Annotated in this window: 48 protein-coding genes (2 of these 48 cut by a window edge); 23 read left to right on the top strand and 25 right to left on the bottom strand. The window is 72.1% G+C overall.

Translation table 11 applies throughout. The annotated features are described in order from the left end of the window. Positions 1-482, bottom strand: the beginning of a protein-coding gene (locus tag FXF51_RS29130) for an NACHT domain-containing protein (protein ID WP_148437859.1). It extends 1,693 nt beyond the left edge of the window; the window shows 482 of its 2,175 coding nt (coding positions 1-482); the start codon lies at positions 480-482; its stop codon lies beyond the left edge, outside the window. A gap of 138 nt (positions 483-620) precedes the next feature. On the opposite strand from FXF51_RS29130, the gene FXF51_RS29125 reads away from it, so the two are divergent. The 3 genes from FXF51_RS29125 to FXF51_RS29115 all read left to right on the top strand — a co-directional run bounded on the left by FXF51_RS29125 (position 621) and on the right by FXF51_RS29115 (position 4,635). Next, positions 621-1,901, top strand: a complete 1,281-nt coding sequence (locus tag FXF51_RS29125) for an aspartate aminotransferase family protein (protein ID WP_148437858.1) — start codon at positions 621-623, stop codon at positions 1,899-1,901. Beyond that, positions 1,898-3,406 carry a CoA-acylating methylmalonate-semialdehyde dehydrogenase gene (locus FXF51_RS29120; protein ID WP_148437857.1) on the top strand — a complete coding sequence of 503 codons (1,509 nt, stop codon included), beginning with the start codon at positions 1,898-1,900 and terminating at the stop codon, positions 3,404-3,406. Before FXF51_RS29125 ends, FXF51_RS29120 begins: the two co-directional genes overlap by 4 nt. Positions 3,407-3,480: 74 nt before the next feature. Then, positions 3,481-4,635, top strand: coding sequence for an extracellular solute-binding protein (locus tag FXF51_RS29115; protein WP_148437856.1), 1,155 nt, complete (start codon positions 3,481-3,483; stop codon positions 4,633-4,635). A 120-nt stretch (positions 4,636-4,755) separates the two neighbouring features. On the opposite strand, the gene FXF51_RS29110 is transcribed toward FXF51_RS29115, so the two are convergent. Next, complete coding sequence (locus FXF51_RS29110; protein ID WP_148437855.1) at positions 4,756-4,956, bottom strand: hypothetical protein; 201 nt, start codon at positions 4,954-4,956, stop codon at positions 4,756-4,758. A gap of 208 nt (positions 4,957-5,164) precedes the next feature. After that, positions 5,165-6,493, bottom strand: coding sequence for a 4-aminobutyrate--2-oxoglutarate transaminase (gene gabT, locus FXF51_RS29105; RefSeq protein ID WP_148437854.1), 1,329 nt, complete (start codon positions 6,491-6,493; stop codon positions 5,165-5,167). Positions 6,494-6,583: 90 nt separating this feature from the next. Between gabT and FXF51_RS29100 the strand changes: the two genes are divergently transcribed. Further along, a complete protein-coding gene (locus FXF51_RS29100) occupies positions 6,584-8,236 on the top strand; it encodes a PucR family transcriptional regulator (protein ID WP_148437853.1) in 1,653 nt (550 codons plus the stop codon). Here the strand turns inward: FXF51_RS29100 and FXF51_RS29095 are convergent. Then, a complete protein-coding gene (locus FXF51_RS29095) occupies positions 8,202-8,828 on the bottom strand; it encodes a TetR/AcrR family transcriptional regulator (RefSeq protein WP_148437852.1) in 627 nt (208 codons plus the stop codon). The genes FXF51_RS29100 and FXF51_RS29095 overlap by 35 nt on opposite strands. Positions 8,829-9,118: 290 nt before the next feature. Between FXF51_RS29095 and FXF51_RS29090 the strand changes: the two genes are divergently transcribed. Further along, complete coding sequence (locus FXF51_RS29090) at positions 9,119-10,546, top strand: aldehyde dehydrogenase family protein (protein WP_148437851.1); 1,428 nt, start codon at positions 9,119-9,121, stop codon at positions 10,544-10,546. Positions 10,547-10,588: 42 nt separating this feature from the next. Here the strand turns inward: FXF51_RS29090 and FXF51_RS29085 are convergent, their stop codons facing one another. Both FXF51_RS29085 and FXF51_RS29080 read right to left on the bottom strand, forming a co-directional pair. Then, a complete protein-coding gene (locus tag FXF51_RS29085; RefSeq protein ID WP_187414625.1) occupies positions 10,589-11,680 on the bottom strand; it encodes a trypsin-like serine peptidase in 1,092 nt (363 codons plus the stop codon). Between the two features lie 55 nt (positions 11,681-11,735). Continuing rightward, positions 11,736-12,689 carry a trypsin-like serine peptidase gene (locus FXF51_RS29080; protein WP_148437850.1) on the bottom strand — a complete coding sequence of 318 codons (954 nt, stop codon included), beginning with the start codon at positions 12,687-12,689 and terminating at the stop codon, positions 11,736-11,738. 197 nt (positions 12,690-12,886) lie between these two features. Between FXF51_RS29080 and dxr the strand changes: the two genes are divergently transcribed. Further along, positions 12,887-14,077 carry a 1-deoxy-D-xylulose-5-phosphate reductoisomerase gene (gene dxr, locus FXF51_RS29075; RefSeq protein WP_148437849.1) on the top strand — a complete coding sequence of 397 codons (1,191 nt, stop codon included), beginning with the start codon at positions 12,887-12,889 and terminating at the stop codon, positions 14,075-14,077. Positions 14,078-14,116: 39 nt separating this feature from the next. Beyond that, the gene (gene ispG, locus FXF51_RS29070) at positions 14,117-15,283 is read left to right on the top strand and encodes a flavodoxin-dependent (E)-4-hydroxy-3-methylbut-2-enyl-diphosphate synthase (protein WP_148437848.1); all 1,167 of its coding nucleotides are present in this window, start codon (positions 14,117-14,119) and stop codon (positions 15,281-15,283) included. A gap of 294 nt (positions 15,284-15,577) precedes the next feature. Here the strand turns inward: ispG and FXF51_RS62815 are convergent, their stop codons facing one another. Then, positions 15,578-17,446: a cellulose binding domain-containing protein gene (locus FXF51_RS62815; protein WP_262379910.1), complete on the bottom strand. Its 1,869-nt coding sequence runs from the start codon at positions 17,444-17,446 to the stop codon at positions 15,578-15,580. Between the two features lie 315 nt (positions 17,447-17,761). On the opposite strand from FXF51_RS62815, the gene FXF51_RS29060 reads away from it, so the two are divergent. The 3 genes from FXF51_RS29060 (at position 17,762) to FXF51_RS29050 (ending at position 21,092) form a co-directional block, all read left to right on the top strand. Then, positions 17,762-19,345 (top strand): alpha/beta hydrolase, encoded by a 1,584-nt coding sequence (locus FXF51_RS29060; protein ID WP_262379909.1) that lies wholly within the window; start codon positions 17,762-17,764, stop codon positions 19,343-19,345. A 72-nt stretch (positions 19,346-19,417) separates the two neighbouring features. Further along, complete coding sequence (locus FXF51_RS29055) at positions 19,418-20,260, top strand: GNAT family N-acetyltransferase (protein ID WP_187414629.1); 843 nt, start codon at positions 19,418-19,420, stop codon at positions 20,258-20,260. Between the two features lie 10 nt (positions 20,261-20,270). Then, on the top strand, positions 20,271-21,092 hold the full coding sequence (locus FXF51_RS29050; RefSeq protein ID WP_148437847.1) for an NAD(P)H-binding protein: 822 nt from the start codon (positions 20,271-20,273) through the stop codon (positions 21,090-21,092). Here FXF51_RS29050 and FXF51_RS29045 read toward each other — a convergent pair. From FXF51_RS29045 to FXF51_RS29035, 3 genes are read right to left on the bottom strand one after another with little or no spacing between them, the layout of a single operon-like run. Continuing rightward, positions 21,089-22,771 carry a SpoIIE family protein phosphatase gene (locus tag FXF51_RS29045; protein ID WP_148437846.1) on the bottom strand — a complete coding sequence of 561 codons (1,683 nt, stop codon included), beginning with the start codon at positions 22,769-22,771 and terminating at the stop codon, positions 21,089-21,091. The two genes, FXF51_RS29050 and FXF51_RS29045, sit on opposite strands and share 4 nt — an antisense overlap. Before the next feature lie 59 nt (positions 22,772-22,830). Continuing rightward, positions 22,831-23,244 (bottom strand): DUF3037 domain-containing protein, encoded by a 414-nt coding sequence (locus tag FXF51_RS29040; protein ID WP_262379908.1) that lies wholly within the window; start codon positions 23,242-23,244, stop codon positions 22,831-22,833. Continuing rightward, a complete protein-coding gene (locus tag FXF51_RS29035) occupies positions 23,241-24,053 on the bottom strand; it encodes a HipA family kinase (RefSeq protein ID WP_148437845.1) in 813 nt (270 codons plus the stop codon). The genes FXF51_RS29040 and FXF51_RS29035 overlap by 4 nt, the downstream gene beginning before the upstream one ends. Before the next feature lie 105 nt (positions 24,054-24,158). On the opposite strand from FXF51_RS29035, the gene FXF51_RS29030 reads away from it, so the two are divergent. Further along, on the top strand, positions 24,159-25,124 hold the full coding sequence (locus FXF51_RS29030) for an ArsR/SmtB family transcription factor (RefSeq protein WP_148437844.1): 966 nt from the start codon (positions 24,159-24,161) through the stop codon (positions 25,122-25,124). Positions 25,125-25,343: 219 nt separating this feature from the next. Here FXF51_RS29030 and FXF51_RS29025 read toward each other — a convergent pair whose 3' ends face one another. Together FXF51_RS29025 and FXF51_RS29020 are read right to left on the bottom strand one after the other, a co-directional pair. After that, positions 25,344-26,216 carry a TIGR03619 family F420-dependent LLM class oxidoreductase gene (locus FXF51_RS29025; protein WP_148437843.1) on the bottom strand — a complete coding sequence of 291 codons (873 nt, stop codon included), beginning with the start codon at positions 26,214-26,216 and terminating at the stop codon, positions 25,344-25,346. Then, positions 26,213-27,460, bottom strand: coding sequence for an LLM class flavin-dependent oxidoreductase (locus FXF51_RS29020; RefSeq protein ID WP_148437842.1), 1,248 nt, complete (start codon positions 27,458-27,460; stop codon positions 26,213-26,215). Before FXF51_RS29020 ends, FXF51_RS29025 begins: the two co-directional genes overlap by 4 nt. Positions 27,461-27,549: 89 nt before the next feature. Between FXF51_RS29020 and FXF51_RS29015 the strand changes: the two genes are divergently transcribed. From FXF51_RS29015 to FXF51_RS28980, 8 genes are all read left to right on the top strand, one after another. Then, positions 27,550-28,359: an LLM class F420-dependent oxidoreductase gene (locus FXF51_RS29015; protein WP_148437841.1), complete on the top strand. Its 810-nt coding sequence runs from the start codon at positions 27,550-27,552 to the stop codon at positions 28,357-28,359. Between the two features lie 48 nt (positions 28,360-28,407). Then, entirely contained in the window at positions 28,408-29,841 is a 1,434-nt protein-coding gene (locus tag FXF51_RS29010) for a serine/threonine protein kinase (RefSeq protein ID WP_187414624.1), read from the top strand. A 48-nt stretch (positions 29,842-29,889) separates the two neighbouring features. Then, a complete protein-coding gene (locus FXF51_RS29005; RefSeq protein ID WP_148437839.1) occupies positions 29,890-31,560 on the top strand; it encodes a serine/threonine protein kinase in 1,671 nt (556 codons plus the stop codon). 105 nt (positions 31,561-31,665) lie between these two features. Beyond that, on the top strand, positions 31,666-33,840 hold the full coding sequence (locus FXF51_RS29000) for a serine/threonine-protein kinase (protein WP_148437838.1): 2,175 nt from the start codon (positions 31,666-31,668) through the stop codon (positions 33,838-33,840). Positions 33,841-33,890: 50 nt separating this feature from the next. Beyond that, a complete protein-coding gene (locus FXF51_RS28995) occupies positions 33,891-34,106 on the top strand; it encodes a DUF6203 family protein (RefSeq protein ID WP_148437837.1) in 216 nt (71 codons plus the stop codon). Positions 34,107-34,167: 61 nt separating this feature from the next. Beyond that, positions 34,168-35,109, top strand: a complete 942-nt coding sequence (locus FXF51_RS28990) for an RNA polymerase sigma-70 factor (protein ID WP_148437836.1) — start codon at positions 34,168-34,170, stop codon at positions 35,107-35,109. Positions 35,110-35,191: 82 nt separating this feature from the next. After that, the gene (locus tag FXF51_RS28985; RefSeq protein WP_148437835.1) at positions 35,192-36,388 is read left to right on the top strand and encodes an NAD(P)/FAD-dependent oxidoreductase; all 1,197 of its coding nucleotides are present in this window, start codon (positions 35,192-35,194) and stop codon (positions 36,386-36,388) included. A gap of 57 nt (positions 36,389-36,445) precedes the next feature. Then, complete coding sequence (locus FXF51_RS28980; protein ID WP_148437834.1) at positions 36,446-37,450, top strand: zinc-dependent alcohol dehydrogenase family protein; 1,005 nt, start codon at positions 36,446-36,448, stop codon at positions 37,448-37,450. Here the strand turns inward: FXF51_RS28980 and FXF51_RS28975 are convergent. Next, complete coding sequence (locus FXF51_RS28975; protein WP_148437833.1) at positions 37,396-38,304, bottom strand: alpha/beta fold hydrolase; 909 nt, start codon at positions 38,302-38,304, stop codon at positions 37,396-37,398. The genes FXF51_RS28980 and FXF51_RS28975 overlap by 55 nt on opposite strands. A gap of 250 nt (positions 38,305-38,554) precedes the next feature. Between FXF51_RS28975 and FXF51_RS28970 the strand changes: the two genes are divergently transcribed. Continuing rightward, a complete protein-coding gene (locus tag FXF51_RS28970; RefSeq protein WP_148437832.1) occupies positions 38,555-38,989 on the top strand; it encodes a MerR family transcriptional regulator in 435 nt (144 codons plus the stop codon). Further along, complete coding sequence (locus FXF51_RS28965; RefSeq protein ID WP_148437831.1) at positions 38,989-39,957, top strand: NAD-dependent epimerase/dehydratase family protein; 969 nt, start codon at positions 38,989-38,991, stop codon at positions 39,955-39,957. Before FXF51_RS28970 ends, FXF51_RS28965 begins: the two co-directional genes overlap by 1 nt. Before the next feature lie 18 nt (positions 39,958-39,975). On the opposite strand, the gene FXF51_RS61025 is transcribed toward FXF51_RS28965, so the two are convergent. From FXF51_RS61025 to FXF51_RS28940, 5 genes are all read right to left on the bottom strand, one after another. Next, the gene (locus FXF51_RS61025) at positions 39,976-42,021 is read right to left on the bottom strand and encodes a hypothetical protein (protein ID WP_187414623.1); all 2,046 of its coding nucleotides are present in this window, start codon (positions 42,019-42,021) and stop codon (positions 39,976-39,978) included. A gap of 84 nt (positions 42,022-42,105) precedes the next feature. Next, positions 42,106-42,912 carry a carbohydrate ABC transporter permease gene (locus FXF51_RS28955; protein ID WP_222871517.1) on the bottom strand — a complete coding sequence of 269 codons (807 nt, stop codon included), beginning with the start codon at positions 42,910-42,912 and terminating at the stop codon, positions 42,106-42,108. Then, positions 42,902-43,813 (bottom strand): carbohydrate ABC transporter permease, encoded by a 912-nt coding sequence (locus FXF51_RS28950; protein WP_222871516.1) that lies wholly within the window; start codon positions 43,811-43,813, stop codon positions 42,902-42,904. The genes FXF51_RS28955 and FXF51_RS28950 overlap by 11 nt, the downstream gene beginning before the upstream one ends. Next, positions 43,810-45,045 carry an ABC transporter substrate-binding protein gene (locus FXF51_RS28945; protein ID WP_148437830.1) on the bottom strand — a complete coding sequence of 412 codons (1,236 nt, stop codon included), beginning with the start codon at positions 45,043-45,045 and terminating at the stop codon, positions 43,810-43,812. The genes FXF51_RS28950 and FXF51_RS28945 overlap by 4 nt, the downstream gene beginning before the upstream one ends. Then, on the bottom strand, positions 45,042-46,271 hold the full coding sequence (locus FXF51_RS28940; protein ID WP_148437829.1) for a Gfo/Idh/MocA family protein: 1,230 nt from the start codon (positions 46,269-46,271) through the stop codon (positions 45,042-45,044). Before FXF51_RS28940 ends, FXF51_RS28945 begins: the two co-directional genes overlap by 4 nt. Before the next feature lie 104 nt (positions 46,272-46,375). Between FXF51_RS28940 and FXF51_RS28935 the strand changes: the two genes are divergently transcribed. Next, positions 46,376-47,473, top strand: coding sequence for an ROK family transcriptional regulator (locus tag FXF51_RS28935; RefSeq protein WP_148437828.1), 1,098 nt, complete (start codon positions 46,376-46,378; stop codon positions 47,471-47,473). Here the strand turns inward: FXF51_RS28935 and FXF51_RS28930 are convergent. Further along, positions 47,470-47,997, bottom strand: a complete 528-nt coding sequence (locus tag FXF51_RS28930) for a TetR/AcrR family transcriptional regulator (protein ID WP_148437827.1) — start codon at positions 47,995-47,997, stop codon at positions 47,470-47,472. The genes FXF51_RS28935 and FXF51_RS28930 overlap by 4 nt on opposite strands. 99 nt (positions 47,998-48,096) lie before the next feature. Between FXF51_RS28930 and FXF51_RS28925 the strand changes: the two genes are divergently transcribed. Further along, entirely contained in the window at positions 48,097-50,322 is a 2,226-nt protein-coding gene (locus FXF51_RS28925; protein WP_148437826.1) for an MMPL family transporter, read from the top strand. On the opposite strand, the gene FXF51_RS28920 is transcribed toward FXF51_RS28925, so the two are convergent. The 6 genes from FXF51_RS28920 to FXF51_RS28895 all read right to left on the bottom strand — a co-directional run. Beyond that, positions 50,319-54,602: a caspase, EACC1-associated type gene (locus FXF51_RS28920; RefSeq protein ID WP_148437825.1), complete on the bottom strand. Its 4,284-nt coding sequence runs from the start codon at positions 54,600-54,602 to the stop codon at positions 50,319-50,321. The genes FXF51_RS28925 and FXF51_RS28920 overlap by 4 nt on opposite strands. After that, positions 54,586-54,975: an effector-associated constant component EACC1 gene (locus tag FXF51_RS28915; protein ID WP_148437824.1), complete on the bottom strand. Its 390-nt coding sequence runs from the start codon at positions 54,973-54,975 to the stop codon at positions 54,586-54,588. Before FXF51_RS28915 ends, FXF51_RS28920 begins: the two co-directional genes overlap by 17 nt. Before the next feature lie 90 nt (positions 54,976-55,065). Further along, a complete protein-coding gene (locus tag FXF51_RS28910; protein ID WP_148437823.1) occupies positions 55,066-55,446 on the bottom strand; it encodes a hypothetical protein in 381 nt (126 codons plus the stop codon). Positions 55,447-55,460: 14 nt separating this feature from the next. Then, the gene (locus tag FXF51_RS28905) at positions 55,461-55,808 is read right to left on the bottom strand and encodes a hypothetical protein (protein ID WP_148437822.1); all 348 of its coding nucleotides are present in this window, start codon (positions 55,806-55,808) and stop codon (positions 55,461-55,463) included. A 45-nt stretch (positions 55,809-55,853) separates the two neighbouring features. Then, on the bottom strand, positions 55,854-56,495 hold the full coding sequence (locus FXF51_RS28900) for an ArsR/SmtB family transcription factor (protein ID WP_148437821.1): 642 nt from the start codon (positions 56,493-56,495) through the stop codon (positions 55,854-55,856). Beyond that, positions 56,495-56,924, bottom strand: partial view of a cupin domain-containing protein gene (locus tag FXF51_RS28895; protein WP_148437820.1) — the 3' portion only. The gene runs 62 nt beyond the window's last position; the window shows 430 of its 492 coding nt (coding positions 63-492); its start codon lies off the right edge, out of view; its stop codon occupies positions 56,495-56,497. Before FXF51_RS28895 ends, FXF51_RS28900 begins: the two co-directional genes overlap by 1 nt.

Here is a 56,924-nt window from a genome sequence, read left to right as displayed (position 1 = left end):
AGGAGCAACAGGGCCAGCGTGGTCTTGCCGGTGCCCGCCTCGCCGAGCACCACCAGGCGCCGGCGTCGCAGGCCGCGCAGGGCCGCCACCATCTCGCCGACCTGGTCGGCGGCGGCCTTGAAGTGCAGCCGCTCGTCGCTCGTGATGTGCCGGGCGTGGTCCATCAGGCCGGGCTCGCTCAGCCGCCACCGCACCGCCAGCGGCGCGGGGGTGAACAGGCCGCGCGCCTTCGCCTCCTCCTCCCACTGCCGCAGCACCCGATCGGCCAGCAGTTGCTGAGCGGCCTCCACCTGCTCAGGCGTCGACATGGTGAGCGCGGGCCCGCGCCGCGCCCACCCGACGATCGTCGCGACCACCACCGCGGCGCCGATCACCGCCGCCACCCAGCTCGCGGCCTCCAGCCCGCCGGAGGACGACCAGGCGAGGACGATCGAGGCGACGATCACCGCGATGGCCAGGCCGGCCAGGAGTTTGCGTAGCACGCCGACATGTTGGCGTGCCCCGCGTGCTCATGGGAAGCCTTGCGCGGACCGGCGCCGTGACATCATGTAAGGCAAGTCGCCTCCTCGCCGACATCTTGCAGGTGGGAGGTGCTGGACCGAAAAGGGATACTCGGTAACATGTCGGAGCTTCTCGCGCGCCACCAGGCAGTCATGCCGAACTGGTTGGCCCTCAACTACAACGACCCCATCGAGATCGTCAGCGGCAAGGGCAACCGTGTCATCGACGCGGACGGCAAGAGCTACCTCGACTTCTTCGCCGGGATCCTGACCAACATGATCGGGTACGACGTCCCCGAGGTCCGCGAAGCCGTCGAGCGGCAGCTCGCCACCGGCGTGGTGCACACCAGCACCGTCTACCTGCTGCGCGGCCAGGTCGAGCTGGCCGAGAAGATCGCGCGCCTGTCCGGCATCCCCGACGCCAAGGTCTTCTTCACCAACTCCGGCACCGAGGCCAACGAGACCGCGCTGCTGCTGGCCACCTACGCGCGCAAGAGCGACCAGGTGCTGGCCATGCGCCAGAGCTACCACGGCCGCAGCTTCGGCGCGATCAGCGTCACCTCCAACCGCTCCTGGAAGAACAACTCGCTCTCCCCGCTGAACGTGCACTTCCTGCACGGCGCCGACCGGCATCTGACCCAGTTCAAGGGCCTGTCGGACGCCGACTACATCCAGGCGTGCGTGGACGACCTGCGGCACGTGCTGGCCACGTCCGTCTCCAACGACGTCGCGGCGCTGATCGCCGAGCCGATCCAGGGCGTGGGCGGCTTCACGATGGCCCCCGACGGGCTGTTCGCCGCGTACAAGGAGGTGCTGGACGAGCAGGGCATCCTGTTCGTCTCGGACGAGGTGCAGACCGGCTGGGGCCGGACCGGCAGCGCGTTCTTCGGCATCCAGAACCACGGCGTGACGCCCGACATGATCACGTTCGCGAAGGGGCTCGGGAACGGCTTCGCGGTCGGCGGCATCGTCGCGCGCGGCGACCTCATGGACGCGCCGCACGCCGTCGGCCTGTCCACGTTCGGCGGCAACCCGATCTCGATGGCCGCCGCCAACGCCACCCTCGACTACGTGCTCGACCACGACCTCCAGGCCAACGCCGCGCGTACCGGAGAGATCATCATCAGCGGCCTCAAGGCCGCCGCCGAGCGCCTGTCCGTCGTCACGGACGTGCGCGGCAAGGGCCTGATGTTCGCCGTCGAGCTGCAGAGCCCCGCCCAGGCGGCCCGGTTCATGGAGCTGACCAAGCGGGCCGGCCTGCTGGCGGGCAAGGGCGGCCTGTACGGCACCGCCATCCGCATGGCCCCGCCCCTCACGCTCTCCGTGGACGAGGCCACCGAGGGCCTCGGGATCATCGTCACCGCCCTCGAGACGATCGACGCGGAGGCGGCAGCGCAGTGAAGTCCGTCAAGCACTGGATCAACGGGGCTCTCGCGGACGGCGACGCCGCCCGTACCGCGGAGCTCTTCAACCCGGCCACCGGCGAGGTGAGCGGCTCCGTCGCGCTGGCCTCGGCCGCCGACGTGGACGCCGCCGTGGCGGCGGCCGTCGCGGCCTACCCCGCGTGGCGGGACGCGTCGCTGACGAAGCGGGCCGGGGTGCTGTTCCGCTTCCGCGAGCTGATGTACGCCCACCGCGACGAGCTGGCCGCGCTCATCTCCGCCGAGCACGGCAAGGTGCACTCCGACGCGCTCGGCGAGGTGGCCCGCGGGCTGGAGGTCGTGGAGTTCGCCTGCGGCATCCCGCACCTGCTCAAGGGCGGCTACTCCGAGGGCGTCTCGACCCGGGTGGACTCCTACTCGATCAGGCAGCCGCTGGGCGTGGTGGCCGGGATCACGCCGTTCAACTTCCCGGCGATGGTGCCGATGTGGATGTACCCGATCGCGATCGCGTGCGGCAACGCGTTCGTGCTCAAGCCGTCGGAGCGCGACCCGTCGGCGTCGCTGCTGATGGCGCGGCTTTGGCAGGAGGCCGGGCTGCCCGACGGCGTGTTCAACGTCGTGCAGGGCGACAAGGTGAGCGTCGACCGGCTGCTGGAGCACCCTGACGTGCGGGCCGTGTCGTTCGTCGGCTCCACCCCCATCGCCAAGTACGTCTACGAGACCGGCACCGCGCACGGCAAGCGCGTGCAGGCGCTCGGCGGCGCCAAGAACCACATGCTGGTGCTGCCCGACGCCGATCTCGATCTGGTGGCCGACTCGGCCGTGTCGGCGGGCTTCGGCTCGGCGGGGGAGCGGTGCATGGCGATCTCCGTCGTGCTGGCCGTCGACCCGATCGGCGACGAGCTCGTCGAGAAGATCGTCGAGCGGGTCGGCCGGCTGACCATCGGCCCCGGCGACGACCCCAGGTCCGAGATGGGCCCGCTGGTCACCGGGCCGCACCGCGACAAGGTGGCCTCCTACCTCGACCTCGGCGTCGAGGAGGGCGCCAAGCTGGTCGTGGACGGCCGCGAGACGCCGGTGCTGGGCGGCGGGAAGGCGGCGGACACGGCCGGCTTCTGGCTCGGGCCGACGGTGCTCGACCACGTGCCCGCCGGGTCCCGTACGCACACGGACGAGATCTTCGGCCCGGTGCTGTCGATCGTGCGGGTCCGCACGTACGAAGAGGGCCTGGAAGTGATCAACGGCGGCGCGTACGGCAACGGCACCGCGATCTTCACCAACGACGGCGGCGCGGCCCGGCGCTTCCAGAACGAGGTCGAGGTCGGCATGATCGGCATCAACGTGCCGATCCCCGTGCCCATGGCCTTCTACAGCTTCGGCGGCTGGAAGTCGTCCCTCTTCGGCGACACGCACGTGCACGGCACCGAGGGCGTGCACTTCTACACCCGCGGCAAGGTGGTCACGTCCCGCTGGCTCGACCCCTCGCACGGCGGCGTGAACCTGGGCTTCCCCACGAACGGGTAACCGGGTACCACGGGCGGCGTCCCTCCAGGTCCTGACACCGGTAAGCTCCAGCAGACAGGACAAGGGGGGACATCGTGATTCGTCGCCGTGCTCACGCTCTGGCGCTCGCCGCGACGGCGGCCGCCACGACGGCGCTGATCACCGGCATGGGCACGCCGACCCCCGCCGCGACCCCCGCCGCGACTCCCGCACCGGCGCTCTCGCCGACGGCCACGCCGTCGCCCAGCGCCACGCAGAGCGACGGCACGCTGCAGATCCTCACCTACCGGGGTTACGCCGAGTACGGCGGCGTCAATCCCAAGGTGAACTGGGTCGGCTCGTTCGAGAAGGAGACGGGCTGCCGCATCGCGCGGCTCGACACCGTGCAGACCGCCGAGCAACTGGCCGGCCAGGTCACGCGGCGGCCCTACGACGTCATCACCGCCGGGCCCGTGCTGGCCGCCGACCTGATCGCGGCCAAGCAGGTGCAGCCCATCGACACGGCCAAGGTCAGCGACTACAAGGACCTGACCGAGCGCCTCCGCGACCTGACCACGGTCTCCGGCAAGGTGTACGGGGTGCCGTACCTGTGGGCCTACCAGGAGTTCGTCTACGACTCGGCCAAGGTCAGGGGCGGCGGCCTCGATCAGGCGTTCTCCTCCAGCAGGGCGGCGATCAAGGACACCCCGCTGACGATCGCCGACGCGGCGCTGGCCGGGGGGTCGGTGAAGGAGCCGTACGAGCTGAGCGAGGCCGAGCTGGGCGAGGCGATGGCGCTGCTCGAACGCAACAAGGACCGCGTCTACTGGCAGAACCCGATCGACCTGGTCAAGGGGTTCGCCACGGGCAAGCTCGACTACGCGCAGGTCACCCCGTACTATCGGCTGCTCCTGCAGCAGGCCGGCATCCCGGTCAAGACCATCTCGGCGCCGCGGACGACCGGCTGGGCCGACTCCTGGATGCTGGGCGCGAACGTGCCCGACACCACCTGCGCCTACCGGTGGCTCAACTGGGTGACGGCGGCCGGCGCGCAGCGCGACGCGGCGGCGTGGGCGGGCATGGCGCCGGCCAACTCCAAGGCGTGCAAGGGGCGGGCCAGGACGATGTGCGAGACGTACGGGGTGGGTGACTCCAAGCGGCTCGACCGCGTGACGTTCGCCGTGCGGCCGCCCGGGGATTGCCGGGCCGAGGACGGGGAATGCACTGATTATCCCGTCTGGGCCGAACGGTGGGGCAAGCTTCTCAAGTGAGCAGGTCCGGGCGACGTCATGCCATGGGCCCGCCTGTTCCCCCGACGGGCGCGGCTCTCCAGAGGCGCCCCGGGCCTTCCCCCCTGTCCCGGGGCGTCTCGCCGCCCGGGCGCTGAGAGGCTAGCGGGACGGAAAGGCCACGACGGTGGCCATCGGGGCGGGCACGAGGGCCTCGGCGCAGTCGGCGCACGCGAGCACCGCAGAGTCGTCGGGCAGGCGGCCCACGCGCACGCGCGGCCGCGGCCATCTCTTGTGACAGACGACGCAGGCGTCGCCGTCGCGCTGGGCCAAGGTCAGGCCCTCAGGGTCGAACGTCAACATACTCCGCGCCGTTCTGCTCGGACCCCAGTTCATCACGCTCCCAGCTGCCATCGCCCCACCGTATGTCGGAACCGTTATAACCCTGACCGAGGCCATGAGCGGCTAGCTGAGCGTCAAGTCAGGGTGAATTCTCTACCCTCATGGGGCCGTTTACACCACAAAAACGGGCATCCAGCCCAAGCTGGATGCCCGTTTGGTTGGTTTTCGCCTAGAGCTCGGCGATCGCCTTCTCCAGGATCCCCAGCCCCTCCTCCAGCAGGTGCTCGGGGATCACGAGCGGCGGCAGGAAACGCAGCACGTTGCCGTACGTGCCCGCTGTCAGCACCAGCAGGCCCTCCGCGTGGCAGCGCTTGACGATCTCCTGGACGGCGGTCGGGTTCGGCTCCTTGGTGCCCGGCTCGACCAGCTCGATCGCGATCATCGCGCCGCGCCCGCGCACGTCGCCGATCACCTCGAAGCGCTCCTTGAGCGCCTCCAGCCGGGGCAGCATGATCTCGCCGATGCGGCGGGACTTGGCGACCAGGTCCTCCGCTTCGATCGTCTCCAGCACGCCGAGCGCGGCCTCGCAGGCGAGCGGGTTGCCGCCGTACGTGCCGCCGAGGCCGCCGACGTGCACCTTGTCCATGATCTCCGCGCGGCCCGTCACGGCGGCCAGCGGCAGGCCGCCCGCGATGCCCTTGGCGGTGGTGATGATGTCCGGGACGACGCCCTCGTCCTCACAGGCGAACAGCGTCCCCGTACGCGCGAAGCCGGTCTGCACCTCGTCGGCCACGAACACGATCCCGTTCGCCCGGCAGAACTCGGCGATCCGCGGCAGGAACCCCCTGGCGGGCACGATGAACCCGCCCTCGCCCGCGATCGGCTCGATCACCACGGCCGCCACGTTCTGCGCGCCGATCTGCTTGGTGATCATGTCGATGGCCTGCTCGGCGGCCTCCTCCGCGCAGTTCTCCGGGCCGGACGGCCAGCGGAACGGGTAGGCCAGCGGCACCCGGTACACCTCCGGCGCGAACGGGCCGAACCCGTGCTTGTACGGCATGTTCTTGGCCGTGAGCGTCATCGTGAGCAGCGTGCGGCCGTGGTAGCCGTGGTCGAACACCACGACGCCCTGGCGGCCGGTGGCGTGCCGGGCGATCTTGACGGCGTTCTCCACGGCCTCGGCGCCCGAGTTCACCAGGAACGTGCGCTTGGCGTGCTCGCCCGGCGTCAGCTCGTTGAGCTTCTCGCAGACCTGCACGTACGACTCGTACGGGGTGACCATGAAACAGGTGTGGGTGAAGTCGGCGACCTGCTTCTGGACGCGCTCGACGACCCTGGGGGCGGCGTTGCCCACGTTCGTCACGGCGATGCCCGAGCCGAAGTCGATCAGCGAGTTCCCGTCGGCGTCCTCGACCACGCCGCCGCCGGCACGGGTGACGAAGACCGGCAGCGTGGTGCCGATGCCGGGCGGAACGGCCGCCTGCTTGCGGGCCAGCAACTCCTGGGACTTGGGGCCTGGGATCGCGGTCACGACGCGCCGCTCCTGGGGAATGCTCATGGCTCCGACGGTACGGCGGCCTCCCACCAGGACCGATACGTCGATATGTCACACTAGGAGTGCTCGTCTTTGCCGGAATGGACAAATCTCATGCCGCCTTCGCTGCAGACCGTCGTGCGCCGCATGAACCTCCGGCCACTGGCCGGGACCACGCGCCCAGGCGTGCTGGACGCCGCCGTGCGCTGGGTCGCGGTGAGCGAGCTGGCGGACCCGACACCGTACCTCGAAGGCGGGGAGCTGCTGCTCACCACCGGCATGCGGATGGAAGGCGACCTGACGGGCGACCTGAGGGGCTACGTGGCGCGGCTGGTGCGCCGCGGCGTGGCCGGGCTCGGCTTCGGCGTCGGCGTCTCGCACGAGGAGGTGCCCGCCGCGCTCGTCGAGGCCGCGGAGTCGGCGGGGCTGCCGCTCCTGGAGGTGCCGCGTGAGACGCCGTTCATCGCGGTAGGCAAGGCGGTCAGCGAGCTGCTGGCGGCCGAGCAGTACGAGGAGATCAGCCGCGCCTTCGCCGCCCAGGGACGGCTGACGCGGGCGGCGCTGCGGCCCGAGGGCATGCATGCCGTCATCGACCGGCTGGCCAGGGAGGTCGGCGGGTGGGCGGCGCTGCTGGAGGAGACGGGCGAGGTCCGGCACGCCACGCGCGGCGCGAACACGGGCGCCGTCGCGGCCGAGCTGTCCCGGCGCCTCGGCCGGTCCGCGGACAGCGCGGCGCCGGGCGGCTCGCCCCAGGCGGGGAGCGGGGGGCGGATGCCGTCCAGCCTGGCGTTGTCCGCGCCCGGCGAGCACATCGTGGTGCAGCCGCTCGGCGGCGGGGCGCGTCCGCGCGGCTTCTTCGCCGTCGGCGCCCCGCACGCCTTCACGCCCGTCACGCACACCGTGGTCAACGCGGCGGGCTCGCTGCTCACGCTGGCCATGGAGCAGGGCAGGGCGCAGCTCGCCGCCGAACGCCGGCTGCGCACGGCGGTGCTGGAGCTGCTGCTGGAGGGGGAGGGCGAGCGGGCCCGCACCGTGCTGGGCGCGGTGGGCGGCCGGGTGCCCGAAGCGCCGCTGGTCGTGCTGGCGGCGGGCGCTGAGGCGCTGGACGCGTTCGAGACGCGCGGCTTCGCGGCGCTGCTCGGCTCCGTCGCCGTCGCGCTCGTGGCCGAGGGGGCGGCGGAGGAGGTGGCGCTGAGCGCTGAGGCTTCGGTGGGCGTCAGCCAGCCGGTGGTGCCGAGCGCTGAGGCGCCCGTAGGCCGCGGCCGGCCCGGCGATGACACGGCCACCGGCCTGCGCACGGGGCTCGACCAAGCAGAACGGGCCCTGGAAGTGGCGAGGACCCGCAGCGGCGCACGGCCCGGGAGGGGCGCTGCGGGGCCAGGGAGGGGCGGTGTGGAGCCCGCAGGGGGCGGTGCGGGGCGGGTCGTGCGGTTCGGTGAGCTGGCGGGTCAGGGGCTGTTCGCCCTGCTCGACCCCGTCGCCGCCCAGGCGTTCTCGGCCGCCGTCCTGGCCCCCCTCACCACGTACGGCTCCCGCGCCGACCTGGTCGAGTCGCTGCGCGCGTACCTGGACAGCAACGGCCACTGGGACGCGGCGGCGCAGCGGCTGGGCGTGCACCGCCACACCCTGCGCTACCGGATGAGACGCGCGGCCGAGCTGCTGGGCCGCGACCTGGACGACCCCGGCACCCGCGCCGAGCTGTGGCTGGCCCTGGAGGCCGCCAGGAGGGCCGCTACTCCTGCTTCTCCACCAGGTAGCAGCAGATGATCGCGGTGGTCACCGCCTCGTACGTGCGCCCGTCACGCAGGTGCCCGGCGCGCTCCAGCGAGATGGCCCCCTGCGCGGCGGCCCACAGCGCGTCGGCGATCTTGCGGGGCTGGGTGGGGATCAGGTAGCCGGCCGAGATGCAGTCGGCGATGACGCGGTCGAGGATGTTCAGCGCGGCGCGGGCCAGGGTCCTGGCGCGCTCGCTGGGCTCGAAGCCGGGGATGGCCCGCTCGAACATCAGGCTGTAGTAGCCGGGCTCCGCCAGGCACGCCTGCCGGTACGCGGGGCCGAGCGCGCCGAGCTGCTCCAGGGGGTTGCGGCGCTGCGGCACGGCTTCTAGAAAACGGCGGAAGCGCTCGAACCCCTCCAGATAGAGCGCCTCCGCCAGACCTTCGCGGTTGCCGAACATCGTGTACATGACGGTCGTCGTGCAGCCCGCCTCCGCCGCGATCCGGCGCATGGTGAGGCTGTCGGGCCCGTCGGTGCGCAGCAGGTTCACCGCGACGTCGAGGAGGCGGGAGCGCAGCTCGTCGTGGCCGGCGCGCTCACCCATGAGGTAGGCGCCCTGCAGCCCCAGCGGCGCCGAGGTCATGAGACCTCCCTGGTGGCCAAGGAACTATGCGTCCTTGTGACCTCACGCTGTTCGGTCACGGGGCCCACGCCTTTCTGATCGGGGGCCCACCGCGCTGGAGACCCGCACCGATGACTTAGCCATAGCGGAGATCGCTCAAACCACTCCGCATGGTAAACATCCCGAATTAGGTCTACTTCTGTTACATCGTGGGTATACACCGGAGCTTGTACTTAACGGTGAGCCCTCGCGGGGGTGTTGTGCATCGTGGTGTAAATCCCCGGTACATGCCTTGGCATAACGTCGGAGTCATGGACGTGCGTACCTTCTGGCTGGCCGGCCGCGCCGCGACCGGGGACACCGAGCTCACTGTCACCAACCCCCATGACGGCCGCGAGGTCGGCAGGCACTCCGTGCCGACCGACGCCCAGGTCGAGGAGGCCGTCGCGGCGGCCTCGGCGGTGGCGCGGGAGGCCGCCGCGCTGCCCGTCCACGTACGGGCCGAGGCCCTGGCCCACGTCTCGCGCAGGCTCGCCGAGCGGGCCGACGAGATCGCCCACCTGATCACGGCCGAGAACGGCAAGCCCATCGTGTGGGCGCGCGGCGAGGTCGGGCGGGCGGTGGCCACCTTCCGTTTCGCCGCCGAGGAGGCCCGCCGCTGGTCGGGCGCCGTGCAGCGGCTCGACACCGAGCCTGCCGCGGCCGGACGCCTGGCCTACGTCTCGCGCGTGCCCAAGGGCCCCGTGCTGGCGATCACCCCGTTCAACTTCCCGCTGAACCTGGTCGCCCACAAGGTCGCCCCGGCCATCGCCGTCGGCGCCCCCGTCATCGTCAAGCCCGCGCCCGCCACGCCGCTGTCGTCGCTGCTGCTCGGCGAGATCCTGGCCGAGACGGATCTGCCCGCGGGCATGTTCTCGGTGCTGCCGATCGAGAACGAGCGCGCCTCCGCCCTGGTCCAGGACCCCAGGCTTCCCGTCGTGTCGTTCACCGGCTCCGCGCCCGTCGGCTACGCGATCGCCGACCAGGTGCCGCGCAAGCACGTGACGCTGGAGCTGGGCGGCAACGCCGCCGCCGTCGTGCTGGCCGACGCCGACCTCGACTGGGCCGCCCAGCGCATCGCCCTCTACTCCAACTATCAGGCCGGGCAGAGCTGCATCGCCGTCCAGCGGGTCATCGTCGAGCAGCCCGTGTACGACGCGTTCGTCGAGCGGCTGCTGCCCGCCGTGTCCGCCCTCGTCACCGGCGACCCGGCCGACGAGAAGACGCAGGTGGGGCCGCTGGTCTCGGAGGCCGCCGCCGAGCGGGTCGAGCAGTGGGTGCAGGACGCCGTCGCCGCCGGGGCGCGGGTGCTGGCGGGCGGCACCAGGCAGGGCGCCACCGTGGCGCCGACGGTGCTGTCCGGCGTGCCGCACGACGCCAAGGTGGTCTGCGAGGAGGTCTTCGGGCCCGTCATGATCCTGCAGCCCGCCGCCTCGATCGACGAGGCGTACGCGATGGTCAACGACTCCAGGTACGGGCTGCAGGCCGGGGTGTTCACCCGCTCGCTGGACGCCGCCTTCCGGGCGAACAGGGAGCTGGAGGTGGGCGGGGTGATCATCGGCGACGTGCCGTCGTACCGGGCCGACCAGATGCCGTACGGCGGGGTCAAGGACTCCGGGATCGGCCGGGAGGGGCTGCACTCGGCGATGGAGGACTACACCTACGAGAAGGTCATGGTGCTGACCGGGCTGACCCTCTGAGAGCGCGGGCGGGCGCCCCTCAAGGACGGGGCGCCCGCCGCGTCACGCGTGCTGGGCGGTGTCGAAGAGCGACTTGACGGCGTCGCCGAAGTACGGGCCGTACATCGTGCGCTGGTCGTCGCTGTACTTGAAGCTGCTGAGCGACATGATCGTGCCCTTGCCGCTGGACGTGTCGAAGCCCGTCATCCACGGGCCGCCGCTGGCGCCCGCCGTCATGTCGCAGCCGAGGCCCTGGTCGCGGGTCTGGCCGTACGGGTCGTTCTTCATCCGGCCCGCGCAGTAGACCAGGTGGTCGCCGTCGTAGGGCGGGTCGGCGGGGTAGCCGAAGCCGAACGCCTGGCCGCCGCGCGCCGCGTTGAACGCGATCTCCTGGGCGCCCACCACGTCGGCCACGTGCTTGCCGCGCGAGGTGGACAGGGCCACCATGCCGACGTCGTAGTTGTCGTCGCCGCTGCGCGACCAGGGGCCGGCGACGAACATGCGGCGGGCGGTGTACTGGCCGTACGGGCGCAGGCCGCTGGTGCCGTACCCGGGGACGAACGTCCAGTTCGCCGCCCACTCGCCCGCGCCGTCCTTCACGCAGTGGCCGGCGGTGACGACGACGTCCTTGTTGGCGGACTTCACGGTGCTCGCCGAGCAGACGAAGTCGGCGCCCGCCACGGTGAGGAACACCCGGCCGGTGGTCCTGGCCACCTGGCCGCCGGTGATCCAGCGGGAGCCGATCGTGCTGGTGTCAGGCCTGGCGGCGGCCAGGTGGTTCGTGCCCATGAGCTTGCGCGGCAGCGCCAGGTCGGCCTTCTTGCCCGTCAGGTTCGGGGCGGTGGTGACGCCCTTGCCGCCCGTGACGCCGCCCAGCAGGTCGCCGCCGTCGGTCACGTCGGTCACGATGCCGAGCAGGCCGATCGGCAGGGCCTTGGCCATGCGCTCGGGCGTCCAGTAGTCGAGCACGCGCCGGTGGTCGGCGGCGGTGCGGGCGGCGACGTGCTCGACGATGTCGCTCCGCTTGGCCGTGTGCGCGGGCACGACGGCCGGTGTTTCGGCCTGCTGGCGGCCGGGTGCCGCGCCCAGGAGCGCGGGGCCGATCAGCCCCGCGAGGAGCGGCGCCGCCGCAAGCAGGGGGGTGCTCAAGGTCATGGCCCCCGAGTGTGCACCACGAGATGTGTTCTTGTGACTACTTTCGGTAAATTGCTCAGAGTGCGTTGGCCGTCTGGGCCGATTGGTAGACGGCCTGCGCCTCGTTCCCGAAATAGGGGCCCAGCATCCAGTTGGGGGCGAAGCTGTATTTGAAGCTGTTCACGGAATTCTGGGTGCCGAGCCCGGTCGACTCGTTGAAATTCAGCATCCAGGGCCCGCCGCTCGAACCGCCCGTCATGTTACAGGTGAGCACGAGGTCGTCGCTGCCCATGAAGTCGTCGAACGACCGGCCGCTGCAGTGGATCAGCTTCGAGCCGTCGTACGGGGCCAGCGCCGGGTAGCCGAAGGCGTACAGCTGCTGGCGCCTGGGCTGGTTGAAGGCGACGCCCTGGCCGCCGACGGCGTCCACCAGCGTCCTGCCGTCCACGGGCGCCACCACGGCTGCGGCGACGTCGAAGCCGACGTCCTCGCGGGCGTTCCACTGCGGCGTGGTCAGCAGCCTGGTCGCGGGCCAGGTGCCGAACGGGCGGCTGCCCCTGTCGTAGCCGGGCACGAAGACCCAGTTGGTGTGGAAGGCGCCGTTCATCTTGACGCAGTGGCCCGCGGTCAGCACGACGCTCTTGTTGGCGCTGGTCACGGCGGTGCCTGAGCAGGAGGAATTGCGGCCGGCCTGCGTGGTGAAGAAGATCCGGCCGGTCGTGCGGGCCACCGCGCCGCCACGGGTCCACGCCTCACCGGGGGTCCTGGCCGCCTGCGCCTCGCGGGCGAACGGGGCGCCCTGCTCGGGCTCGTCCGCCGCCTGCGCTCCGGGGGCGGGGGCCTGCAGCGGACGTGCGGCCTCCATGCGGCCTTCCGTCCAGTACGTCAGCACCTGCCGCCGCTCGGCGGCCGTGTCGGCGGCGGCCCGCTGGGCGGGCTTGGGGCGCACGGCGTGCGCTTCCGCACTCGCGGGAACCAAGGTGACGGTGAGCACGGCGGCGGCGGAAAGCAGGGCGAAGCGGCGGTGCATTACGAACCTCCCTAAACCGGACGGTGGGCTTGGAAGGTAGCCGGATCAATATCCAGATTTCTCAAGTTTTGCGCATTCCGATATGACGATATTCAGGCACAAATTAACTGCACTCCCGCGCGTCACATAAGGAGGGGAATTTAAGGACGACCGGTCCCGCGTGCCCGAGTGCGCCGTGCAGCGGGGACAATGGACACGTGCATGAAGAGACCCTCCGCTCCGTCGTCGTGCTGGGCTCCACCGGCTCGATCGGCACCCAGGCCCTCGACGTCATCGCCGCCAACCCCGGCGGTTTCAAGGTCACCGCGCTGGCGGCGGGGGGCGGCAGGGTCGAGTTGCTGGCCAGGCAGGCGGCGCAGTTCGGCGTCGAGGCGGTGGCGGTGGCCGACGCGTCGGCCGTCCCCGCGTTGAAGGACGCGCTGGCCGCGCACGGCGCCAAGCCCACCGTGCTGGGTGGGCCCGACGGGGTCGCCGAGGTGGCCGGGTGGCAGTGCGACGTGGTGCTCAACGGCATCACCGGCGCGCTCGGCCTGACCTCCACGCTCGTCGCCCTGGAAGCGGGCAGGGCGCTCGCGCTGGCCAACAAGGAGTCGCTGATCATCGGCGGGCCGCTGGTCAAGCGCCTGGCCCGGCCGGGGCAGATCCTCCCCGTCGACTCCGAGCACTCGGCGGTGCTGCAGTGCCTGTGGGCCGCCGGGCCCGACGGCTACGACCCCTCGTCCGTCAAGCAGCTCGTGATCACCGCGAGCGGCGGGCCGTTCAGGGGCATGAAGCGCGAGGAGATGGCCGGCGTCACACCCCAGATGGCCCTGGCCCACCCCACGTGGTCCATGGGCCCCTACATCACGATCAACTCCGCGAACCTGGTCAACAAGGGCCTGGAGGTGATCGAGGCGCACCTGCTGTACGACCTCGGCTTCGACCGCATCGAAGTCGTGGTGCATCCGCAGTCGATCATCCACTCCATGGTCGAGTACGTCGACGGTTCCACCATCGCTCAGGCCAGCCCGCCCGACATGCGGCTGCCCATCGCCCTCGCGCTCGGGCACCCCGGGCGCATCCCGGGCGCCGCCCGCCCCCTCGACTGGACCAAGGCGCACACCTGGACCTTCGAGCCGCTCGACGACCTGGCCTTCCCCGCAGTCGCGCTGGCCAGGCACGTCGGCACCGAGGGCGGCACCGCGCCCGCCGTCTACAACGCCGCCAACGAGGTGTGCCTCGACGCGTTCCTGGAGCGCGGGCTGCCGTTCCTGTCCATCGTCGACACCGTGGCCAAGGTCGTGCAGGAGCACCAGGTCACCCCTGCCGACACCGTCGAAGAGGTGCTGGCGGCCGATGCCTGGGCCAGAGCCCGTGCGGCCGAACTCACAGCCGGGCAGTCCCGCTAGCTACCTAAACTGGAAAGCGTCGTCACAGTAAGGGTTGAAATGTCTTCTGTAGCTCTCGGCATCCCGACGGTGCGCCCCAAGCCGCTCGCCGAACGCCGCCACTCCCGCCAGATCATGGTCGGCAGCGTGCCCGTGGGCGGCGACGCCCCCGTGTCGGTGCAGTCGATGACGACGACGGTGACCGCCGACGTCAACGCCACTCTTCAGCAGATCGCCGAGCTGACCGCGTCCGGGTGCCAGATCGTCCGTGTCGCCGTGCCGTCCCAGGACGACGCCGACGCGCTGCCGATCATCGCCAGGAAATCCCAGATCCCCGTCATCGCCGACATCCACTTCCAGCCGAAGTACGTGTTCGCCGCCATCGAGGCGGGCTGCGCCGCCGTCCGGGTCAACCCCGGAAATATCAAGAAATTCGACGATAAGGTCGGCGAGATCGCCAAGGCGGCCTCCGAGGCCGGCGTCCCCATCCGCATCGGCGTCAACGCCGGCTCCCTCGACCCGCGCCTGCTGCAGAAGTACGGCAAGGCCACCCCCGAGGCGCTGGTGGAGTCGGCCCTGTGGGAGTGCTCCCTGTTCGAGGAGCACGGCTTCCGCGACATCAAGATCTCGGTCAAGCACAACGACCCGGTCGTGATGATCAACGCCTACCGGCTGCTGGCCGCCAAGTGCGACTACCCGCTCCACCTGGGCGTCACGGAGGCGGGGCCGGCCTTCCAGGGCACCGTCAAGTCCGCCGTCGCCTTCGGCGCCCTGCTCGCCGAGGGCATAGGCGACACCATCCGCGTCTCCCTGTCCGCCCCTCCCGTGGAGGAGGTCAAGGTCGGCGCCCAGATCCTGGAGTCCCTCGGGCTGCGGGAGCGCGGCCTGGAGATCGTCTCCTGCCCGTCGTGCGGGCGGGCGCAGGTCGACGTCTACACGCTGGCCGACCAGGTGCAGGCCGGCTTGGAGGGGCTCAAGGTGCCGCTCCGGGTCGCCGTCATGGGGTGCGTCGTGAACGGGCCCGGTGAGGCCAGGGAGGCGGACCTCGGGGTGGCTTCCGGGAACGGGAAGGGGCAGATCTTCGTCAAGGGGGAGGTCATCAAGACCGTGCCCGAGTCGCAGATCGTCGAGACGCTGATCGAAGAGGCGTTGCGGCTGGCGGAGGAGATGGGGGTCGAGGTGGACCTCGACGACGAGACCTCCGGGCCGACGGTCACGGTCGGCTGACAAAAAACAGAGGGCGCGACCTCATCGGTCGCGCCCTCTGGGGGCCGTAGCCCCGGACAAGTTCATGTAGCCCTCTTGTGCGGCTGATTTCAGCGTACCCCGAACGTGGGCCTCGGCGCTTCCTCATGCTCAGAGCCGACCTGGTGGCCGGGGTTCCGCCGCTCGTCCTCGCGTCCCGTGCCGAGGTCGCGCTGCGCATGGTCGGTGACGAGCTGGGCCCCGGGCGGTGCGACCTGATCGAGTAGGAGGCCCGCCCGTACCGGCAAGGCAGGGGCGGGCCGAAGAGGGCGGCCGTCAGGCGCAGGTGTAGCCGGACGGGGTCGCCGTGTTGCCGTTCGGGCGGTTGACCTGGAAGCCGACGCTGCTGTTGGCGGCCCCCGCCGCGATCGTCCCGTTGTGGGCGACGTTGCGGATGGTGACGGTCTGGCCGGTGGTGGTGACGGCGCCGTTCCAGGAGCCGGCGAGGGTGTGGCCGGCGGGCAGGGTGAAGGTGACCGTCCAGCCGGTGATGGGCGAGGTGCTGGTGTTGGTGATCGTCAGGGGCTGGATGACGTAGCCGGTCGCCCACTGGGTCTGTACGGTGCCGGTGGCCGAGCAGGTGCCGGTGGAGGTGCCCGGCTGGGTGGTGATCTGGGCCGTGTTCGAGACCGGCGAGGTGTTCCCGGCCGCGTCGCGCGCCCTGACCTGGTAGCGGTAGGTGGTGCTGGGGGTGAGGCCCGTGTCGGCGTACGAGGTGGTGGCGGAGGTGCCGGCCTGGGTGAAGGCGCCGCCGCTCGCGCCGGGGGCGCGCAGGATGTCGTAGCCGGTCACGCCGTTGTCGTCCGTGGAGGGCGTCCACGTCAGAGTGGTGCCCGTGGCGGTGGTGGCCGAGGCGGCCAGGCCGGCCGGGGCGGTGGGCGGCGAGGTGTCGCCGCCGCCGTCGGTGAGGGCGGGGGTGGTCCAGTCGCGCCACTCGGCGAGGTTGCCGCTCTTGTTGGACGCGATCCGCATCGAGCCGGTGTAGCTGCCGGTGTTCAGCAGGAACCGCTGGATGTTCTGCTGGAGCGGGGTGCGCCATTCGGAGCGGCTGGCGCAGTGGGTGCCGTCCTGGACGGCCGACCAGTACGTGATGCTGCCGCCGGCGCCGAGCGCCTTGTAGACCTCCGCGCCGCCGAGGGCCCCGACGCTGGCGGATCGGGCGGCGAGCCAGTCGATGTGCGGGTTGTCCATGATGAACAGGCCGCGAGGCGCGATCATGCCGACCACCGAGTGGGTGTCCACCGGCAGCCGGCCGGGGCTGCCCGTGAAGGAGCTGAACGCGTCGCCGAGCCACGGCTGTTCGGAGTAGGCGCTGCTCAGCGGCTGGGCGCCGCTCTCGCCGGGGATGGCGCGGAACGCGGCGACGCCGCCGCTGCCTGACTCGATGGGCATGGTCAGGGCGATGCGCTGGTCGAACGCGCCGACCACGAAGGCGCCCTTGCCGTACCGGGAGCAGCCTGTGACGCCGGTGGCGTCGGCGCGCAGGATGCCGCCGCCCGACTGCTCGATGACGTCGATGATGCGGCTCACGCCCCACGCCCAGGCGGCCAGGACTCCGGTGCCGCTGGAGGCGCCGTAAATGGTGTAGAAGGCGCCCTGCTTGTTGTTGCGCGGCGTGCCCTCCCTGCCGACGGCGAGGGGGTCGTAGCTGATGACGGCGGCGCCCGCCGCCTTGATCGTGGCGGTGTCGGCGCCGAGCCCGCCCAGGACGACCACGGCGGGGAAGGGGCCGGTGCCGCTCGGCAGGTCGACGCCGGCGGAGAAGCTCGCGGTCCTGCCGTTGTGGGAGACGTTCACGCTGATGCTCGTCCTGGAGACCGTGCCGGTGACGCTGGACGGCTTGGCGGGCTTGTCGCCGTAGACGAACTTCTCCGCCAGCTTCTTGATCTCCTGTCGCCTGCACCGCCAGTCGGCCCTGGTGGTGATGCGGGCGCCGTTCAGCTTGGTGAAGGGGTCGGGGAGCCTGGAGACGGTGGGCAAGGAGCCCGCGTCGGGCAGGGCGGGCACGGCGCAGTCGGCGCCCTCGTCCTCGACCCCGGCCGCCGCGGCGGCCGGGGTGGTCGCAACCGTCATCGCTCCAGCCATCGAGAGCGTCGTCGCCACCGCCAGCGCGACGAGCCTGGAGCGGGCCAAGCCTGTGATCACAGCGGCTCTCCCTTCCGTGTGGGGGGTGCTGGCGATCAGTTTGCGGAGCGCGCCGAAACGTGTCAACGCTCGTACGAAATGTTTCGGCGCTTGGCTCAGCTCACGTGGGAAGACTGCCGAAAGTGTCGGAAACTAAGTGAAATGTGGCTGGCGGCGATCTCGGAGGGCGTTGAGAGCGAAAGTTTCGAAAAGGCGGACGGTCGCGGTGCGTCATGGGAGGATTACAGATCGGCAAACATGTCCTCATACCCAGAGTCACCACGCGGTCGCTCACGGGAGCATCGCAAGGCCTATGACAAGGAAGGGGTCCACCGGGTGAAGCGGGTAATGGGGGTTGTCGCCGGGCTGGTGATGCTCGTCGCGGGGGTCGTCAGCGCGGACGGGGCGGCGGTGGCCGGCAGGAAGGCGCCTGTGGTGTGGGGGGCCTGTCCCAAGGTGGCGGGGAAGACGGCCTCGGCCGCCATCGAGTGCGCCACCGTACGCGTGCCGCTCGACTACCGCCATCCCATGGGGCAGTCGATCAAGGTCGCGCTGAACCGGATCAAGGCCAAGGTGTCCAGGGACGCCAACCATCTGGGCACGATGCTGGTCAACCCGGGAGGGCCGGGGTCGTCGGGCCGCGACCTGACCGAGTACGTGGCCACGCAACTGCCCGCCGACGTGGCCGAGCGGTACGACGTCGTCGGGTTCGACCCGCGCGGCGTCGGCGCCAGCGAGCCGTCCGTGCACTGCGTGGACCCCGCGACCTACTACAAGGCCCCGAGGCCGGACGCGGTGCCGCACAACAGGGCGGAGGAGAAGGCGCTGCTGGCCAGGGCCGCCGAGTACGCCTCCCGCTGCGGCCAGCGCTGGGCGTGGCTGCTGCCGCACCTCACCAGCGAGAACACCGCCAGGGACATGGACACGATCCGCGCCGCCCTGGGCGAGCAGAAGATCAGCTACCTCGGCTACTCGTACGGCACCTACCTCGGCGCCCTGTACGCCACGCTCTTCCCGAGCCGCGTCAAGCGCCTGGTCATGGACAGCTCCGTCGATCCCACGGGCGTCTGGTACGACTCCAACCTCAAGCAGGACCGCGCCTTCGAACACCGCCACCGCCAGTTCCTGGCCTGGACCGCCAAGCACCACGACGCCTACAAGCTGGGCGCCACGCTGAAGCAGACCTCGTTCGCCTACTACGCGATGCGCGACCGGCTGCGCGCCAAGCCCGCCGGGGGCGTCGTGGGGCCGAGCGAACTGGACGACACGTTCACCGTGGCCGGCTACAGCGACAAGGTGTGGCCGCAGTTCGCCCAGGCCTGGTCGTCCTACGTGCGGCAGGGCGACGTCAAGGGGCTCACCGACATCTACGCCAAGCACGGCAAGAACGACGCCACCGACGAGAACGGTTACGCCATCTACCTGAGCGTCCAGTGCCGCGACGCCCGCTGGCCGCGCCAGTGGGACAGGTGGCGGACCGACATGAAGGCGATGCACCGCGAGGCGCCCTTCCTGACCTGGCCGAACGCCTGGTTCAACGCCCCCTGCGCATTCTGGCCGGTTCAGGGCGGCAAGCCGGTGCAGGTGCGCTCCTCGCCGAAGCTGCCGCCGTTCCTCATGCTGCAGTCCCGCCACGACGCCGCCACCCCGTACCAGGGCGCCCTGGAGATGGCGAAGCTGTTCCCCCGCTCCCGCATGGTGCTCGAACGGGGCGGCAACCACGGGGTGTCGCTGGCGGGCAACAAGTGCCTGGACGGGCATCTGGCCGCGTACCTGCGGGACGGCACCCTGCCGCGCCGCGACACGACCTGCCCCGCCACGCCCGAGCCGCGCCCGGCCGCGCAGATGAAGTCGAGTGGCCCGTCGTCGCAGGGTCTGCTCGGAATTCTGGGCGTCCTGGAGGGGCTGCCGATCGGCTGACGTCAAGAAAGGGTTACCGTGGGCAGCGCCGGATGCCGTATTCGGTAACCCTTCGCGTAGTCTGACCATGTGATGCTGCGTACATCGGCGTCGCGCGTGCTCGACGACAACGACCGGGACGAGGTCCTCGCCCTCCTGGACTCCGATCCGGTCGCCAATGTCTTCGTGTCCTCTCGGGTGCGGGCCGTCGGACTCAATCCGGCACGGCTCGGCGGGCAGATGTGGGGGTTCGGGCCGCGCGGTGGCCTCGTGTCACTCTGTTACGCCGGAGCCAACATGGTGCCGGTCAACGCCGGCCCGGAAGCCGTGCACGCGTTCGCCGACCGCGCGCGCAAACAGGGGCGGCGCTGCTCGTCCATCGTGGGGCCGGTCGATGCCGTCTCGCTGCTGTGGGAGCGGCTGGAGCCGCACTGGGGGCGGGCGCGGGCGATCCGCTGGGCGCAGCCTGTCATGGCGACGTCCAGCAAGTCGCCCATGGCGGCCGACCCGCTGGTGCGGCGGGTGCGGCCCGAGGAGTTCGACGTCCTGCTGCCGGCGTGCGTGGCGATGTTCACCGAAGAGGTCGGCGTCTCGCCGAACCTCGGCGACGGCGGCGCCCTCTACCGGACGCGGGTGGCCGAGCTGATCAGGATCGGGCGGTCGTACGCGCGGATCGACGACGGCCGGGTCGTGTTCAAGGCCGAGGTGGGCGCCGTGACCCCGCACGCCTGCCAGATCCAGGGCGTCTGGGTCGCCCCGGAACTGCGGGGGAAGGGGTACGCGGTGGCCGGCATGGCCGCCGTGGTGGAGGCGGCGATGAGCTGCTTCGCACCCGTCGTCTCGCTGTACGTCAACGACTACAACCACGCCGCCAGGGCGGTCTACCGGAAGGTGGGCTTCCGGGAGATCGACACCTTCATGTCCGTTTTGTTCTAGCATCCCCGGCATGATCCTTGTCACGGGTGCAACGGGGAACGCGGGCGGCGCGCTGGTGCGGACGCTGGCCGAGGCGGGTGAGCCGGTGCGTGCGCTGGTGCGGCGCGAAGTGGAGCTGCCCGCCGAACTGGTCATGGGCGACCTGAACGATCCCGAGTCGGTGGCGGGCGCTCTGGGCGGCGTGCGCGGGGTGTTCCTGCTGGCCGGGTACGACCGGATGGAGGAGACGCTGGCGGCCGTGGCGCGGGCCGGCGTCGGGCACGTGGTCCTGCTGTCGGCGAGCGCGGCGGAGGCCGCCGACGTGAGCAACCCGGTCTCGGCGTACCACGTGCGGTCGGAGGCGCTGGTGCGCGAGTCGGGGGTGCCGTGGACGGTGCTGCGGCCCAGGACGTTCATGTCGAACACGTTCCGCTGGGCTGAGCAGGTCAGGGCGGGCGACGTCGTCCGCGACTCCTGGCCTGACGCGGCCGTCGCGACCGTCGATCCGCTCGACATCGCCGCCGTGGCCGCCGCTTCGCTGCTGGAGAAGGGGCACGACGGGCGGGTGTACGGGCTGACGGGGCCGCAGGCGCTGCGGCCCGCCGACCGGGTGCGGATCCTGGGCGAGGTGCTGGGCAGGGAGCTGCGGTTCGAGGGGCTGACGGACGCCGAGGCCAGGGCCGAGATGGTGGCCGGTGGGATGCCGGAGGCGTACGCGGAGGCGTTCTACGGGTTCTTCGCGCGCGGCGAGCTGGACGAGTCGGCGGTGCTGCCCACGGTGGATGAGATCACCGGGCGCCCGCCGCGCACGTTCGAGCAGTGGGCCAGGGGCAACGCGGAGGCGTTCCGCTAACCGGGGATCCGCAGGGTGAGCAGGGCGACGTCGTCGTCGTTGTCGGCCGGGCGGACGCGGGTGAGCAGCCGGTCGCAGTAGGCGCTGAGCGGGTGGCGGGTCAGTGCGGCGGCTTGCCGCCGCAGCCGGTCGAGGCCTTCGTCGAGGGAGTGGCTGGGCGACTCGATCAGCCCGTCGGTGTAGAACAGCACGGTGGAGCGCGGCGGCAGCTCGACGGCGGCGTCCTCGCGGGCCGGCGCGAAGCCGGTGCCCAGCAGCAGGCCGCTCGCCTCGTCCAGGTAGCGGGTGCGCCCGTCGCCCTCGACCAGCAGCGGCGGCGGATGCCCCGCGTTGGTCCAGCGCAGTCGCCACCCGCCGTCCTCTCGCTCCACCCGGCCGAACACGACGGTGGCCATCGTGGTCTCGGCCATGCGGGCCACCGCCTGGTCGAGCCGGTCCACGATGACGCTGGGCGGCTCCTCCAGCTCGCCCGCGTAGGCGCGCAGCATGTTGCAGACCTGCGCCATGCCGGACGCGGCGTCGAGATCGTGGCCCACCACGTCGCCGATCACCACCCCGGCCGCGCCGTCGGACAGGACGAACGCGTCGTACCAGTCGCCGCCGACCTGCGAGGCGCGCGGCGCGGGCACGTAGCAGGCGCCCATCTCCAGGCCGGGCATCGACGGCAGCCGGGGCAGCAGGTGCCGCTGCATGGTCTCGGCGACCCGGCGCTGCCGCTCGTACAGGCGGGCGTTGTCCAGCGCCAGCCCCGCCCGGCGGGCGATGTCCTCGATGAGCAACATGTCGTCCGTGGTGTACGGCTGGGGCTGCTCGGCGCGTCCGAGGGTCATGGCGCCGACGACCTCACGTACGCCCCGGATCGGCGCGGTGCACGCCGACCAGATGCCGGTCGCCTCGAACAGGTCGCGCTGGACGGCCGCGAGCCGCGACTCCAGCCGGCCCTCGTAGTCCTCCGGGCCCACCAGCGCCGCGGTGACGCCGCGCAGCGCCCGCGCCAGCGGCATCGTGGACTCGAGCGGCAGCGGCGGCATCGGCCGCTCCAGATCGGCGCGGTGCGCCAGGACGCCGTTCTCGTGGTGGACGACGGCGGCGCGCGTCACCTCGCCCTCCTCGGTGAGCAGGTCGACCACCGCCCAGTCGCCCAGCAGCGGTACCACCAGGCGGACGAGCTGGCGCAGCGTCTCGTCCACGTCCAGGCTCGCCGTGAGCGTCGAGGTCGTCTCCGCCAGCAGGGCCAGCCGGTCGAGCTCCGACATCGTCGGGGCGGGCCGCGCCCGCTGCCGCTCGCCCAGCCCGGCAGAGCCGGTCTCGTGGAAGAGCACCAGCGCGCCGGACCCGGCCTCGCCGACCCGGCACGGGGTGACCATCCAGGAGATCTGGACGAGCGAGCCGTCGCCCCGCTCCAGCCACACGCCGCAGCCGTGGGCGGAGTCGTTGGTCAGCAGGGGCTCCCGCATCACGCACCGGCTGCGCGGCAGCGGCTCGCCGCGCTCGCCCCGGTGCAGCAGGTCGTGGGCGTCGCGGCCGACCAGCTCGCCCGCCTTGCGCCGCAGCAGCCGCTCGGCCTGGGGGTTGACCTCGACGATACGCCCGCGGTCGTCCACCACGTACGTGCCCGCGTGGTCGAGGTCGTCGAGCTGGAAGGGTCGTTGCACGGTGAATTGCCCGGTGTCGCCCACGACCGGCCCTCCTTCCCCCTTTCAGCACCTCTTACCCAGCATCGTCGCTGGTCAAGGGCCTAAAGGCGGACGAGCTTGTCGAAAAGCCTGGCCAGCTCGGTGTCAGGGTCGGCGGTCAGCCCGGCGTGCACGGGGCCCGCCTGGACGATCGTGCTGCGCGGCGCCGTCAGCCAGCGGAACCGGCCGCCGAGCGGCTCTCCCGCCAGCGGCCCGCAGTCGTCGCCGCAGGCCAGCTCGTACGCCGTCAGCGCCCGGCGCACCCCGTCGACGTCGGCCTGCGGATCGAGCGCCCGCAGACGGCCGGGGTCCAGCCCCACCCTGGCGCACAGGTAGTCGCGGGGCTGGCAGTAGAGCAGCACGCCCGCGTTGATCAGCTCGCCCCGCTCGACCTTGGGCATCACGCGAATGACCGCGTACTCGTAGACGTCCCTGCTCATCGGCCTGCTCATCGGCCTGCTCATCGGCCTGCTCATCGGCCGCCGCCTCCCCGCCAGAACTCGCCGACCGAACCAGGGCCCTGCCCGCGCTGCTTGTGCTCGCCGCGCACCAGCCACTCGCGCGGCCCGTGCGCCCGCTGGAGCAGGTGCTCGACGTAGGCCTCGCGCACCTCGCCGGGCGAGCCGAAGCCGGGCTCGTCCGCCAGCCACTCGTCCGGCACCAGCGCCGTCACGCCCTCCAGCAGCCCCCTGGTGATCCTCCCGGCCAGCTCGGCGCCCGCCGCCTCGACGTCGCCCGCGTACGGGGCGAGCACGTGGTCGCCGGCGTCGAACGGCCGCTGAGGGTCGGCGGTGCGCCAGTTGTGGTGGAACCAGAGCGCGGCCCCGTGGTCGATCAGCCAGGTGTCGCGGTGCCAGATCAGCAGGTTGGGGTTGCGCCAGCTCCTGTCGATGTTGTGGATGAGGCCGTCGAACCACACCATCCGCGCCGCGAACAGCGGGTCGGCCACCCACGCCAGTGGCTCGAACCCGAGCGCGCCCGGCAGGAAGTCGACCGCCAGGTTGAGCCCGGTGCTGGCCTTGAGCAGCTCTTGGACCTCGTAGTCGGGCTCTCTGACGCCGATCTGCGGGTCGAGGTCGATGAGCTTCAGCTCGGGCGTCCTGAACCCGAGGTGGCGGCCCAGCTCGGCGCAGACGATCTCGGCGACCAGCACCCGCCTGCCCTGGCCGGCCTCGCGGAACTTCACGACGTACGTGCCCAGGTCGTCGGCCTCGACGACGCCGGGCAGCGACCCGCCCTCCCGCAGCGGGGTGACGTAACGGGTCGCTGCGATCTTCTCCAGCACGGAACGAGGCTATCGTCCCCGGCCGCCTGCCTGGCTCGGGGCGAAGGGGTGCTCGCGTGAGGCCGCCATCGTAGAGTGGGGCCCGTTGAAGGGATCGAGGGATCGATGCTCAGGATTCACTTCACCGGCGACGACTTACGGCGCACCCGATTAGCGGAGACCGCGGATCCCTTCTGGGAGATGGTGTTCAGCAGGCACCGGCTCGCCGACCCCGCGCCGCCGGCGACGCTGCGCCCCTGGCTGGCGGAGATGCGGCGCGAACGGCACGTGCTGCACCGCCACGAGCGGGTGGTGGCCGCGCTGACGCCGTTCGGCCCGTACTTCCCCGACTTCATCACGCCCGCCGAGGGCCTGCAGGGGCTGGACGCCGGGCTGCAGGCGATACTCGGCACGCCGCGCGCGCGGCTGCGGCACGAGATGGAGACGCTGGCCCGCACGGCGGCGCTGCCGGGTTGGGGCAGGCGGCTGGCCGAGGGGGAGACGGCGACGCTGATGAACCTGGCGGCCACGCTGCGGGCCTACCACGCCATCGCCATCGAGCCCTACCAGGACGTGATCGGCGCGGCCATCGCGGCCGAGGTGTCGCGCAGGCGGCGCGACCTGGCGGAGGGCGGCGCCGACGGGCTGCTGCGCGGGCTGGCGCCGCTCATGCGCTGGCGCCCGCCGCTGCTGGAGGTCGAGTACGACGTGGACCGCGATCTGCACCTCGACGGGCGCGGGCTGCTGCTGATCCCGTCGTACTTCTGCAGGCGGGTGCCGGTCGCGCTGGCGGATCCCGGCCTGCCGCCGACGCTGGTGTACCCGATCGACCGCCACTCGCACTGGCAGACGAACCGCACCGAGTCGCTGGTCGCCCTGCTCGGCGCGACCCGCGCGACGGTGCTGGCCGCCATCGACGGCGGCGCCACCACCACGCAACTGGCCCAGCGCGCCGCGACCTCGCCCGCCTCCGTCAGCCGCCACACCCGGGTGCTGCGCGACGCCGGGCTGATCGAGACGCACCGCCACGGCACCGCCGTGCTGCACGTGATCACTCCGCTGGGGCAGACGCTGCTGTCGTCGGGCCGGTGAGGCCTCATGTCCAGCCTTTGCGCCCAGGTGCAAAGGCTGGATGCGTGCTGGACGCGGCCAAGATACTGGACTCCTCGCTGCGGAGCCTTCCATACGAACGCGTATGGAAGGCTGAGCGAGTCGAACGCGAACGGCTGGGCGTGTGTGCGGGCCCTACTGGGGCGGGCCTTCGGTGACCGGCACGACCCGGCCATCGCCCACGATCACGGCCGCCCGGGGTCACGTCTTCGCGATGACCTCCTCGGCGAAGCGCTCCATGGTGGCGATCTTGAGCTCCAGGGTGCCCTCGCCGTAACGCGCCTTCTCCTCGGGGGTGGCCAGCCACCAGGGGGCGGCCATGGTGCCCGTCACGCCCTTGGCGGCGAAGCGGCGGTAGGTGTCCGCGTCGGGCAGGACCGCGAGCGGGGCGATGATCTCGAAGCCGTCCATGGATCTGCCGCTCGCGTCGAGATGGCCGCGCAACGCGGCGAGGACCTCGTCGAACTGCTCCTCGGTGTAGATGCGGTTGCCGATCCAGCCGTCGCCCAGCGTGGCCGCGCGGCGCAGGGCCGCCTCGCTGTCGCCGCCCACGACGACCGGGATCGGCCGTGCGGGGGCGGGGCAGATCGACAGCGGGGGCAGGCCGTCGAGCGTGACCGTCTCGCCCGCCCACAGCGAGCGCAGGACGGGCAGCATCGCGTCCAGGCGCCGGCCGCGCGTGTGGAAGTCCTGCCCGGTGCCGGTGAACTCCTCCTTGCACCAGCCCACCCCGACGCCGAACGTCACCCGGTCGTGTGACAGCACCGCCGCCGTGGAGACCTGCTTGGCCACGGTGAACAGGTCGCGGGCCGGGGCGATGTACACGTTCGGGGAGAAGCGCAGGGTGCTGGTGACGGCGGCCATGGCGCCGATCGTCACCCAGACGTCCGGCCAGTGCGTGCTCGCGTCCCAGCGGGGCCTGCCCGACTTCGAGTACGGGTACGGCGTCGCGAAGTCGGCGTAGAAGAGGTGGTCGGAGAGCGTCAGCGTGTCGAACCCGCACCGCTCGGCGGCCCGCGCCAGCTCGACGAACTGATCCGTGTCGGAGAACGAGGCTCCCAGCCAGTATCTCATCGGAACTCCGGCGCGACCTTGGTGGCGAACAGTTCCAGGTTCCGCTTGACCGTGTCCAGCGGCAGCACGCCCTGCTGGCCCTGCATGTACAGGCCGAACCACTCCAGGTCGGGCATGCGGTCGAGCATCCGCTGGATGCCGCGCTTGACGTCGTCGGGGGTGCCGAACAGGGCCATCTCGACGTCGTTCATGCGCTTGGCGTCGCCCTTCTCGGGCGAGATGGGCTTGTGCTTCTCGTCCTCCTTCTTGCGCAGCACCTCCAGGTAGCCGAAGGGGCCGAAGAAGGCGGCGAAGTCCTTGGGGATGCTGCGGCCGAAGGTGTTGATGGCCTCCTCGGTCGTGTCGGCGATGCCGACGATCTTGAGGATGCCGGTGTGCTCGCCCAGCTTGTAGTGGCGGCCCTGTTTGGCCGACTCCTCCTGGTAGAGCTTGGCCTTCTGGGCGTGGTCGTCCGGGTTGGGGGTGAACATCCACGGCAGGATGTCCTCCTGCGCGGCCCTGATCACCGACCGGTCGGAGATCGTGAACGGCTGCCACAGCTCGGGGTGCGGGTTCTGGTACGGCCTGGGGCAGACGGAGACGGCCTTGATCGTGCCGTCCTCGTCGATCTCCTCGGGGGAGCCGAACGTGCGCGTCCACTCCTGGGCGGGCCAGCCCTCGATGCCCTCGAACGGGTAGGGCACCTGGTAGTCGAGCACGTCCGACTTGTAGCGGAGCGTCTCCTGCGTCCACGCCATCTTCATGATCTTCAGCACCTCGCCGAAGACGTCGAAGTTGCGCGTGTCGGACGCCGAGCCGTCGGAGCGGGCGGCGGCGGCGTGCCAGCGCTGGCCCAGCACGTTCATCCAGCGGTTCTGGTAGCCGCGTGCCACGCCGAGCCGCAGCCGGCCCTTGCTGAACTGGTCGAGCAGCGCCACGTCCTCGGCCGCCCTGATCGGGTCCCAGGCGGGCAGCACGAGGCCGAGCGGCGCGAGCAGGATGCGCTCGGTCCTGGCGGCGAGGTCGGTGAGGAACATCAGCGGGTTGACCGAGAACTCCATGCCTTCCGAGTGGAAGTGGTGCTCGGTCATCATCAGCGCGTCGAACCCGATCTGGTCGGCGTGGACGGCTATCTCCCGTACCTCGTGCAGCAGTCTCTGGTACGACTCGGTGTCCCGCCCGATCGGGCGCTTGGCCCTGGCGTTCTCCTCGGCGGCGTAACCAGAGCCTGGTATTTGCGGATTCAGGAAGATAGAAAACTTCACCGTGGACCTCTTTCCGCGGGATGGTCTTCTGCAAGGTACTCTGGAAATCTTAACCGAGCAATCGCTTGGTTCGCTGTGGGGAGTGTCGTATGAGGCTTGGCGTCACGATGTTCGCGACGGATCTGGCCATGCCGGTCCACGAGCTCGCCAGAGCGGCGGAGGAACGCGGCTTCGACTCGCTGTACGTGCCCGAGCACACCCACATCCCCGTCTCCCGGCGCACCCCGTACCCCGGCGGGGGTGAGCTGCCCGAGGAGTACAAGCGCACCCTCGACCCCCTCGTCGCCCTCTCCTATGCGGCGGCGGTGACGTCCACTCTGCGGGTCGGGACCGGCATCCTGCTCGCCGCCCAGCGCGACCCCATCGTCACCGCCAAGGCCATCGCCACCCTCGACCACCTGTCGGGCGGGCGCGCCGTCGTCGGCGTCGGGTTCGGCTGGAACGTCGAGGAGATCGAGAACCACGGCGTCCCGTACGGGCGGCGCCGCGAGGTGGCCCGGCGCAACGTGCTGGCCATGCAGGCCATGTGGCGCGACGAGGTGGCCTGCGTCGAAGGCATCGAGCCGTCCTGGTCGTGGCCCAAGCCCGTCCGGGTGCCGCCCGTCTACCTCGGCGGGGCCGCCGGGCCGAAGCTGTTCGCCCAGGTGGCCGAGTACGCCGACGGGTGGATGCCGATCGGCGGCCGCGGCATCAAGGCGGCGCTGCCCGCGCTGCGGGAGGCGTGCGAGAAGGCCGGGCGGCCGCAGGCCTGCGAGGTCGTCCCCTTCGGCACGCTGCCGAGCAGGGAGAAGCTCGACTACTACGCCACGCTCGGGATCACCCAGGTGGTCGCCACGCTGCCCAGCGGGCCCGCCGACGTGATCCTGCCCCTGCTGGACGAGTACGCGGCGCTGCTGTAACCCTCGGCACTGATGTGACCGATGAGGGCGCTGGCATACTGGCGGCCTATGTCCCGCGCTGAAGACCCCTCCCGGCTGGGCGAGTACCGCATCCTGCGCCGCCTCGGGCAGGGCGGTCAGGGGGTCGTCTACCTCGGCGAGTCGCCGCAGGGCGCGCTCGTCGCCGTCAAGCTCATGCACGCCAGAGTGTCCGGCGACCCGGACGTGCGGCGGCGCTTCCTCGGCGAGGTCGAGGCCGTGCGGCGGGTCGCCGCCTTCTGCACGGCCCAGCTCCTGGACGCCGACCTCGACGGCGACCGGCCCTACCTGGTCAGCGAGTACGTCGAAGGGCCGTCGCTGGCCGAGCACGTCGCCGACAAGGGGCCCAGGTCCGGCGGGTCGCTGCACCGCCTGGCCATCGGCACCGCCACCGCCCTGGGCGCCATCCACCGGGCCGGGGTCGTGCACCGCGACCTCAAGCCGCCGAACGTGCTGCTCGGCATCGACGGGCCGCGGGTGATCGACTTCGGGGTGTCCCGCATGATGGACGCCGCCGCCACCACCTCTGCCGGGGTCTCCCTCGGCACCCCCGCCTACCTCTCGCCCGAGCGGGTGCAGGGGGAGACGGCCGGGCCCGCCGCCGATCTGTGGGCCTGGGGGCTGACCGTGGCCTACACGGCCACGGGGCGGCACGCGTACCGGGCGGAGACGTACCAGGAGGTGCTGGCTCGGATCCTGTACGGGAAGCCGGACCTCGGCGGGCTGGGCGGGGTGCTTCGGGAGGTCGTGGAAGGGTGCCTGCGTCATGACCCGCGGGAGCGGCCGGACGCGGAGGAGGTGCTGCGGTGGTTGCTGGGGCATGAGCAGGGGGACGTGCTCACGACCGGCGCCCGCGCCGCCGTGCCGGTGCCCGAACCGCCCGCCACCACTGACCCGCGTCCTGTTCGCGATACCGACCCTCGCTCTGTGGGCGGCTCTGGGGTGGATGCCTGGACCGAGCCTGACGGTGGGGTGCCGTCGCGGCGGCGGCGGCGGTGGCCTGAGCGGCAGGTCGTGGTGGCGGCGGTCGCGGGGCTGGCCGTGGCGGGGGGCGTGCTCTGGTGGGCAGGGGAACAGCGGCCGGACGTCGCGGGGCCGCCCCGGATCGTGCAGCCGATGGCCGAGCCGTCAGTCTCCACGCCCGCCGGGCCGGATCTCGACGGCACCTGGACCGGGTCGGCCGAGCACCCGGCCGCCAAGCGGATCTTCCCGGTGGAGCTGCGCCTGAGCGCCGGCGGCTCGTCCAGCATGCGCTGGGGCGCCGACCTGCACTGCTCCGGACGGCTCACCCCGGGCGGGAAGGCGCTGGAGTTCCGGCTCGACCGGGTCAAAGGCGACATGTGTTATCCGGGCACGCTGCGGATCGTCCCGTCCGCCGCCGATCCGGACCAGATCGCCATCGACGTGACCCGCGAAGGGCAGGACGAGGTCACGTATTCGGGGAAGGTCTTCCGTGGTTCATGAACGGGGAGCGCGGCCCGCATCCTCAGGTGGGCGGCATAATGGGAGGATATGTCCGAGCTACGAGCCGATGACCCACAGCAGTTGGGTGCGTACCGGCTGACACGCAGGCTCGGTCAAGGCGGCCAGGGCATCGTGTACCTCGGCGAGACGCCGCAGGGCGCGCCGGTCGCCGTCAAGCTGCTGCACGCCAGCCTCTCCGGCGACCCGGACGCGCGGCGGCGGTTCCTGGGCGAGGTCGCGGCGGTCAGGAAGGTGGCGGCGTTCTGCACGGCGCAACTCCTGGACGCCGACCTCGACGGGGACCGGCCCTACCTGGTCAGCGAGTACGTCGACGGGCCCTCGCTGCGTGAGCTCGTCATCGAGGAGGGGCCCCGGTCCGGCGGGTCGCTCGACCGGCTGGCCATCGGCACCGCCACCGCCCTGGGGGCCATCCACCGGGCCGGAGTCGTGCACCGGGACTTCAAGCCGGGGAACGTGCTGCTCGGCATCGACGGGCCGCGGGTGATCGACTTCGGGGTGTCCCGGTTGATGGACACGGCGCACACCACCAGCCGGCTGCCGATGGGGACGCCTGCCTACATGGCGCCCGAGCGGATGAAGGGGGAGTCCGCCGGGCCGCCTGCCGACATGTGGGCTTGGGGGTTGACCGTGGCCTATATGGCTACGGGGCGGCAGGCCTTCACGGCCGACACGCACCAGGAGGTGCTGGCTCGCGTTCTGTACGGCAAGCCTGATCTGGGGTCGCTGGGTGGGCGGCTGCGGGGGATCGTACAGGCTTGCCTGGCGCCTGAGCCGGGGGAGCGGCCGGACGCGGAGGAGGTGCTGCGGCTGCTGCTCGGGCTGGACGTGGTCGCGGGGGATCTGCTGTCGACGGCGGCGATGGTCGCCGTCGGTGAGGAGCCTGGGGGTGGGAAGGCCTCGCGAGTGGCGGACGGCCGGGCTACGGGCGGAGAGCAGGCTTCCAGTGGCGAGCAGGCTTCGAGTGGCGAGCAGGCTTCGAGTGGCGGGTCGGACGCGGGGGTTCGTAGGCCGTCCGGTACGGGGCCGCTTGGTGCGGTCGTCGGGTTGGGGGCGGCCGAGTCGGAGCCTGGTGAGATCACCGACCCCGACCCCACGACCAGCTTCCCCGCGATCACCGCACCGCTGATCGCGGCTCGCGCCCGGGAGAAGGCGCGCGCTCAAGGAGAGGCTCACGTTCACGACGAGGCGCGCGGCCAGGAGGAAACTCGCGGTCAGGAGGTGCGCGGCCTGGGGGAGGCGCGCGTTCAGGGGGAGAGCACCCGTAGCAGCGCCGTCGAGCCCAAGCCCCCGCAGCGCCGCCGGATCCGCCTCTGGCAGATGGCCGTGCTGGCGGCCGGGCTGGCGATGGCCGTGGCCGGTTTCCTGCTCTGGACGCGCGCCTCGGAGCAGGGCTTGGAGGGCACGTGGACGGGCTCGGCCGAGCACCTCACCGCCGGCCGCGTCTTCCCCGTCGAGCTGCACCTGACCGGCGACGACAGCGGCATGATGCGGTGGGGCGCCGACCTCCACTGCTCGGGCCGCCTCGGCCGCGAGGGGAGCGGCATGGTGTTCACCCTCGACCGGGTGCAGGGCGAGGAGTGCTACCCGGGGACGCTGCGAATGTTCCCCACCCCGGACGCGAACCAGATGGCCATCAAGGTCACACGCGACGGTAAGGACGAAGTGACGTATTCGGGCAAGGTCGCGCGGACATCCTGACTGACTGTGTCACGTTCAGGCCGCGATTGGCCTGAGCACCGTTGACTGTGCGCGGCCCGTTGCCTTCAGTGGAAGCAGAAAGAGTGGCGGCGAGGGGAGACGCCCGTGCCGACGGCGCAGCCGCTCAGAACGGGGGACCCACAGCGTCTCGGGGAGTACGTGCTTTCCGGGCGCCTGGGTGAAGGTGGACAAGGCGCTGTGTTCCTCGGTTCGAGGGGCGGGCAGACGTACGCGGTCAAGCTCCTGCACGGGCCCGTGGGTGATGAGCGGGCGGCGTTCCTGCGGGAGGTGGAGCTCGCCAAGCATGTGGCGAGGTTCTGTACGGCCCAGGTGATCGACGCCGGGTTCGACGAGGGCCGGCCGTACATCGTGAGCGAGTACGTGGACGGCCCCTCGCTGGCCCGCGAGGTCACGCTCACCGGGCCCCGGCACGGCGGCGCGCTGGAGCGGCTGGCGGTGAGCACCGCGACGGCGCTCGCGGCCATCCACCGGGCGGGCATCGTCCACCGGGACTTCAAGCCGCAGAACGTGCTGCTCGGCTCCGACGGCCCTCGTGTGATCGACTTCGGCCTGGCCAAGGCGCTGGACGCGGCCGCCACGGTGAGCGGGCGCGGGGTGGGCACGCCCGCGTACATGGCGCCCGAGCAGATCACGGCCATGGCGGTGACGGGCGCGGCCGACGTCTTCTCGTGGGGCGCGACCATGTGCTTCGCCGCCAACGCGACGGCTCCGTTCGGGCAGGACTCCGTGGCGCCGGTGCTGCACCGCATCCTCACCGCCCAGCCCGAGCTGGGGCGGCTGGAGGGGCGGCTTCGTGCGTTGGTGGAGTCGTGTCTCGACAAGGACGCCCGTAATCGGCCGAGCAGCAGGGAGTTGCTGTTCGAGCTGCTGGGGGAGTCGGCTGAGGGAGTGCCGCCCGAGGTGCTCCGGTCGCCTCCGCCGCACATCCTGCGGGCGGCGCCGCCGCTGGTGCCTGAGCAGCGTTCACCTGAGACGGGGCGGTCCGGTGACGAGGCCGGGGCGGGTGCCGGTGGGGCGGGTGCCTGGGCGCCGATGGCCGAGCCTGAGGCTACGGGCGCGATGGGGGACGCCTACCGGCTGCCTCCGGACGCGGCGGGGCCGGGCGGTGGTCCGGCGTCCCGTCCTCCGCAGGCCGACGACTTACGGGCGGTCACGCATCCTCCGGGCGCGCCGGGGGGACGCGGCGGCACCAGCGCGCCGCACGCCGGCTGGGCGGGCAGCGGCGGCGGTGCGGGCGGCGGCGGAGCTGGTCACGGACAGGGCGGGGGCATCGGGGCGGGGGCGGGTGGGAGTGACGGGTTCGTGCTCGGGGGGCGGCCCGACCACACCCGAGGCTGGCCCAGGGCGGCCATCGCCGTGTGCGCCGCCCTCCTGGCGACCGCGGCCGTCCTCCTCCTCGTCATCATCCCCACGATGAACGCCGACACCGCCGACCTCCCGGCCCCCCAAGCGGGCGGCGGCCCCCTGACCTCGGTGCTGTCCACCTCCACCGCCCCGGCGCAGACCCAGAACCCCCCTCCCGCCAAGCCGGAACAGCAAGCCTCCCGAGGCCCCCAGGAGCCCGCCTCCGACCCGCCGACGGTGGTCCCCCCGGTCACGGTGGCCATCCCCGCCCTGATCGGCATGGACAGGACCGCCGCCACCAAGGCGCTCAAGCGAGCAGGCCTCACCCCCGGTTCCGTCACCGAGCGCGACTCCGCCCAGCCGATCGGCCGGGTTCTGACCGCCAGGCCCGCCCCCGGCATGGTCGTGAACCAGGGCACCAAGGTCTCACTCCAGGTCTCGGCTGGGCTGAAGGTGCCGGCGCTCACGGGCATGCAGCGCGGCGCCGCCGAGGCCACCCTCACCGGTGCGGGTCTCAAGGTGGGCGCCGTCACCCGGTCGTGCTCGCGGCAGCCGGCCGGCGAGGTGCTGTCCACCCGGCCCAAGGCGGCCCGGCGCGTCGCGGGCGGCACCGCGGTGGACCTGACCGTGTCCCGCAACGGCGTCCCCGTCCCCTCGGTCACCGGCCGTCAGCGGGAGGACGCGCGCGGCGCGCTCGTGGGGTCGGGGCTGTCCGTGCAGGTGACGGAGCAGATGGTGGAGGACGAGTCGCGCGTGGACACCGTTCTCGCGCAGAGCCGTGCGCCGGGTGGCTGCGTCGAGGTCGGCGCCGAGATCACGATCACGGTCGGGGTGGCGCCGCAGTCGGGCCCCGACCCCGGCGAGACGACCCCGTCCCCGACAGCTACCGCGACTGGCCCGATCGCGGGTGAGTGACCTGTGCTCTCGCAGGCGTGGCCCGGCCGGACACGGGCAGTGGCGGGCGTATGAAGAAGCTCTTTCAGCTCCTGCTCGCACGCCGCCTGGCCGGGACTCCGATCGGCCTGGCCGCCATCTTCCTCGGCTGGCTCCTGGCCCGCCGCAAGCGGCGCCGCCGGGCTTACGAGGCCGAGCGTGAGACCGAGCGCGTCGGCCGCCGCTACGGCGCCACGCCGTTCGCCGCCACGCGAGGAGGCCGGTCGAGAGCATCTTCGCCGAGGTAGGCGCGGGGTCGAAGCGCGGGTGGCAGATGGTCGCGGACGGCCGACGCCTATGATCGGGGCCATGCCCCTCACTGTGGACGACGTCGACCGGTTCGTCGCCTCCCGGCCCCGGCTGGAGGCCATCGCGTACCGCCTGCTGGGCTCGGCCGCGGAGGCCGAGGACGTCGTGCAGGAGACGTTCCTGCGCTGGCAGGCCGCCGACGTCGAGCGCGTCGAGGTGCCCGAGGCGTGGCTGACGAAGGTGCTCACGAACCTGTGCCTCAACCAGCTCACCTCGGCGCGGGCGCGCCGCGAGACGTACGTGGGGGAGTGGTTGCCCGAGCCGCTGCTGGCCGGGGACCCGATGCTGGGCCCCGCCGACACCGCCGAACAGCGGGAGTCGGTCTCGTACGCCGTCCTCACGCTCATGGAGCGGCTGTCGCCCAACGAGCGGGCGGTGTACGTGCTGCGGGAGGCCTTCGACTGCCCGCACCGGGAGATCGCCGAGATCCTCGACATCAGCGAGGCCGCCAGCCAGCAGATCTTTCACCGCGCCAAGAAGCACGTCGCGGACGGCAAGGCCCGCACGGAGATCGACGAGGCCGCCGCGCGGCGGATCGTCGAGGAGTTCCTGGCCGCCGCGACCAGCGGGCGGACTGAGCCGCTGGTGCGGCTGCTCACCGCGGACGCCACCTCCGTCGGCGACGGCGGCGGGAAGATCCCGGCGCGGACCAAGCCGTTCGAGGGGGCCGTGGCGGTGGCCACGTTCCTGCGGGGCATGTTCAGGTTCGGCCAGGCCACCACGACCTGGATCGGCGGCCGGCCCGAGGTCTACGCCACGACCGCGAACGGCGGCGCCGCCCTCGTGGCCGTGGTGGACGGCCGGGTCGTGGGCATCATGTGCCTGGAGATCACCGCCGACGGCATCACCGCGGTCCGCAACCAGATCAACCCCGACAAGCTCGAACGGGCGACCGCGCTGTGGGCGGCCGGCGACCACGGAGAGCCTCTGATCCGAGTGTGACGTGCTTCACATCCCGTTCCTGTCAGGAAACGCCGGGCTGCCCGGTTCAAGGGGCACAACCACGCAAGACAGGAGCGCGGAAATGCAGCACCGCATCGTCGTCCTCGGAGCCGGATACACCGGAGCCTTCGCCGCCGGCCGCCTCGCCAGGCGGCTCCACCGCGAGGACGTCTCCATCACCCTCGTCAACGCGGAGCCGGACTTCGTGGAACGCGTCCGCATGCACCAGCTCGCCACCGGCCAGGAGCTCAAGCCGCGGCCCTTCAGCGAGATGTTCGCGGGGACGGGCGTCGAGCTGAAGCTGGCGAGGGTGACCGGGGTGGACGTCGACCGCAAGACGGTCACCGTCACCGCCGTGAACGGCTCAGCGGAGCCGGAGTCGCTCCCCTACGACACGCTCGTCTACGCCCTCGGCAGCGCCTGGAACCCCCAGGGCGTCCCCGGCACCGCCGAGCACGCCTGCGAGATCGCCTCCCGTCCTGGCGCGTTGCGCCTGCGCGAGCGGCTGACCGGCCTCGGCGCCGGGCAGAGCGTGCTCGTCGTCGGCGGCGGCCTCACGGGCGTGGAGGCCGCGACCGAGATCGCCGAGGCCCGCCCCGACCTGCGCGTCGCCCTCGCCGCCACCGGCGCACTCGGCGACTGGCTCTCCCCGAAGGGACGCGAGCACCTGCGCAAGGTGTTCGGCAAGCTCGGCATCACCGCGCACGAGCACACCACCGTCACCGCCGTCGAGCCCGGCCACGTCGCCACCGCCGACGGCGCGGCCATCCCGGCGGCGGTCACCGTGTGGACCGCGGGCTTCGCGGTGCACCCGCTGGCGGCGGCGACGGGCCTGGAGCTGTCCGGCAACGGCCAGATCGTGGTCGACGACACCCTGCGCTCGGTCTCGCACCCGGACGTGTACGCCATCGGCGACGCGGCCATGGCGATGGGCGCGGGGAACAAGCCGCTGCGCATGTCGTGCGCCTCGGGCATCCCGACGGCCACGCACGCCGCCGACGCGATCGTGGCCCGCCTCACCGGTGGCAAGCTTCCGCACTCGTCGGTGCGCTACTTCAACCAGTGCGTCTCGCTGGGCCGCAAGGAGGGCTTGATCCAGTACGTCACCGCCGACGACAGCGCCGTCAACGCGGCATTGACCGGCCGGTTCGCCGCCGCCTACAAGGAGATCATCTGCAAGTCGGCCGCCTGGAGCGTCGCCAACCCGATGTACGGCCTCCCCGCTCGCCCGCGCCGCGTCGTGCGGGACGGCGTCGCGGTTGCTGAGGCGGTGGCTTGAGCCGCGATTCCCTCCGGGGAATTGCCGGGCGGGCGTCCCGATCCGGAGGATCGCCACATGCGCACCTATCGACTGGAACGGCCGGAGATCGTGCTCACGGAGGCCCCGGTGCCCGAGCCGGGGCCGGGTGAGATCCTGGTCCGCGTGCACGCGGCCGCGCTCAACAAGCGCGACCTGCTCATTCTGGACGGCACCTACTCGCTGCCCGCCCGGCCGGGCGTGATCCCGCTGAGCGACGGGGCCGGGGAGGTGGTCGCGGCAGGGCCAGGGGTGACCAGGTTCAGGGCCGGGGATCGGGTGATGGGGTCGTACTGGCCGCGCTGGCACGACGGCCGCCTGCGGCCGGAGCTGGTGCACCAGCCCGGCTGCACGCTGGACGGGATGCTGACCGAGTACGCGCTGCTCGACGAGCAGGCGGCGGTGGCGGTGCCGGAGCACCTCGGCTGGGCGGAGGCCGCGACGCTGCCGTGCGCGGCGCTCACCGCGTGGACCTCGCTGACCGCCGGCGGGGCGCTGCTGCCCGGCCGGACGGTGGTGACGCTGGGCACGGGCGGGGTGTCGTTGTTCGCCGTGCAGTTCGCCCGGCTGGCCGGCTGCCGGGTGATCGTCACCACGTCCCGCATGGAGCACGCCGACCGGCTGAAGGCGCTGGGCGCCGACCACGTGATCGACTACACCGCCACGCCGCAGTGGGGCGGGCGGGTGCGGGAGCTGACCGGGGGCAGGGGCGCGGACCTGGTCGTGGACACGGCGGGCCCGGCCACGATCGACCAGTCCGTGCGGGCCGCCGGGCTCTACGGCGAGGTGGTGGTGCTCATCACCAGGGACGCGGGCAGCGACCACCTGGCGATCTCCCACGAGGCGTACGCCTCCAGCCTGGCCACCCTCCGCCGCGTCTTCGTGGGCAACCGCACGGACCTGGAGGACATGTGCGCCGCCGTCGCCGCCGCCATGCTGCGGCCGGTGATCGACCGGACCTTCACCGACGTGCCGGACGCCTACCGCTACTACCGGGAGGGCTCGCCGTTCGGCAAGGTGGTCGTCGAGCTCGGCGCCTGCTGATCGGACCGTACGAAGGTCGTGAGGGCGCGGGCGAAGGCCTCCGGCTCCTCGACGTGGCCGAGGTGGCCGCTGTTCTCCAGCATGACGAGCTCCGCGCCGGGGATGCCGCCGGCCAGCTCCTCCGCCCAGCGCGGGCCGCAGATCACGTCGTGGCGGCCGGCGATGACCAGGGTGGGCGTCTTGACCGAGGGCAGCGCGTCGCGGTCGTCGATCTGCTCCGGGACGCCCTGGTCGTCGCGGCCGGAGATGAAGGTGCCGGTGATGGAGAACAGAGGCGCGTACTCCTCCTGGTGGTCCCAGTAGCGGGCGAGGTAGGCGGGCAGCATGCCGCGGGCGGCCCTGGTGGTGCCCTCGTCGTCGGACAGGCCGCCGAGCGACTGCCAGGTGTCGAGCACGGCCTGCAGCTCGGGCCGGTCGGCGTTGCGCCGCGCGAACGCCTCCATGTTGCGGGCCGCCTCGGCGTAGTGGTCGGCGCCCGTCACCGGGGCGCTGTCGTACAGGACGACGCCGGCCAGCCGGTCGGGGCGGGTCAGGGCGTAGTGCTGGGCGACGAAGCCGCCGTGGGAGTGGCCGAGCAGGTGGACGCGGTCGGCCCCGAGGTGCTCGACCAGGCCGTCCAGGGCGCGGGCGTAGCGTTCGCGGGTGTAGCCGTGCGGGTGGGCGGGGAGCCGGCCGGACTCGCCGGTGCCGATCGGCTCGACGTACACCATGGTGAGGTCTTTCTCGGCGGCGGGCATCCGCAGGTACTCGTACGACAGCCCGGGGCCGCCCGGGTGGGCCACGACGACGGGGCCGGTGCCCGCGACGTGGTAGCGCTGGGCGACGCCATCGACGTGGATGGTGTGCGTGTTCATGGGTCCCCCTCTGTGGTGCGCGGCAGTTGTCCTGCCTGGACATGACTGTTCCACAGAGTGCGTCACCGGTCAAACTGGTGACGCATGGGGATCGCTACGCGTTGAGCAGCCGCCACGCGGTCAGGGCGAGCCTGGTCCTGGTGAGCCCGGACGGCTCGGTCAGCTCGAAGCCGCGCCCTCGCCCGAGCCCCGTGCCCGCCTCGCGCGAGGGTTTGACTTCAAGCGCTTGAAGTATGGTGTCCTGACCTGCGTGACAACCTTCACCATTCAGGACGTCTCACGGCGCAGCGGCCTCAGCGAGCCGACCCTGCGCTACTACGAGGACGTGGGGCTGATCGGCCCGATCGCCCGCGACGAGCGCAGCGGCCACCGCCGTTACGACACCGACGACGTCAGCGAGATCGAGATCCTGGCCTGCCTGCGCGCGGTCGGCGTGGGCATCGAGGACATGCGCACCTACCAGGCCAACCGCGCACGCGGCCGGGAGGCGGCGGCCGAGCAGCGCGACCTGCTGCTGCGCCACGCCGAGCGGGTCGAGGCGGAGATCGCCGCGCAGCGGGCGCGGCTGGCGTACCTGCGCGAGAAGGCGTCGCTGTGGGACGCCCGCGACCGCGGCGACGCCGCCGCCGAGGAGGCCGCGTGGCACCGGATCATGGAAGCGGTTTCAGCGCTGGAGGTGCTGTGATGAGCCCGGTTCTGGTCACCGGAGGTTCCGGTTACCTGGGGACGCACCTGATCGCCGCGCTGCTGCGGGACGGCAGGCGGGTACGCGCCACGGTGCGTTCGACGGCCCGCGAGGGCGACCTGCGCGCGGCGGTGCGCCGGGGCGGCGCCGACGACGCCGGCCTGGAGGTGGCCGCCGCCGATCTGATGGCCGACGACGGCTGGCGGGAGGCGGTGGCGGGCTGCGCGGAGGTCCATCACGTGGCCTCGCCGATCCCGATCGCCCAGCCCGACGACCCGGACGAGCTGATCGTCCCCGCCCGGGAGGGCACGCTGCGGGTGCTGCGCGCCGCGCGCGACGCGGGGGCCCGGCGGGTCGTGCTCACCTCGTCGTTCGCCGCGGTCGGCTACACGCCCAAGCCGGACGGCGAGTACACCGAGGACGACTGGACCGATCCTGACACGCCGGGCCTGGCGCCCTACCCGCGTTCCAAGGCGATCGCCGAGCTGGCCGCGTGGGACTTCGTGCGGCGCGAAGGCGGCGGCACCGAGCTGGTCGTGGTCAACCCGACGTTCATCCTCGGGCCCACGCTCACGACCGCGCTGAGCAGCTCCATGTACCTGATCAAGCTGGGCGTCGAGGGGGCCGTGGACGCGCTGCCGCGCCACCGCTTCGGCATCGTGGACGTCCGGGACGTGGCCGATCTGCACCTGCGCGTCATGGCCGCGCCCAAGGCCGCGGGCAGGCGTTTCCTGGCCGTCGGCGACGGCGGGGCGTGGAGTTTCCCGGAGGTGGCGGAGGTGCTGGCCAGGCGGCTCGGCTCGCCGGCCGCGCGCGTGCCGGCGCGGGAGGCTCCGGGTGAGGACCCGCCGCGGCCGGTCATCCACAACGACCGGGCCCGCGGGCTCGGCTGGCGGCCCCGCGACACCGAGACCACGATCGTGGAGTCGGCCGAGAGCCTGCGCGACCTGGGCCTGCTGAAGGTCTGAGGACTCGAAGGCCTGGAGCTACGACCGGCGTCTTCTGCGCGCCGGGCGGGTGCCGGAACCCGTGCCGGGGATGAGGCGTAACGGGCGGGCACGCAGGGGCTCCGCCACCAGCTCGCGCATCTCCTCCAGCCCGGCGACGTCGTGGTGGCCCGAGCCGAGCACCGCCGCCGCGAACTCGTACGCGCCGCCGCCTGCCATCGACCTGAGCTGCTCGATGAGGACCTGAGGCCCGCCGAGCTCCAGGAGGGTCAGGAAGTTCTCCGCGCCCAGCAGCAGGTGCTCGTGCTGGTCCAGCGTTCCGGGGTCGACCTCGCCGTCGTCCACCAGGAAGGTCAGGGCGGTGGGGCCGAGTACGGGGTCGTGGCGCAGGTCGCGGACGAGGGCCTCACCCTGGGGGAGCGCGTCGGCGAGCACGGCGAGCATGGCGGCGGCGCGGGTGCGGAACGGGCAGTCGCGGATGGCCTGCAGCAGCGCCTCCAGGTCCTGGCCCGGGTGGGAGAGCCAGGAGTTCAGCTCGACGGCGGCCTCCCTGGGCGGGTAATGCTGGGCGAGGACGCCGAGCAGCTCCGCCGCAGGGGCGGTGGCCAGCTCGCCGATCAGCGGGGCGTCGCGACCTTCCGCGAGGAGGTGTTCGCGCAGGCAGCGCAGGGCCAGCGGGGTGAGGCGGGCCAGGAGGAGGTCGGGGCCGTCGAGGCGGCGGCGCAGCCGTTCGACCGCGTCCGGCGGCAGCGCCTGGCCGCCGCGGTCGCCGGTGCCGAGCAGCGCCTGGCTGCCGCGGTCGCCGGTGCCGAGCATCGCCCGGTCGTCGTCGAGGTCGCCGGCGCAGAGCTCGGCGGGGCCGCGGGTGAGGTCCACGGCGCCCAGGTCGGCCAGCACCTGGAAGGCGCGTTCCAGGTCGAGGGCGGTCTGGCGGCGCCAGAGGTCCTTGAGCCGCGCGGGCGCCCCGTTCAGGTGCGTGTGCTGCTGGCAGGCCAGCCAGACGGTCTCCGCCAGGCGGGCGACGGGGATGTCGGCCATGCCGTACAGGGTGTCGAGCACGCCGGGGAGCACCGCGTCGAAGCAGCGGCCGAGTACGGCGGCGTGGCTGCTCATGGTGATCGACCCGCCGAGGTGGGGGAGCGCCTCGAAGGCGCGCGCCCACAGCGCGGCCGGGTCGCGCAGCAGCGGGGCGGCCTTGCTCACCTGGAACAGGCGGCCCCTGCTGACGCGCACCTGGCCCAGCAGCTCGCACCAGGCCAGCAGCAGGCTGAGCTGAGGCAGGTCGGTGGAGCTGCGCACCTGGAGCATCTCCTCGCCGGTGCCCAGCAGGATGGACAGCTCGCGGGCGTCGGCGAGGGTGAGGCTGCCCGTCCTGGTGAGCGGGCGGCCCGCATCGCCCGCCCAGGTGGCCAGCGCGGTCAGCCGCCGCACCGTGGTGCTGCGGGCGGCGTCCTCGGCGAGGTCGGCGGGCGCGGGCAGGGCGACGGGCGGCCGGCGGAGGGCGCGTTCCTCCTCCAGGTCCAGGTCCGTACGGGTGTGGCGGGCCTCCAGGAGCTGGTCGAGCACTTCCTGGTCGTAGCGGATGCGGCCGGCGTCGAGATCCAGCTTGAAGTCGCGCAGCGCGCCGGGGCCGGACAGGTCGTTGCCGTGGTCGAGCGCCGTCTGCGCCCAGAACTTGGCGACGCCTTGCAGGTAGGGGTCGTCGAGGGCCTCGCGGAAGCCGGGCACGGCCCTGGTGATGGCGTCGTCGGCCTGCGCCGGCGTGGCGCCGCGCGGGTCGCGCAGCCCGGCGGCGGCGAGGTAGTGCAGGAACGTGCGCAGGATCTCCGGCGCGATCTCCAGGATCTCCCTGGGCGTCACCACGTACTTCGGCACCCAGGCCAGCAGGTAGCGCCTGATCTGCGGCTCGTCCCAGTAGGCGAGGCGGCCGTCGCGGCTGTGGTGGCGGGCGTCGAGGGCGGCGGCGAGCAGCAGCTCGTCGGCGGGCCGGCCGTGCTCGTCCGCCCAGGTGAGACAGCGTCTGATGAGGACGGTCCTGGTCGCCTCGTACTCCCGCGTCTCCTCGGGCTCGAAGTACGTGCGCAACCGCGTGCCTCCTCCCACGGGTGAGGTCTGGCATTTCAGTATTCCGCGTGCCGGGCCGCCGGAGGGGCTACTTGACCGGATGCGCTACTTCAGTGCCCCCGCCGTCAGCCCTGCCACGATCCTGCGCTGGAAGAACAGCACCAGCAGCACCAGGGGAAGGGTGACCAGCACGCCGGCGGCCATCTGCGTGCCGAAGGGCGTGTCGAACTTGGCGGCGCCGGTGAACTGCGCGATGCGGACGGTGGCGGTCTGCCGCGCCTGGTCGTTGATCATGGTGACCGCGATGATGAACTCGTTCCAGGTCGCGATGAACGCCAGGATCGCCGTGGTGAAGACGCCCGGCGCGGCCAGGGGCAGCATGACGCGGCGGAACGCGGCGATCGCGGAGCAGCCGTCGATCATGGCGGCCTGCTCCAGCTCGTACGGCAGCTGCCGGAAGAACGTCGTCAGGTTCCAGATGGTCAGCGGCAGCGCGAACGACATCGACGGCACGATCATCGCCTGGTACGTGTTGATCCACCCGATGGCCGTGAACAGCTCCAGCAGCGGCACGATGAGCAGCGCCCCGGGGAACATCGACACGGCGATCACCAGGGCCAGCACGACGTTCTTGCCCCGGAAGTGCAGCCGGGCGAGCGCGTAGGCGGCCAGCGTGCCGACGACCAGCGTCACCGCCGTGGTGACGCCCGCCACGACGAGGCTGTTGAGCAGCGACTGCCCGAAGCCCATGTCGGCGGCGAAGACCGCCTCGTACGACTCCAGCGACCACGGCGCAGGCAGTGGTGACTTGTCGTAGATGTCGGCGGTGCGGCGTAAGCTCGACACCACCATCCAGTAGAACGGCACCAGGCAGTACAGCGCGATGCCGATCATTCCCGCCCTACGCCACACGGGCGCTCCCCTCACGCCGCCGCGTCCGCACGTCGCTGAGCAGGTCGGCCCCGAGCAGCTTCACGAACACGAACGCGATCACCGCGATGTAGACGAACAACGCCGTCCCGTAGGCGGACGCGGGCCCGTAGTGCACTCGGGTGGCCTCGTCCCAGATCAGGCCGGACAACGTCTCCACCGACTGCTTGCGCGGCCCCACCAGCACGTACGGCAGATCGAAGATCCGCAGCGCGTCCATGAGCCTGAACAGCACGGCCACCAGCAGGGCGGGCCTGACCAGCGGCAGCGTGATCCGCCAGAACGTCTGCCACGGCCTGGCCCCGTCCACCCGCGCCGCCTCGTACACGTCGCCGGGGATGATCTGCAGCCCGGCCAGCACGAGCAGCCCCACGAACGGCGCGGTCTTCCACACGTCGGCGAGGATCACCGCGAGCTTGGCCCAGGGGCCGTCGGCCGTCCAGAGGATCTCGGTGCCGAGCAGCGCGTTCGCCACCCCGTCCGCCTGGAAGATCCACTTCCACATCAGCCCTGACACGGCGGTCGGCACCGCCCACGGGATGAGGATGCTGGCCCGCAGCAGCGCGCGGCCCCTGAACGCGCGCTGCATGACCAGTGCCATCGCCACCCCCAGCACCACCTCCAGCGACACCGTCACCACGGTGAAGAGCGTGGTGTTGAAGGCGGCGTTCAGGAAGCGCTGCTGCACCACGCCCGCGTAGTTCGCCAGCCCGGCGAACCACTCGCCCTCGACCACGAACCCGTCGGCGTCCAGGCGCTGCCCGCTCTCGTAGAACGACTCCCGCATGGCCGCGACCAGCGGGTAGAAGACCACCAGGGCGAGCACCAGCATGGTGGGCGACAGCAGGGCGGCCGCCGCCCACCGCGACGATCGGGGCGTCACTTGAGCAGCGGCCCGAGCGCGGCCTGGAGCTCCGACAGGCCCTGCTCGACCGGCTTGGCGCCGGTGACGATGGCGTACGCGGACTCCTGGATGGCGGCGGTCACGTCGCCGTACTTGACGGCCTTGGGGCGCGGCTTGGCGGCGAGGATGCCCTCCTTCAGCGCGGGCAGGTACGGGTACTTCTCGATCATCGCCGGGTCCTCGTAGATCGCGGTCCGCGGCACCGGCATCGAGCTGGTCTGCGCGAACGCCTTGATCTGGTCGGCGCTGGTCATGAAGGCGACGAAGTCCTGAGCCGTCTGCTTGTGCTTGGAGAAGGCGGAGACGGCCAGGTTGTTCCCGCCGAGGGTGCCCGCGCCGGGGCCGTTGAGCCCGGGGATCGGGGCGACGTCGAACTTGCCGTTCACCTTGCTGGAGCCGTCGGTCTTCTGCGCGGCCTCGTAGCCGTAGGCCCAGTTGCGGTAGAAGAGCAGCTTGCCCTCCTGGAAGGCGACCCGTCCCTCTTCCTCCTTGTACGTGATCGCCTCCTTCGGGATCATCCCGCTCTTGAACCCGTCCGCCAGGAACCGTGCCGCCTGCTTGGCCGCGTCGCTGGTGAGCTGCGGCTGCCCGGAGGCGTCGAGCAGCTCGCCGCCGGCCGAGGCGACGGCCTCGGAGAAGTTCACGGTGAGGCCCTCGTACTTGTCGAACTGGCCGCCATAGCAGCTCATGCCCTTCTGCTCGGGCAGGACCTCGTCGCAGATCTTCTTCATCTCGGCCCAGGTCCTGGGCGGCTCCTTGACCAGGTCGGTGCGGTAGTAGAGCAGGCCGGTGCCGGTGAAGACCGGCATCGCGTACAGCTTGTCGCGGTATTTCGCCGTCTCGATGGTGGTGGGCAGGAAGCCGGTGGTGTCCAGTTTGAGCTCGTCCACCCATCGGTTCGCGGCGAACTCGCTGGTCCACACGGCGTCGATGAGGATGACGTCTCCGGCGTCCGACTTGGTCTGCGCGTTCTGGATGAGCTTGCGGCGCTGCTCGTCCGCGCTCTCCGGCAGCAGGACGACGCTGACCTTCTCGTCGGGGTGGGCCGTGTTCCAGGCGTCCACGATCTTCTGCACGGACTCGGCCTCGAACTTGCCGCCGAGGAACGTGATCGGGCCGCGGGACGGGGCGGCGGACGTGGCGGGCGGGGTGGACGACCCGCAGGCCGTCAAGCCCAGCAGCAGAGCGGCGGCGGCGTACATGGGTCTCATCGGGGGGTTCCTTCCAGGGATACGGTCTCGCCGGTCAGCCGCGACCGCTCGGCGGCCCAGGCGATGAGGTGGCTGTGCAGGCTCTGCGCCGGCGAGGAGAGGATCGGGGCGCGCTCCCGGGTGGCTACCGCCGTCAGGAACGCCTCCACCAGCGCTTCGTCACCGCCCCCGTGCCCGCCCCTGGCCGTGCCGTCCCCGCTCGGGCGGGTCTCGACGACGGAGGAACGGCCGGTGACGAAGTCGTGGACGGTCAGGCGGTCGCCGTCGCCGTCGATGGAGCCGCGGGTGCCGAAGATCCGGGTCTGCCGGTGCAGCGCGGGCGTGAACCCGGTCATGGTGAACGACGCGGTCGTGCCGCCCTCGAACTCCAGGTTCACCACCTGGTGATCGACCACGTCGTTGTCGCAGGCGTACACGCACCTGCCGTAGGGGCCGGTCCTGAGCGCCGCCAGCACGCCCGCCTCGGAGACGTCGTCCGTGAGCACGGACAGCGGCCAGGAGTGGTCGCCGGCGAGCGGGAGGTAGAGGCGCTTGGCGGAGTACGGGCAGCCGGGCTCGACGGAGCAGTCCAGGCAGCGGTCCGCGGCGCCCGCCGGCCGGTTCTCCGGCCGGAAGTGGTGCAGACCGCCGAACGAGGAGACGCGGGTGACCTGCTTGCCCGTGAGGTGCACCAGCCAGTCGAGGTCGTGGCACGACTTGGCCAGCAGCATGAACGTGGACTCGTCGGCCCGCCGCCAGTTGCCCCGCACGTAGGAGTGCGCCTGGTGCCACCATCCGACCGGCTCCAGGTGCTGGACGCTGACGATCTCGCCGATCCGTCCCTCGTCGAGCAGCGCCTTCAAGGCCCGCGTGTACGGGGTGTAGCGCAGCACGTGGCACACCGCGAACACCGCCCCCGACCGTTCGGCCGCGGCCACGATGGCGCGGCAGTCGTCCTCGGAGACCGCCATCGGCTTCTCCAGCAGGATGTCGTAGCCCAGTTCCGCGAAGCGCACCGCGGGCTCCACGTGGTCGCGGTCCTGCGTGGCGATGATCACCGCGTCGGCCTGCCGGGGCAGCGCGGCCAAGTCCCGCCAGTCCGCGTACGGCGCCGCCTCGGGGAACCTGTCGCGGCGCCCGGCCAGCGGGTCGGCCACCGCGACCACCCGGGCCCTGCCGGTCTCGACGGCGTGGCGGGCGTAGGAGGTCCCTCGCGAACCTGCCCCGACGACGGCGAGCGTCACCATGTACGAGCGCCTCCCACATATGTAACCAATTCACGTATGTCGGCCGATGCTAGGATCCACGCTGGTAGCCGTCAATAGGGAAGTTATGAGAAAGGGTCTCATAAGTGACCGAGCTCCGGCCGGGTGACGCGTCGCTGCTGCGCAAGGTGAACACCCAGGTCACGCTCAGAGCGCTGCGCCGCGCGGGCGTCGCCACGCTGACCCAGCTCGGGCGCGTCACCGGTCTGTCCAGGCAGACGGTCGAGGCGGTGCTCGACGAGCTGGGCGAGCGCGGATACGTCCGGGAGGTGCCGCCCGACGAGGGCGTGATGGGGCGGCCCGCGCGGCGGTTCGGGTTCAGGGCGGACGCCGGCTACGTGGTGGGCGTGGAGGTCGGCGGCGACGCCATCGTGGCCGCCCTCGCCGACCTCAACGGCGAGGTGATCGCCTGGGAGCGGGCCGAGGTCTCCGGCGACGCCGCCGCCCACGAGCGGCTGGAGGCCGCCGAACGCACGGCGCTGGCCTGCGTGGACGGCGCGGGCGTGGCACGCAGACGAGTGTGGACGGTCGCGGCGGGCACCTCCGGCATCGTGGACAGGACAGGCCGCGTGTCACTGTCGATCACCCTGCCCGGCTGGACGGGCGTGGACCTGGCGGGGCTGGCCGGTCGCTGGTTCGGGGGCACCGCCTTGGCCGCCAACGACGCGAACCTGGCCGCGCTCGCCGAGCACTGGCGCGGCAGCGCCCAGCACGCTTCGGACGTCGTCCACGTGCTGATCGGCCACCGGGCCGGCGCCGGCATCCTGATCGGCGGCCGGCTGCATCCCGGCCGCTCCGGCGCGGCGGGCGAGATCGGCACCCTGCGGCAGGTCGGCTGGGAGGACGCCGCCCGCGAGCTGGTCAAGGACGCCTCGGCGGCGGAGGTGTTCGAGGCGGCGCTGGCGGGCGACCGCGAGGCCGTGCGCCGGGTGGACCGCTACGCCGAGAACCTCGCCATCGGGGCCTCCGCCCTGGTGCTGGCCATCGACCCCGACCTGCTGGTGCTCGGCGGGGGGTACGCGCGGGCCGGTGACGTGCTGCTCGAACCGCTGCGCCGGCACCTGGCCGAGCTGTGCGTGAGCGCGCCCGAGGTGGTGGCGTCCACGTTCGGCGACGAGGGGGTGGCGATCGGCGCGGTCCGCCTCGCGCTCGACCACGTCGAGCGGGAGATCCTGGGGCTCTAGAAGGCTCTCGCCGTCCGCATGAGCACGTCGCGGACCTGCTCCTCCGGCAGGTCCATGGTCTTGACCGCCCCCCACTGCAGCGCCCCCAGCAGGGCCCAGCTCTTGAGCCTGATCTCGGGGCTGGGGTCGTCGCCGACGAGCTTGGCGTAGATCGTGTCCCTGAACGTCGCGATCTGGTCCCGCTCCGAGCCGGGCGTGGTCGTGGCGTCGTCCGCGGCCAGGTCCTCCATGAACAGCCGGATCACCGACCGGTAGCGCACCGCGAACTCCACCAGCGCCTCGACGAACTCGCCGCGGCTCGCGTACGGGGCGTCGAGCAGCGCCAGCATGTCGCCCGCCACCGGTGACAGCAGCTCCAGCGCCAGCCGGTCCTTCGGATGGAAGTGGTAGGCGACCGCGGTCTTGGTCAGCCCCACTGCCGCGGCGATGTCGGACAGGGACGTGGCCGCGTAACCGCGCTCGGCGAACAACTCGCGGGCTGCCGCCAGGATCCGGGTGCGGGTGTCGTCGGATGATGTGGTCATCGTCTCATTTCCCTGCGGGAGCGAGCCTTCCGGACAACTCCCGTTTTATCGTAAGTCCTGTACGACCGTACAGGACGGGCGTCGAGTGGGAGCTGAGCGATGACGCGGTTACTGGGACGGCTGGGCGGCTGGTGCGCGCGGCACGGTTGGATCGTACTGATCAGCTGGGTGATCGCCGCCGCCGCCCTGATGGGCGGCAGTCTCGCCTTCCCCAGCCCCACCAACAGCGACGCCAGCATCCCCGGCACCGACGCGCAACGCGCCCACGACCTGATGAAGGACGGCTTCGGCAGCGGCTACGCCACCGGCGGCACCGTACAGCTCCTCCTCTACTCCGCCGACGGCCCGCTCATCGAGGACGAACGCAAGCAGGCGGTGGAGCGCGCCATGGACCGGCTGCGCACCATGCCGCACGTCACCAAGGTCGAGACCCCGTTCCGCGCCGGCGGCATCTCCTCCAACCTGCAGATCGGCCTCATCACGATCCGCATGGAGGGCAACGACAGCGACAAGATCGCCCAGACCACTCAGGAGCTGTCGAAGGCCGCAGAACCCGCTCGGGACGCCGGACTCGAAGTGGTGCCCGCCGACAGCTCGACCCCGGCCGACAAGGAGATCAAGACCGGGCCCAGCGAGATCATCGGCGTCATCTGCGCGCTGCTGGTGCTCGTGTTCGCGTTCGGCACGCTCGTCGCCGCCACCGTCCCCATCTTCGCCGCGCTGATCAGCGTGGCCACGGGGCTCGGCGTCATCGGGCTGCTCGGCTGGGTCGTGGACATGCCCAAGCAGGCCGGCATCATGGCCACGATGATCGGGCTCGGCGTCGGCATCGACTACGCTCTGTTCCTGCTGTCCCGCCACCGCCGCCTGCTCGCCGACGGGGTGCCGGTCGTCGAGTCCGTCCGGCGCACCGTGGCCAGCTCCGGCGGGGCCGTCGTGTTCGCGGGCGGCACCGTCATCATCGCGCTGAGCGCGCTGCTGCTCGCCGGGTTCCCGCTGCTGGCCACGCTCGGCTGGGTCACCGGCATCTCGGTCGTGGCCGCCGTGCTCACCTCCGTCACGCTCGTCCCCGCCCTGCTCGGGCTGCTCGGCCACCGCGTCAACTCCCTCAAGGTCCCCCTCCTGCGCAGCGCCGGCGGCTCCCACGCCGCCGGCACCGGCTGGGCGGGCCTCGGCGCCTGGGTGGCCCGCCGCCCCTGGCGGACCCTGATCGGCAGCGTCATCGTCCTCGGCGCGCTCGCCGCCCCCGCCCTGGCGCTGCAACTCGGCCCGCTCGACGAGGGCTACGGCGCGCAGGGCTCCGAGCCGCGGCGCGCCTACGAGCTAATGGCCACCGGCTTCGGCCCCGGCTTCAACGGCCCGCTCATCGTCGTCGCCGAGCTGCCGTCCAAGGTGCCCGACGCCGACGATCCCCTCGTGAAGGACCTCACCCGCGAGGTCGAGGACGTCGAGGGCGTCAAGTACGTCGCCGACCCCAAGGCCAACACCTCCGGCCGCTCGGTCCTCATCCAGGCCATCCCCGAGTACGCGCCCAGCGACGAACGCTCCGCTCAGGTCGTCAGGGACGTCCGCGCCATCTCCCTGCCCGGCGTGGACGTGCACGTCGGCGGCAAGGTCGCCGGCCTGACCGACGCCGGCGACCGCATGAACGAGCGCACCCCGCTGGTCATCGGCGTCGTGGTGCTGCTCAGCGCGCTGCTCCTGCTGCTGGCCTTCCGCGCGCCGATCGTCGCCGTCAAGGCGGCGGTGATGAACCTGGTGTCGCTGGGGGCCGCGTTCGGGGCGCTGGCCATGGTGTTCTCCATCGGGCTCGGCAGTGGGCTGGTGGGCATGGACCCGCCCGTCAACTCCTCCTTCGTGCAGACGATCTTCTTCTCGGTGCCGATCGAGAGCTACGTGCCGCTGATGTTGTTCGCGGTGCTGTTCGGGCTGTCCATGGACTACGAGGTGTTCCTGCTGACGGTGGTGCGCCAGTCGTACCTGCGGCACGGTGACAACGCCAGGGCCGTGGCCGAGGGGCTTGGATCGACCGGGCGGGTCATCACGTCCGCCGCCTTGATCATGGTGGCGGTGTTCGTGGCGTTCATCGCCTACCCCGACGCCATGGTGAAGACGTTCGGGGTGGGGCTCGCCGTGGCCATCGCGGTGGACGCCACCATCATCAGAGGGTTCCTGGTGCCGGCCACGATGGTGTTGCTCGGGCGGCTCAACTGGTGGTGCCCGCGGTGGCTCGACCGCATCCTGCCGAACCTGTCGGTGGAGGGGCACGAGGAGGACGAGCCCGTCGAGCAGGAGCGGCGGGAGCCGGTCACGGCAGGGGTCTAGGGGCAGAGCTCGCGGTACGGCTCGTCGCCGCCGACGTGCGCCGCCCACTGCTCGCGGGTCAGGGGGCGCACCACCCGCGAGCAGGCGGCGGCGACGGGGGCGGTAGGCGACGTGACGCCCCAGATCTGCAGCACCGCGCCGTAGCCGCTGATCGCGATCAGGTCGTGGCCGCCCAGCCGGAACGGCGCGGCGAAATCCACGAGAGGCCCGGTCGGTATCGCGTGCAGCCGCCTGCCGGTGGACCCCTCCCAGACGGTCACGGTGCTGTCGCTGCCGCCGGTCACGATCACCTCGTCGTCGCCGAGCCTGCCGATCGCCACCGAGTACAGATCGCCGTCGGTCGTCATGACCGCGAGCGAGCGCCCCGTGGCCGCCTCCCAGACCCGCAGCTTGCCCTCGTAGTGCCCTGACACGATGACCTCCCTGCCGCCGAGCCGCCCCGTGGTCACGGCGGAGGCCGGCTGCTCGGCGGTCATGCTGCGTACTTGCCTGCCTGTGGCGGCGTCCCAGATGTGCACGGCGTCGCCGCCGCTCACGACCACCGTTGAGCCGCCCAGCGTGCCGAAGGCCAGGCGGACCGACTCGAATCCGGCGTCCACCTGCCACAGCCGCTTGCCCGTCGCGCCCCGCCAGGCGATGATCCCCCCGTCGGCGGCGGCACCCAAGATCAGCAGGTCGCCTTTCACCGTTCCGGCCACCACCGAGACCATGGGGATCTCCATGTCGATGCTCCGGAGCAGACCGCCCGTGGCCAGGTCCCAGACGCGCACGAAGTGGGGCCCTTGTTCGGCGTCGGAGCCGGCTTCGGCGATCACGTCCTTGCCGCCGAGCCGAGCGACGGTCACGCTTCTCGTGCCCTTGGCGTCCATGGAGGTGAGCAGCCTGCCGCTGTCCAGGGCGTAGACCTTGATCCTGTCGCCGTCCGCCGTCACGGCCACGGGCACGCCGCCCGCCTGTCCCGTCGCCGTGGCGGTCAGCGACCTGTCCGACCTGATGGTGCGGGACGGCCTGCTGCTGAAGGGCGCCCAGACCTGCACCCTGCCCTTGCTGTCCCCTGCCATGATCACGGAGGTGCCGCCGTGCTGGGCCACCACCATGTCGTAGAGGCCGGCACCGGTGCTGAGCAGGCGCAGCGTCCGCCCTGTCGCGGCGTCCAGGACGTGGATGGTCGTGTAGTTCTCTCCGGTCACGACGGCGAGCGCGCCGTCGAGCGACCCCACGGCCAGTGACCCCGACGCCGTGCCGAGCCGGATGCTGCGCAGCCGGGCGCCGGTGGCGGCGTCCCAGACACTCACCATGGAGCTGCTGGGACCGGTCTCGGTGCGCGAGGCGATGACGGTCGTGCCGTTGAGCCGTCCCGTGGCCACGAGCGTGGGCCCCGGCTCCGGCGAGGGGCCCAGCTTCCGCATCGGCTTGCCGGTGATGGCGTTCCAGATCCGGACCTCGCCGTTGTCGTGGCCCGTCACGATCGCGGGCGTGCCGTCGAGCCGGTCGAAGGTCACGTTGCCGAGCAGGGCGGGCACGGGGATCATGCGCAGCCGCCGCCCCGAGGCCGCGGCCAGGACCGCGACCCCGCGCCTGAAGCCCGCCGCGACCGCCGTGACCCCGTTCACCTCGCCCAAGGCGATGTCGATCAGCCCTGGGCCGATCTCGGCGTGCCAGCGCAGCCGCCCCGTGCGGGCCTCCCACACGCGCAGGTCGCTGTGGCCGGCGGCCAGGATCATCGGGACGCCTCCGATCTCCGCCCAGGCCACGTCCGTCACGGTCGTGGTCAGCTCCATCGCGCGCAGCGTGCCGCCGGTCGTGGTGTCGTACACGCGCACCTCGCTGCCCGCGCCGGAACCGCCCGACAGGCCGGCCACGATCACCGGGACGCCGTCCAGCGTCCCGGATGCGAGCCCTCCGGTGGCCTGGCCGAATCCCGGCAGGGCGTCCATGCGGGGATCTGCCACCGACCTGGCCAGGTCGTCGGCCGTGTCCGGCGTCCTCGACAACGTGTAGGCCGCCAGCGCGAGCTGCCTGGACAGGTTGGGGTCGCTCTCCGCCACGTCCCGGCTCCGCGCGGAGACCTTCTGCGACAGCGCCTCCAGCCGCCTGACCTCCGACTCCCGGGCGACCCGCGTGGTGACGACCGCGACGCTCACCGACGCGACCAGGGCCAGCACCGTGGCCACGACCACGGCCGCCACGCCGCGCCGCCTGGCGCGGACCGCCCGGCGGCGGGCCTCGCCGCTGGCCGCCAGGAACCGCGCCGAACGCTCGGGCAGCGGCGGGAAACCGGCCGGATCCGACTCCCACCGGGCCCGCGCCTCCTCGGCCGCGCTCAGCCGCGTCCCGCTGTACAGATAGGACGGGTCCGCGCCGTGCTCCGCCCACTCCCTGGCCTGGTGGTCGAGCTGCTGCCTGGCCAGCAGGACGGCGCGGTCGGCGTCGATCCACTCCCGCAGCCGGGGCCACGCCCTGATCAGCGCCTCGTGGCTGAGCTCCACCGCGTCCTCGCCCACCGTGAGCAGCCGGGCCTTGACGAACGCCTCCAGCACCTGCCCCGCCTCGTCGTCGCCGAGCTCGGTCAGCAGCACCCTCATCCGGGTGTCCTCGGCCTCCTCGCCCAGCCGTACCAGCCGGGGCAGCAACCGGCGGGCGGCCTGCTGGCCCGGCAGGTCGAGGCCGGTCAGCGTGGTCTCCGCGGTGTTGGCCAGGGCCCGGCCCACGCCGCCCGTCGCCAGGTAGCCGCCCACCGTCAGCACGCCGTCCTCGCGCCGCTGCCAGGTCTCCAGCAGCACGTGCGACAGCAGCGGCAGCACCCCGCGCGGCCCGCCGGCCGCCAGGGAGGCGCCCACGTCGTCCAGCAGCAGGTCGGCCAGGCCCGGCTGGAGCGTGAGGCCGGCCAGCTCCGCCGGCCGCTCGATGACCTCCCTGAGCTGGCCGGTGGTCATGGGGGTGACGACCACAGGACGTTCCAGCGCCGTCGCCAGCTCCCCGTACGCGACGCAGCGCCCGTAGAAGTCGGCCCGCAGCCCGAGCACGACCACCGCTTCGGAGCAGGCGCCGTGCAGCGCCGCCAGGAACGCCCGACGCTCCACCTCCTGCTCACACACCGTGAACAGCTCCTCGAACTGATCGACCACGATCACCCGCTCTCCAGGACGCGCCTCGGAGAGCAGCTCGCGCAGCCTGCCCGGGTCTTCGAGGAGCGCCTCCCGCAGGTCGGCGGGGTGGAAGCGGTCCAGGGACGCCAGCCGGGAGGCCAGCGCGCCGACCGGGTCCCCGCCCGGCGCGAACACCATGACGCTGGTGCCCGCCGCCCGCTCCAGCAGCGGCACCAGACCGGCGCGCAGCAGCGACGTCTTGCCCGCCCCCGACGGGCCCACCACGATCAGCGGCTCCGTTGCGGACACCTGCGCGGCCACCCGGTCCGCCAGGTTCCTGGTCAGCTCGGCGCGGCCGAAGAAGAACGCGGCGTCCTGCGGCCCGAACGCCCCCAGCCCCCGATACGGGCTGAACTCGCCGTGCGCCCCGGACCCCGCGACGTTCGCCACCAGCGGGCGCACCCTGGCGGGCCAGCCCGACTGCCTGCGCGGGGCCGGTAAGCGCTGCTCCGTCAGCAGCCGCGCCACCGCCTGATACGCCTCCTCCACCCCCAGGTACGGCCCCGCCGCCGGATCCCCCTCGGCCAGCACCCTGATCAGCGCCCCCGAGAACGCGGTGTGCTCCGCGCCCTCCGGCGCCCACGCGCGCTTGTCCCGCCCGGCGGCGGTCAGCAGGTAGCCGCCCTGCTGGGTGGCGGCGAACGCCTCGTCGAGCGCCGGTCGCACCCCGTCGGCCCGCCCGGCGAAGCAGCAGTCCAGCACCACCAGCACGAGCGGCGCGCGGCAGCCGGACAGCACCTCGGCCACCGTCGAGTACGGCAGCGCCTGGTGGCCCGGGATGCCCTTGGTCAGGTCCACGGTGGCGCGGGTGGCCAGGTGCAGCTCGCCACGCGGGCTGACCAGGCCGTGGCCGACGTAGTACAGGACCAGCACGTCCTCGGCGCCCTCCGCCGCCGACACCAGCGCCGCGCCGAACTCCTTCGGGTCCCCCGGATCGACGAGGACGGTCAGCCCGGATTCCGCCAGCCCCGCCCGCTCAACCAGGAACCGCCCGAGGTCGGCGACCGTCCGCTCGACCGCAGGGACAGGAGTCAGCCGCGAGCCCGCCACGTACGAACCGGACCCGGCCAGCAGCACCCGCGTGCCCGGCCGAGACAGCAGCAGCTCCGGCGGCTCACCCGGCGGTCTCATCGGGCTCGCCGGGGGCTGCTTCCAGCATGCGCACCAGCTCGGCGGCCAGGTCCCTGGCGCTCGCCGCGTCCACGGCCTTGACGCCCTTCGCCGTCAGCTCCACCGACTGGTCGCCGCGGCTGGCCTTGACGCTCACCTCACCGCGCCGCGTGCCCAGCCAGGCGACCAGCACCGTGGCCGCCGTGGCCAGCCCGCCGCCGGCGCCCAGCAGCAGGTTCAGCACGTCGGGGGCGGCGCCCAGGGCGCCCGGCTCGGGCGGGGCCTCGATGATCCGCACCCTGCCGCGCAGCTCTGGCTCCTCGCCCAGCCAGGCGTAGAGATCTCGCAGGTCGTCGCCGGGATTGTCACCTTCGATACGCAGTTGGACGGTCACGCGCGCCCCCCGTTCCTGCAGTCCGGTAACCGGAATCTACCGCGCGACGCCCTCCCGGGCACTGTCCCGGAAGGGCGTGCGCCTGAGCGGTCAGCCGACCCGGGCGCAGTCCTGGAGGGCGACCTCGCCGGGAACGTCGGCCGTGCCGCCGCCCGTGCACTTGATCCTGAGCGCGACGTCGCGGGCGAACCCGAACGCCTCGCCGGTGAAGTCGCCGTTGGTCACGGCGCCCAGCGAGGCCGCGCAGCCGCCGAACAGCACCGTGCGGCCGGGATCGCCGCGGACGGAGTCGCAGGTGTAGGTGGGAGTGAGGATCGGAGGCAGCGCGTTCGAACCGGCCGCGTGGGCGGGGGCTGAGCGCAGGCCGTTCTGAGCGAGAGTCATGGGCAGGCGGTTCGGACCGGCCGCGTGGGCGGTGCCGGGGAGGGTGAGGGTGAGTGCGGCGGCGAGGGCGGCGGTGTGGCGGATCATCGGCGGTGTCTCCGTCAGTCGGGGTCGGCGAGGTTGCAGGCGGGGACCCAGCCGACGATGCCGGTGGTCGCGTTCGTGCCGTGGTGCCACAGGGTGCTCTCGAAGTTGTCGCACCGGTAGAGCCCGTGCTCCTCCGACCGGTCCGACTCGAAGCCCTGGCCCGCGTAGCCGAGCCCGTTACGGCCCGACCCGGCCCTGGGCTCACTCCAGATGATCACGCCTTGGGCGCCGAAGTCGTACAGACGCCTGGCCTGTGCCTGTGCCTGTGTTTGTGCCTGTGCGGCTCCGGCGGGGAGCAGGCCGCTCAGCGACAGGAGCGTGAGCAGGCCGGCCGTGGTGGCTCGTCGAATGTGCTGCACCATGCCTCCTTCCATGAGTTCCATTGCTCACGGTAAGGCTGCGATCACTCAACGTGCCAATCGTTTTCCGGTGCGTCGCCAACCGAGAAGACCGCCGTCCAGCGGCCGGGCGTCGTACCCGTGCTCGCGCAGCTGCCGCACCGCCTCGGGAGACACCACGCAGTACGGCCCTCCGCAGTACGCCACGATCTCGGCATCGGTCGGCAACTCGCCCAGCCGGCTCAGCAGCTCGTCGACGGGCACCGAGATCGCCCCCGGCACGTGACCGGCCGCGTAGTCGGCCGCCGAGCGCACGTCCACCACGACCGTGCCGGGATCCTCCAGCCGCGCGGCCAGCTCCTCCGCGGTCACCCCTTCGAGGCTCCCCAGCCGGGCGCGCACGGCCTCACGCAGATCGGCCAGCCGCCCGTCCGCGAACGCCTGGAACTCCCCGAGGAACCGCGACACCCCCTCGTCCGCCAGCCGGTAGTAGACGTGCGTGCCCTCACGCCTGCTCGTCACGAGCTGTGCGGCGCGGAGCTGCTGAAGCTGGGCGGAGGTGTTCTTGAGCGGAATCCCGGCCGCCCGCGCCAGCTCCTCCACGGTGCGCTCTCGCTGGTCGAGCACGTCCAGCAGCCGCAGGCGAACGGGGCTGGCCAGCGCCTTGCCGATGCGGGCGAGCTGCGCGTAGATCGGCTCCTCCGGGAACATCAGACCATGTACTGGTCGTGGCGCAGGTATACGTCGGTCCACTCCTCGGGGGTGAGCTGCCTGCCGCTCTCGGCGATCGCGGCGAGCTCCTCGAAGTACGACTCCCGCGGCGCGCCAGGCGTGAACAGGATCAGCATCGTGGCCGGCTCGCCCGACTCGTTGCGGAACGCGTGCACCCCGCCCTCGGGCACGAACAGGAAGTCACCCGGCTTGCCGTCCGCCCACTTGTCGCCGTTGAAGAGCCTGATGGTGCCGGACAGGACGTAGAACGACTCCGTCATGGTGCGGTGGAAGTGCGCCCCGGGACCGCCCGGCTTCGGGCCCATCTCCCAGCGGTAGAGCCCGTAGGCGCCGTTGGTGGAGCCGCCGGTCGCCAGGTAGTGGACCTCGGTGTTGGTGCCGACCTTCAGGTCGGGGGTGCGGCCGGCC

This window comes from Nonomuraea sp. PA05 (genome assembly GCF_008086045.1).
Lineage (GTDB): Bacteria > Actinomycetota > Actinomycetes > Streptosporangiales > Streptosporangiaceae > Nonomuraea > Nonomuraea monospora.
This window is presented reverse-complemented; position numbering and strand designations above follow the sequence as displayed.

What these genes read in the sequence shown, in the direction of transcription:
- FXF51_RS29125 (WP_148437858.1), top strand. Translation starts at nt 621, where the DNA reads ATGTCGGAGCTTCTCGCGCGCCACCAGGCAGTCATGCCGAACTGGTTG.
- FXF51_RS29110 (WP_148437855.1), bottom strand. Translation starts at nt 4,956, where the DNA reads ATGTTGACGTTCGACCCTGAGGGCCTGACCTTGGCCCAGCGCGACGGC.
- gabT (WP_148437854.1), bottom strand. Translation starts at nt 6,493, where the DNA reads ATGAGCATTCCCCAGGAGCGGCGCGTCGTGACCGCGATCCCAGGCCCC.
- FXF51_RS29100 (WP_148437853.1), top strand. Translation starts at nt 6,584, where the DNA reads ATGCCGCCTTCGCTGCAGACCGTCGTGCGCCGCATGAACCTCCGGCCA.
- FXF51_RS29095 (WP_148437852.1), bottom strand. Translation starts at nt 8,828, where the DNA reads ATGACCTCGGCGCCGCTGGGGCTGCAGGGCGCCTACCTCATGGGTGAG.
- FXF51_RS29090 (WP_148437851.1), top strand. Translation starts at nt 9,119, where the DNA reads ATGGACGTGCGTACCTTCTGGCTGGCCGGCCGCGCCGCGACCGGGGAC.
- FXF51_RS29085 (WP_187414625.1), bottom strand. Translation starts at nt 11,680, where the DNA reads ATGACCTTGAGCACCCCCCTGCTTGCGGCGGCGCCGCTCCTCGCGGGG.
- FXF51_RS29080 (WP_148437850.1), bottom strand. Translation starts at nt 12,689, where the DNA reads ATGCACCGCCGCTTCGCCCTGCTTTCCGCCGCCGCCGTGCTCACCGTC.
- ispG (WP_148437848.1), top strand. Translation starts at nt 14,117, where the DNA reads ATGTCTTCTGTAGCTCTCGGCATCCCGACGGTGCGCCCCAAGCCGCTC.
- FXF51_RS29055 (WP_187414629.1), top strand. Translation starts at nt 19,418, where the DNA reads ATGCTGCGTACATCGGCGTCGCGCGTGCTCGACGACAACGACCGGGAC.
- FXF51_RS29050 (WP_148437847.1), top strand. Translation starts at nt 20,271, where the DNA reads ATGATCCTTGTCACGGGTGCAACGGGGAACGCGGGCGGCGCGCTGGTG.
- FXF51_RS29040 (WP_262379908.1), bottom strand. Translation starts at nt 23,244, where the DNA reads ATGAGCAGGCCGATGAGCAGGCCGATGAGCAGGCCGATGAGCAGGGAC.
- FXF51_RS29030 (WP_148437844.1), top strand. Translation starts at nt 24,159, where the DNA reads ATGCTCAGGATTCACTTCACCGGCGACGACTTACGGCGCACCCGATTA.
- FXF51_RS29025 (WP_148437843.1), bottom strand. Translation starts at nt 26,216, where the DNA reads ATGAGATACTGGCTGGGAGCCTCGTTCTCCGACACGGATCAGTTCGTC.
- FXF51_RS29015 (WP_148437841.1), top strand. Translation starts at nt 27,550, where the DNA reads ATGAGGCTTGGCGTCACGATGTTCGCGACGGATCTGGCCATGCCGGTC.
- FXF51_RS29010 (WP_187414624.1), top strand. Translation starts at nt 28,408, where the DNA reads ATGTCCCGCGCTGAAGACCCCTCCCGGCTGGGCGAGTACCGCATCCTG.
- FXF51_RS29005 (WP_148437839.1), top strand. Translation starts at nt 29,890, where the DNA reads ATGTCCGAGCTACGAGCCGATGACCCACAGCAGTTGGGTGCGTACCGG.
- FXF51_RS28995 (WP_148437837.1), top strand. Translation starts at nt 33,891, where the DNA reads ATGAAGAAGCTCTTTCAGCTCCTGCTCGCACGCCGCCTGGCCGGGACT.
- FXF51_RS28990 (WP_148437836.1), top strand. Translation starts at nt 34,168, where the DNA reads ATGCCCCTCACTGTGGACGACGTCGACCGGTTCGTCGCCTCCCGGCCC.
- FXF51_RS28985 (WP_148437835.1), top strand. Translation starts at nt 35,192, where the DNA reads ATGCAGCACCGCATCGTCGTCCTCGGAGCCGGATACACCGGAGCCTTC.
- FXF51_RS28980 (WP_148437834.1), top strand. Translation starts at nt 36,446, where the DNA reads ATGCGCACCTATCGACTGGAACGGCCGGAGATCGTGCTCACGGAGGCC.
- FXF51_RS28975 (WP_148437833.1), bottom strand. Translation starts at nt 38,304, where the DNA reads ATGAACACGCACACCATCCACGTCGATGGCGTCGCCCAGCGCTACCAC.
- FXF51_RS28965 (WP_148437831.1), top strand. Translation starts at nt 38,989, where the DNA reads ATGAGCCCGGTTCTGGTCACCGGAGGTTCCGGTTACCTGGGGACGCAC.
- FXF51_RS28945 (WP_148437830.1), bottom strand. Translation starts at nt 45,045, where the DNA reads ATGAGACCCATGTACGCCGCCGCCGCTCTGCTGCTGGGCTTGACGGCC.
- FXF51_RS28940 (WP_148437829.1), bottom strand. Translation starts at nt 46,271, where the DNA reads ATGGTGACGCTCGCCGTCGTCGGGGCAGGTTCGCGAGGGACCTCCTAC.
- FXF51_RS28930 (WP_148437827.1), bottom strand. Translation starts at nt 47,997, where the DNA reads ATGACCACATCATCCGACGACACCCGCACCCGGATCCTGGCGGCAGCC.
- FXF51_RS28925 (WP_148437826.1), top strand. Translation starts at nt 48,097, where the DNA reads ATGACGCGGTTACTGGGACGGCTGGGCGGCTGGTGCGCGCGGCACGGT.
- FXF51_RS28920 (WP_148437825.1), bottom strand. Translation starts at nt 54,602, where the DNA reads ATGAGACCGCCGGGTGAGCCGCCGGAGCTGCTGCTGTCTCGGCCGGGC.
- FXF51_RS28910 (WP_148437823.1), bottom strand. Translation starts at nt 55,446, where the DNA reads ATGATCCGCCACACCGCCGCCCTCGCCGCCGCACTCACCCTCACCCTC.
- FXF51_RS28905 (WP_148437822.1), bottom strand. Translation starts at nt 55,808, where the DNA reads ATGGTGCAGCACATTCGACGAGCCACCACGGCCGGCCTGCTCACGCTC.
- FXF51_RS28900 (WP_148437821.1), bottom strand. Translation starts at nt 56,495, where the DNA reads ATGTTCCCGGAGGAGCCGATCTACGCGCAGCTCGCCCGCATCGGCAAG.